This is a genomic window from Methylophilus sp., assembly GCF_008015755.1.
In the GTDB taxonomy this organism is placed as follows: Bacteria; Pseudomonadota; Gammaproteobacteria; order Burkholderiales; family Methylophilaceae; genus Methylophilus.
In genome coordinates this window covers 1-57,671 of sequence record NZ_SSGF01000028.1, presented here as the reverse complement: position 1 = coordinate 57,671, position 57,671 = coordinate 1, and the positions used below count along the sequence as shown (strand labels likewise).

The window sequence follows — 57,671 nt, the reverse complement described above, 5'->3', positions numbered from 1 at the left end:
CATGACCACCACCGGTGACCAGATTCTGGATTCCCCGTTGTCGCGCATTGGTGGCAAGGGTTTGTTCGTTAAAGAACTCGAAAATGCGCTGGCGGATGGCCGCGCTGATCTGGCGGTGCACAGCATGAAAGATGTGCCCATGCATTTGCCAGCAGGCTTTGTGCTCACCGCCACTGGTGAACGCGAAGATCCGCGTGATGCATTTGTCTCGAATACCTATACAAGTCTTGAAGACCTGCCTGACGGCAGCGTGGTGGGTACCTCCAGCCTGCGCCGTCAAAGCCAGATACAGGCGCGTTTTCCGCATTTACAAATCGAGTCGTTGCGTGGCAATGTGCAAACCCGTTTGCGCAAACTGGATGAAGGTCAATATGCGGCGATTATCCTGGCGGCGGCTGGGCTGATTCGCCTGGAATTGGGCGATCGTATCAAAAGTTTTATTAGTCCTGCGGACAGCATTCCGGCCGTGGGCCAGGGCGCATTGGGCATCGAAATCAATGCCAACCGTACAGACCTGAGGGCAGTGTTAGCGCCGTTGAATCATGTGGATACGCAATTGTGCGTGGAAGCTGAACGCGGATTTAGTCGTGCGTTGGCTGGCAGCTGCACGGTGCCGCTGGGCGCCTATGCGACCAAACAAGGTGAGACCATCAGCATGCAAGGGTTTGTCGCCAGTGTCGATGGCAAGCAGATGCTTAAGGAAACTGTGACTGGTCATGCGTCTGAGGCAGAAAAATTGGGCCAGCAATTGGCCTTGCAACTGGTGGCACGCGGTGCTGATAAAATTCTGGCCGCGCTGGATGGCGTGAAATGATCCTGCCATCGGCTGCGCCCTTGGCCGGGATGCATATCGCGGTCACGCGGCCACCCGAGCAAGCCACCAAGCTAACTGCAGCGATTACTGGTGCAGGCGGCACAGTGATTTCTTTTCCGCTGCTGGATATTAAAGGCCTGGACGACCTGCGTGCATTTCATGCGGTAGTCACACCGCTAAGCCAGTTTGACTGGGCCGTGTTTATCAGCAGTAATGCCGTGCAATATGGCATGCCTTTGTTGCAAGCAGCTGGCATTTCCCCGACATTACAATTTGCCGCTATCGGCCCGACCACGGCTGCCAGCTTGCAAGGCTATGGCATCGCAGAAGTGCTGACGCCTAGCGAACGCTTTGACAGTGAAGCTTTGCTGGCATTGCCGGCATTACAGCAGATGCAAGGCCAGCGCGTACTGATTGTGCGCGGTGTGGGTGGGCGTGAAGTGCTGGCTGAGACCTTAAAGCAGCGCGGTGCAGAGGTGGTATTTGGCGAGTGCTATCGCCGCGTCAATCCGCAAAATACTGCCGAGTGCCTGCAACAGGCCTATGCCAACGGCCAATTACAAGGCATCGTCGTCACCAGCAGCGAAGCCTTGCGTTTTTTGCTAGCGCTGGCGGGCGAGGGTGACTGGTTAAAAGCGACGCCTGTATTCGTTAACCATGCCCGTATTGCCGAGCGGGCGCGTGAATCTGGCTTGATCGCCTTTAGCGCCGACCAGTCTGGCGATGCTGCCATGCTCAGCCTGCTGCAAGCGCATCTTTCACCTAACGCGGGCTAGATCTTTGACTTGCGTCTGCAAGCCAACAGCCCTAAGCCCGCTAACATCAACATATAGCCATCAGGTTCTGGCACCGCTGAGACATTGATGCCTGCGTTGTTTGTCAATGTGATTCGCGATTCATGAATGAGCATCTGACTTTGTGCGGGTGTCAGCACTAGGCTACCTGCCAGCGCTGGCTTTTGAATAATGCTTTGATTAATCGCGTTTGAGTTGCTTGAACTCTCGCTGATGACAGACCCTGGGTGCAAGCCTATGTCAAATGACTGCCAGGCAATCACTGGGCGCGGCGACCATCTGTCTACAGGCGTGGCGCCGCTGGTGAGTAAGACTGTGTGCGTGGTGTCGAACAGCACATTGCTACCAATGGTCAGGCTGCCGGTCAAACTTGATAGGCTGATTGCCGGCGCGTAGAGGTGGAGGTTGCTGAGTGTCAGGTCGCCACTGGCCAACAGTGATATTGGGCTATCAGAGGTTAACCAGCCGCCATCCAAACTGAGGTTGCCTGTGCAATTGAATGAGATGCCGCTGTCTGAGGAAAGCGCCATGTCTCCGGAGCAGCTCGTGCTTGCCAGACTGATTTGAGCACTGGCGTGGCTTGCCAGCGGTAGGCAGGCAAGCAAACAGGATAATACACACAGGCGTAACATCTCACACTCCTTGATATAAGGCATTGCAGTGTAGCGGGACAAGCACCGGCGTTGCGTGATGCTTTGGTGAAGCTCAGACTAGGCCATAACCATGACAAGTTCACAGGATAGGGCTTGACAAAATAAACTAAATAACTAATTATTTGGTTATATGAAAACAGTGACCCAGATTCCAGACCCGTGGAACGCTATTTCTGAACTCTTTGTTGCTTTGGGTGATGCCCATCGGCAACGGATTTTGCTATCGTTTGAAAAGAACGAGCGGCTGACCATTCTGCAAATTGTGGAGGGCTCGCAACTGAGCCGCACCGCAGTCACCCATCATTTAAAAGTACTTGAGCGTGGCGGCGCCTTGCAGAGCGAAAAAGTCGGCCGCGAAGTATATTTTTGGGTTAATCAATCATTGATGCAGCAAGCACTGCAAGACGTGCTGGACTACATCAAACAAGACATATAAAAAAGAAGTTAACAGGGAGTAAATAATGCTGGTGAGAGTATTAAGAGCCGTATGTCGTCTGTTGTTTCGCGTGCAGGTGACAGGGCTGGAAAATGTGCCGCAGGAAGACAGGTTGTTGATTATTGCCAACCATGAGTCTTTTCTGGATGGCTTGCTGCTAGGCTTGTTTTTACCCAAGCGTGCGACTTTTGTCGTCCATACCGGTGTACTCAAGAATCTCTTTTTTCGCTGGTGGTTAAAGCTGACACCGCATTTATCTGTCGACCCGGCGAGCCCGCTGGCGATGAAAAAAGTCGTACAGCGCCTCAATGCAGGCGAAAACGTGGTGATCTTTCCCGAAGGCCGCATTACGCTGACCGGCGCCTTGATGAAGGTCTATGACGGCCCTGGATTCGTGGCGGCAAAAACCGGTGTCAAAATTCTGCCAGTGCGCGTTGAAGGCGCTGCACAATCGTATTTTGGCCGCTTATCTGATGCGCATCCGCGCAAGCTGTTACCTCGCGTGACTCTGAAAATTTTGCCACCGACAGACATCCGTATTGAGCAACATGGTCACCATGCTCCGCTCACCGCCAAGCAGCGCCGCCGCATTGCGGGCGAAGCCATGCGCGGCATCATGCAGCATATGCTGTTTAAAACCCAGCAAAGCAAAAGCCTGTTTGAAGGGTTTTTGGACGCCATGGATAAATATGGTGCCAAGACACGCATTATTGAGGATATGCACCAGGTCGAAGACACCTATCAAGACGTGCTTAAACGCAGTCTGGCACTGGGTCGTATCGCGAGCAAGGTCAGTCAGCCAGGTGAGGTGGTGGCGGTGTTGATGCCGAACATTACCAATACGTTGGCACTGGTGCTGGGCATGAGCGCCTTTAAAAGAATCCCTGCCATGCTCAATTACACCGCGGGGGCCGATGGCATGCGCAACGCATGCATCGCAGCGAATATCCGCACGGTCATCAGCTCGCGCAAGTTTATTGAAGCGGCTAAGTTAGAGGAGACCGTCGCCAACATGCGCGATCTGAATATTGTCTACCTCGAAGACCTGCGTAGCCAATTTGGCGTACTCGACCGCGCGTGGCTCATGGGCTATGCCTTACATTACCCGCGCGCGGCCATGGAGCCCGTCACTGCTGAAGAGACGGCCGTGGTGTTATTTACCTCTGGCTCCGAGGGCAAACCCAAAGGCGTGGTGCATAGCCATAAAAGCATTTTGGCCAATACACACCAGATTTTGGCAACACTGGATTTCAGCCCGGCAGATAAATTCATGATGGCCTTGCCGCTGTTTCACGCCTTTGGGTTTACCGGGGCGCTGCTGCCGTTGTTAAACGGGATTCCCATGCTGCTGTTCCCCTCACCGCTGCAATACAAGTTGATCCCGGAAGTGATTTACGACAAAGGCTGCACGGTATTTTTCTCTACCAGCACGTTTCTGGGCAACTACGCCAAATATGCGCACCCGTACGACTTTTACAAATTGCGCGTGGTGTTTGCCGGGGCCGAAAAACTCAATGAAGAAGTGCGCAAAATTTACCACGAAAAATTTGGCATCCGCATATTAGAAGGCTATGGCACCACCGAGTGCGCGCCGGTGGTGGCCGCCAACACGCCAATGGCAAACCGTCATGGCACAGTCGGCCAGTTTTTTCCTGGCATTGAGCACAAACTAGAGCCGGTGCCAGGCATCGAAAACGGCGGCCGTTTGTTGGTCAAAGGCGACAACATCATGCAGGGCTATTACCTGTATGACAATCCCGGCGTGTTGGTCGCACCGCAAGATGGCTGGTATGACACCGGCGATGTGGTTGAAATAGATAGTGACGGGTTTATTCATATCAAAGGCCGCGTTAAACGCTTTGCCAAAGTCGCCGGTGAAATGGTCTCACTCGAAGTGGTGGAGAAAATGGCGACTACCGCAGCCCCGGAACAACAACATGCCGCGACCACGGTGGCAGATGCCACCCGTGGTGAAAGTATTGTCCTGTTTACCACTGACGCCAAACTCAAGCGTGAAGACTTGCAGATTGTGGCTAAAACTATGGGTGCACCCGAAATTGCCATCGCCCGCAAAATTATTGTAGTGGCGCAAATCCCGGTGCTGGGCACGGGCAAAACCGACTATGTCACGTTGAAGCAGATGGCGGAGCAAGCAGCATGAGTAACCCCTTTAACTTACTAAGCCAGCAACGCTTCGGTCCTTTTTTCTGGACACAAGGTTTAGGCGCCTTCAATGACAATGTGTTTAAAACAGCCTTGATTACGCAAGTGGCGTTTAACACCGCCAGCCTGACGACGCTGGATGGTGCAACATTGGCGACCTTGCTGCCTGGCCTGTTTATTTTGCCGTTTTTCCTGTTTTCGGCCTCAGCTGGACAATTGGCGGATAAATATGAAAAGTCGCAGATTATCCGCATGGTGAAAGTGCTGGAGATAGGCATCATGCTATTTGCGAGCATCGGTTTTTTAAGTCGCAGCTTGCTTATGCTGGCGCTGGCCTTGTTTTTAATGGGCGTGCATTCCACTTTGTTTGGGCCGGTGAAGTACTCTTATTTGCCACAACATTTACAGCCCGGGGAACTCACGGCGGGCAATGGCCTGGTCGAGATGGGCAGTTTTGTGGCTATTTTACTCGGGCAGGTGCTGGGTGCCTGGCTCGGCAGTTTAGAACAACATGCCTTGTTTACCAGTTTGAGTGTCTTGCTGGTCGCGGTCTCCGGCTATCATCTCAGCCGCGGTATTCCGCTGTCACCAGCGCCTGTGCCTGACATCAAGATTAACTGGAACCCGATCACCGAAACGATTAAGAATGTGCGCACGTTCTGGGCGCAGCAAACCTTGTGGGTGGCGATTGTGGCCATTTCGTGGTTCTGGTTTTTTGGGGCGACTTTGTTGGCACAGTTTCCTAACCTGGCAAAAAACGTGTTGCAGGGCAGCGAGCGAGACTTTATCAGCCTGTTGTCGATTTTTTCGGTGGGCGTTGGTGTGGGTTCTATTTGGTGTGAAAAACTGTCCAAAGGCAAACAAGAGCTGGGTCTGGTCATGCTGGGGGCAGCAGGCATGTCTTTATTCGCCTGGGATTTCGCCAGCACCACTGGCAGTATTCAACAACAGCTGTTAACGCATCCAGCGCTCACATTGCATACATTAGGCGGCGTGGATGATTGGCGCATGTTGCTCGATGTGGCCTTGCTCGGTGTGAGTGGCGGCTTGTATATTGTGCCCTTATATGTGTTACTGCAAAGCCGCGCCGAGGCTGGCTATCAGTCACGTGTGATTGCAGCCAATAATATTATGAATGCCTTGTTTATGGTGCTGTCGGCCGGGTTTTCGGTGTTGCTGTTTGGCATGGGCGTGACTATTCCACAATTGTTTGCTATCACTGCCGCAGCCAATGTGCTGGTGGCGATTTATTTATGTTTTCGTCAGCCGGAATATTGGCACAGCGTGCGTGACTACCTGCGTGGGTTGAGGGGGTAGGCATGCGTCGTATTGTCGGCATGGGCGTTGGCCTGATTTCGTCGTTTGTCTCTGGGGCGTCTGCCAGCGATAGACTGGGTTTATATGCGCAAGACCAATTCCAGACGGTGCATGGCATCTGTCAGCCATGCCAGGCGTTACCGCAAACCCAGTGGTATTTTCGCCATGAAACCGTTGCGCTGCCGCAGCCAAGCCTGCCGGTGTCTGGGTACCACGGTGATAAACGCGGGGCTGACGATACTCAGGCGCTAAACCCCGATGCGTTGCCGGAATTGGTCTGGACCGGCGCTAGCCAGCGTTGGTCGCAGATGACATTGCATGCAGATAGCTCGGAAATCATAACCGCGCAGGGTGAGCGCTGGCAGTTCAATCTGGTGCCTAAAATTGCCAGCAACCGCGCGTATTGGAATGCTGAAACGAGTCGATTTATCGGCCAGGCGCCATTGTCGGTGCGCGGCGAATGGGATGGCCAAACACTGGTGGCGCGCTCGGTCTGGCCGCAGCCGTTTAAGCTCAATTTAACCGCCAGCACACAACCGTTGAGCCGGGGTGAGAGCCTGCAATCGCTGGTGCAGTTTGCCAACGGCGGCGCCCGCAGCCCGTATCACAGCCGGTTGTTATGGGAGAGATCACCTGGCGCCGGGCAACAGTCGTCCGGTAAAGCTGCCTTGGGCATATTGCTTAATGGCGCGCAAGGCGATGACGACGAAGCGCATGGCGGGCATTTTGCGCTGGCAACAGGCGTTGTCGGCGCCGAGGGCGAATACGCCACCTGGCTGGTGAATAACTATTACAACCTGGCCAGTAACAGCGAAAAAGGCATTATTGCCGCGGTGACGCCGTTTGATAAATACATGGGCGACCTCAATAGCGGGCAGGCCTTTTACCGCCCCTCTTATATGCTGGTGGCGGTATTTAGCCAGCCTCATATTCCCCAGCAGATTCAGGCCCTCAACAATCGTGTGTTCCAGCATTTTTACCGCAATGATTTTGTCTATGACCATGCCCGCGAAAACTGTGCCGGCATCAGCATAGACACCTTGCGCAACCTGGGCTGGCAAGTGCCACCACGCGGGGTAGAAAGCTTGCTTAAAGCCAGTGCGGCTTACTGGTATGTGGCGGCGACTGAGCGTAGCTTGAAAAAAGGCCGCGCCATTTACGACTACCTCAATACTGAAATGACGCGCTTGTTCCCCGCCGTGGCGTTTGATGCAATTGGTAATGACCTGCTCAATATTGCGCACACGGGTGACAAAACCACGCTCACCTCAACGGACATGCAGCCGATGGCCGAACAACTTGAAGCCATCTATTTTGTGCGCATTCCGCAAATCCCCTCCAGCCGGGACTATGGCCTGGCGCCAGTCTATAGCTTCGCGCAATACCTGCAACAAGCCCCGGCAGACAGAAGCCAGTGGAAAATCATCCCGGTGACACCGAATCCGTTGCCGCAACATTTGAAAGAGGGGTTGGCACTTAAATCTCAATCTCCTGCTTTGGTGCCTGTGGCAGCGATCTTGTTTTTAATCAGCCTGGTTGGCGGTTTCTGGATAATCGCCAGGCTGGCCGCAACTTGGCTAAAAAGGATATGGCGCCGCTAGTGCTTTGTGATAATCACGAAAACATTTTTTGGCAGATGTTGTCTTATTTGATTCAGTTCTTCATTGGAGTTCTGCTTTATGCAAATCGCTTTTCACCGAAAACTCATTCTCACTGCCATCATTTGTTTATTGCTCTACCAGGTGGGCACCTGGATTACGGTGGCTGCAGGCGCGGTATGGGGGGCGGGGGCGGCAGTGATTGTCGCTGTCGTCTCTTATGTCTGTGCGCGTTTGGCAAAGCGTGGGGCAACCAGCACCATTTGGTTTTTAATCCCGACCTTGTTATTTACCGTGGTGCCTTTACTGGCCAAGGCATGGAGTTTATTGACCAGCCAGACCGGCATCGTTGATATGCTGGTCGATTTAGTGCCGTTGCTGGTCGGGTTTGTGATTCCGGTTGCGTTGTTATCCGTGGTGTATCTCGGTCTGCGCAAAAAGTCTGTGTTGCCAGAGTAAGCACCCTGCGCGAACAATCTGCAATAACCCGTTATAATCACACGCTTGAATCAATCTGATTAAGCACACATGCAATCAAGTTACTTCGGCAAGCCACGTTCTTCCTCTAAATTATGGGCGATTGGCCATTGGTTTGGCCCTTATGCACCGCTCATCGTCATGTTTATCAGTGGGCTGCTGTTGCTTTCGCTCACGCGCCTGGGCCTGGTGGCCTGGAAGTGGGAGCGTGTGCAAGCCACTGGCGAGTTGTGCCAGATTCTGCTGCAAGGTGTGCGCGTAGATATCATCCAGCTTGGGTTGCTGGCCATTATTCCTGTTTTGCTGTCACCCCTATTAGCGACGCGTAAATTATTCAAGGTTTGGCGCGGCTTCACTTACTGGTGGGTATTGCTGTCACTGGTGCTGCTGGTGTTTTTAGAGGCGGCGACGCCTGGCTTTATTCTCGAATACGATGTGCGCCCAAACCGTATTTTTGTCGAATACCTCAAATATCCGCACGAAGTGTTTGGCATGTTGTGGCAAGGATTTAAGACCGAGCTCGTGTTTGGCCTGGTCATGACCTTGATTGCTGTTGCCGCCGTGGCCAAATTGCTTAAGCCCTGGCGCAAAGCAGAAGCTAAATGGGCGAGCCCGGCAGTATGGTTGGTGTGGCCATTGGTGTTGGTGCTAACCGTGTTCGGGATACGCTCAACGCTGACACATCGCCCGGCCAATCCGGCGCTGTTTGCGATTACGCAAGACAGTATGGTCAACAGCCTGATTTTAAATTCGACCTATTCGGTATTTTACGCCGCTTACAGCTTGCAGCACGAAGCAAAGTCGAGTGCGATTTATGGCAAGATGCCACGCGAAAAAATCTTTGCCCTGACCGGTGCGCAAGCGGCGGATATCCCGACGCTGACGACACTGGTGCCTAGTGTGACACGCGACAAACCGTTAAACCTGGTCATTTTGCTGCAAGAAAGTCTGGGGGCGGGGTTTGTTGAATCGCTGGGCGGCAAGCCGGTGACGCCAAATCTGGAAGCGCTTAAAAATGAGGGCATCTGGTTCACACACTTGTATGCCACCGGCACGCGTTCGGTGCGTGGGATTGAGGCCGTTGTCACCGGCTTTCAACCAACGCCATCCGATAGCACGGTGAAACTGGATTTGAGCCAGAAAAACTTTTTTACCCTGGCATCGTTATTGTCCAAACGCGGCTACCTGACTGAGTTTATTTATGGTGGCGAATCCCATTTTGACAATATGCGCAGCTTTTTCATGGGCAATGGTTTCCAGCAAATCACCGACCAGCCAGATTTCAAAAATCCGGTCTTTGTGGCCAGTTGGGGTGCTTCAGATGAAGATTTGCTGAATAAAACCCATGAGCAACTGATGGCGCATCATGCCAGTGGCAAACCCTTTTTTACCCTGGCATTCAGCTCTTCTAATCATGCGCCGTTTGAATTCCCCGATGGCCGTATCAAGCTTTATGAACAGCCCAAAGCCACCGATAACAATGCGGTGAAATACGCTGATTACGCCATAGGCGAGTTCTTTAAAAAAGCCAAGGCCAGCCCTTATTGGAACGACACGGTGTTTTTGGTGGTGGCCGATCACGATATCCGCGTACGCGGCGATTCGCTGGTGCCGATTGAGCATTTTCATATCCCGGCGCTGATTCTGGGCGGCGCCGTGCAGCCAAAAACGGTGGATGCGATTGCCAGCCAGATTGATTTGCCGGTGACGGTGTTGTCATTAATGGGCATCGCAGCCCAGCACCCAATGACCGGGCATGACTTGTCGAATGTGAGTGCTGACTACCGTGGCCGCGCCATGATGCAGTACAACTACAACTTTGGCTGGATGCAGCAAATAGGGCCAACAGTGACCGAGAATGAGGTGGTCGTGTTGCGGGAAGGCAAAGCGCCAGCATTTGGCCGTTATGATCCTGCCAGCAAGCAATTGCAAAATACGGCCGCGCCAGCGGATAGTGAGGCGTTGGCCGAGCGTGCGTTAGCTAATAGTTTACTGCCTGCGCTGTTGTATAAAGAGCAGCGTTATCGCTTGCCGGAGTAGAACTCGTTTTGAAGAAGACACAACCTTCGATGCTCACGCGTCAGGTCATGATCGATGGCCTGAAATATCTTGCCAAGGGTGGTTTATGGCTGAAGAACAGTCACTTGCCCGCGATCACGCATACGATTCCTGAGGATTTTACCGGTCTATGCGTGGCCAGCAATGCTGACCCGGCCACCGATGACTATGTGCTTGCGCAATTGCAGGCCTTGGGTGTGAAGCGCGTGCGTCTGGATATCAGCGATGACGATGCCCGACCATATCAAGAACGCTTTTTGCGCCGGTTACTGGCAGCGGATTTCTCGCTGACGCTGCATGCGGTACAGCCTTATGAGGCGGCCAGAACTATGCGCAGCAACGAGGTGCAAGCCAGCTGGAAGCAGTTTATCAGCGAGCTGCTACAAAGCTATGCCACAAGTATTGCGGCATTGGAGATAGGTAACACCGTCAATCGCAAAAAATGGGCCGGTTATGACATGCCTGGTTTTATGATCGCTTGGCAAATTGCTTACGACCTGGCCAGACAATATCAAGTGCTGGTGGTGGGCCCGAATATCCAGGATTTTGAGCCTGTGTATAACATCAGTCTGCTCAAGACTTTGGGTGCAGAGCGCCGCTTGCCAGATGTGCATAGCAATAATCTGTTTGTGGAGCGTGTGGTAGAGCCCGAACTGGCAGATTTCCGTATTCTCAAGCACAAGTGGACGCGGGTGCTTAAATTTAACCTGATTAAAAAAGCCAAGTTATTGCAGAAAATCGGCGAGGATTTCGGCGTACCGACGCTGGTGTCACCGGTGGCATTTTGGGCGATTTATCGTATCAAGCGCCGCTTTCCTGATGGCGCACAGAAGCAGGCCGATTATGTCACGCGTTATTTCACGTTGCTCGCCGCGGCGGGAGCGTTACGCCATGCGAATTGGGGCGCATTCGTCTGTCATCGTGAAGGCCTGATTGATGACGGTTTGAAAGATGCTGATTATCCAGCGCTGGAACGCGTGGCCTACTATAAATCAGCCGATGGCATGGTGGCCGATTATCAACAAAACCCGAGTTTTGCTGCGTTTAAAACGGTGAGCTATTGGCTGAACGGTGCGCAGTACATTGCGCCGGTCAGCACCGGCAATGGCCTCGAAATTCACCGTTTGCAACAGCATGGCCAAACAGTGCATATTGCCTGGACGGTGAACGGCCAATGCGCCATATTGGACCAGATTTATTCCCCGCATAGTTTGCAGCAAGCGCAATTATTTAACCGCGATGGTGAATCGGTGCAGGGTAAGCAAATGCTCACAGAGTCGCCTTTGTACCTGGTTTGGCCGCAAGCGGAACAGATTGTCTTGCGCACGCCCCGGCCCGTGTTGAGCGGCACCGTGATTCACGCGCATATCGCGGGTCAGCAGTACTTCCCGATTGAAGAGAGCGATTGGCGCGGCATGATATTAGCCGCCAATGCCGAGCAGGCGCAACAGTTGTGGCAGGCCTGGCATCCAGAAACCTTGCTACCGCCAGCCAAGGCGGACGCTTTGCGCCATGCCAGAAACGCCATCTGGTCGCTGCCGGATCCGCGCGATGCGACGCAACAGGTCACCGTGAAAAAACCGGTACGCATGTACTGGCATAAAACCTGGTTAGATAAACATAAGCCAAGCAAAGCCAAACGTAGCTGGAATGGCGCCATGGAACTGCTGCGTCGCGGGGTTGGCACTGCGATGCCGCTAGCCTACATTGAGCATGCTAATGACACCACCTTGCGCCGTAATTTTTATATTTCGGCGTTTGTGCCACATGATTTTGCCATTTCAAAAGCCTTTTTGGCGTTTAGACATGGTAAAGTCCAGTTTGAGGGCATTGCAGCCGACACTTTGTATCACGCCTTCGCCCGCTTTTGTTTGCACATGCATAACTCAGGCATTTACTTCCGTGACTTTTCGGGCGGTAATATCCTGGTCCAGCGTCAGGGCGAACAATTACATTTTGTGTTGATAGACACCGCGCGCCTGCACGCAACGCCCACCGCGACCATGATCAAGCAACGCCTGTCTGATTTAACACGGGCGCTGCATAAATTGCATTGGGATGGCCGCAAGCAGTTCTTGCAAATGTATTTAGGCATGACTGGTCGACGCCTGCAGTGGCAGTTTTTATGGCCGTTTTATGTCTATGATGCCAAAGTCTGGCTCAAGCGCACCGTCGGTCGCAAAGGCATGCGCAAGCTCTTGCGCCACATCAAATCTCGCTTTGCTTAACGTTAATCTCAGGCCACACTCATGAAAATCATGAATGCATGTTGCGTAGTTTAATCACGACAAGTGCCGTGGGCAGTTTTAATATAGTCACACGTTGATAGCAATCGCTAAGACGAATTTAAGATCAAGGAGAAATGACTATGTGGACTAAACCAGCTGCTACCGAAATGCGTTTCGGCTTCGAAGTAACTATGTATGTAATGAACAAATAATTTGTTCTTCACGACATGAACGGGCGCTCAGGCGCCCGTTTTTATTTAAAGCATGCATTGCAAAACTTTTTATGGTCACGTCGTCTCCAATGCATACATTGTTCATAAGGCTTCAAACCATGCCAAACATCGCGCACTGCGTGACCACATTAGGATTACTGTTTTGTAGCCAGTCGGTGCTGGCTTGTCTGGATGCGCAGGCGCTGAATGGCTTGGCCGACAAAGAAATGCAATACATGCTGCAACGGATTCCGCCAGCATTTGCCGATGCCGTGAGTGACCAGCTGATTCAAGGTCAAATGACGGCAGTCTCAGCAGATGCCTGCGAAGCACATTGGCAATTGCGTTTACCTGCAGCCGATATTGCCGAAGCGCAAGCGCTATTGCAGGCTGACCCTGCCAAGCAAATCATGCTGGCCGCGCAGGGTTACCAGATTCCTGAGCAAGCGGTGTTAGAAGCCGACTTTGCGGTCGATGCTGGTAGTTTGCAAGTGAAGCATCAGGACACCTTACAAACGTCAGCATTGGGCAAACTGCGCGCCAGTGTGGAGTTGATGTACGCCATGCTGACGCAAGCCCGCGCCAATGGTCAAAGCCATGCCGAACCCTGGACCGGTGCTGACAAGCAAGCGCTAGCTGCCGATTGTCAGCAGTCGCCGAGCGTAAAACAGCCTGCGGCTTGTGACTGTTATGTTGCTGGTTTGGCAGAAAAGTATAGCGCGCGCCAAGTGAGATACAACCGTTATCTGTCAACCAATCCTTACGCGTTTGCGACGGGCAACGGCGCAGACTTCAAGCAGCTGGATAAAAAGCTGCAAGCGGACTGTGGCCTGGCGGCATCACGCTAACCCAACCTCGCTAACTGAGCTTAATAATTGAGCTGGCCAGACAGATACCAGCCGGTTTGGTTATCTTTGTTGGCAATGCGGCCAAGGTCAATATAGGCCCCGGTGATCGACACGTTGCGGTGCGGAAACCAGGTCATAAAAATATCGTAGGCGCTCTGTTCTTTGTAGACCGATAGGTTATTTGGTTTGTCGCGATACTCGGTGCCAATCAGCCAGTTATCAGACAACATCACCGCCGCAGACACCGCTGGCAAAATGCGGTATCGATCATGTTTGTCACCGCCAAAGCCCAAGATGCCAAACTGATTGGCCTTGGTTGCATGCAGGTTGGCGTTGAGCAACAGGTTATAGCCATTGATGGCGCCTAAAAATAATTTGCTGGTGGCGACATAGTAGTCAACACCGCTGCGATTTTCTGCCCCGAGTGCCTTGGGCACGGCATTAAAATCTTCGTTGTATTTATATTGGGCGCCGACGGAAACTTGCGGCAACCAGCTGTCTTGCTCGTAAACGGCATCCCCTAGTACGCGGACTTTAACGCCCAGGGTGTTCAGGCGAATCTGCTCACCGGGCACGGTGTCACCGAGGCCAAACCTGGCCTGACTGGCGCTGACTTCGACGCGATTGTAAAAGCCTAGCGCAACGCCAGTGGTGTTGAGTTTGAAGTCACCGCGCGTTTCCGCGTGGGTATAAAACAACGAGCCGCCAATTTGTTTGTCGGTGCCATAACCACTGATGACCGCCCATGGCATGAGCCCGCCGCCTGCAGCGCCTTCAATTTGCGTGACGCCGCCAGTGGCTAGTAGGCGGTCACCTGCGTATGCGGGGACGGCAGTGATAGTACACAAAAAAGTGGCATGTATTAGGCACACAAAAAATCGATAAGCGGATTGCATAAGGCGTATTTCCGGATAGTTGATTGTTGCATTATGTCGTTAACGCGATAAATATCATTGCAAGAAAAGCATAGGGAAGCACATCTTTATTGTGGTTTTGTGGCCAGCATGCGCTCGTTAATATGAGAGCATTGATCCAAAGTGTGGAGAGTAATATGCGTGTGTTCGTGATGATGATCATTGCGATGATGATGGTCGGGTGTATGGCGCAATCTAAGCCTGAGGCGACGTTGTACCAGCGTATTGGTGGCCTGCCCATGCTGAGTAGAATTTCTAATCAAACCTTGGATATTGTCAGCAAGGACCCGCAAACCAGTCGTTCGTTTGAAGGGGTGAAAATGAAAACGCTAAAAGAAAGCCTGACAAACTTTTTGTGCGTGAAGACTGGTGGCGATTGCGTGTATGAGGGTGATACCATGAAAAAGTCTCATGCGGATGCAAAGATCACCACCGCAGAGTTTGAACGTATGGTCGACGTGATGCGTGAGCGCATGGATGTGAACGGCGTCGGCACCAAAGAAAAAAATGAATTGCTGCGCATCTTGGCCCCGATGAAACGGGACGTGGTGACCGATTAGGAGTGGATATGATGCGATGGTTAATGATTTTAACAGGGCTGTGTGCTGCCAGCATCTGCGCGGCGGCTGAAGTCACTGCCGTTGTCACTGATGCGGCAGGTAAGCCAGTGGCTGACGCGGTGGTGGCTTTTTATGATGGCAAGACAACCGCGTTGCCTGCGGGGGCAGGTGGCAAAGTTGTGCAAAAAAACAAGATGTTCCATCCCAAGGTGACCATCGTCCAAACCGGGACCAAGATCAATTTTCCAAACGAGGACACGGTCAGGCACCACGTATATTCGTTCTCGCCAGCAAAAAAGTTTGAGTTAAAGCTGTATGCCGGGATCCCCAGTGATCCGGTGTTGTTTGACCAAGCGGGCGTGGTGACGCTGGGATGCAACATTCACGATTCTATGATAGGGTACATTTATATTGTGGATACACCATTTTTTGCCAAAACTGACGACAAAGGCAAAGCCGTACTTAAGTTAAATGAAGGGCACTATAATTATCAGGCTTGGTTGCCTGGCCAGACTAAACCTGGTGTAGAGCAGAAAATTACCATAGAGGGTGCGACTGAGGTCAAGATCACTCTCCCCTAGACGCACACTGCATGATCAAGTTCAAACATATACATTCACGCATTGCTTTTACCTTTTTAACGGTGGTGGTGCTGATCCAATTGGCCGGGCTGATTCCGCTCAAATACGCCTTGGATAAACACGCGAATCAACTGGCTGAAGAGCAAATTAATGTCGGTGAGCGCGTTTTCGTCAGCTTGCTACAGCACAACACACAAAGCCTCAAGCAGGCGACCCAAGTCCTGGCTGCAGATTTTGCGTTTAGGGAGGCGGTCGCCACGAATGATGCCGGTACCATAGCGTCTGCGCTGGAAAGCTATCAAGGGCGCATTCACGCTCAGATTGCCTACTTCATCAGCAGCCATGAAGACCTGGTGATAGGCACCGCAGATAATGAGCAAGCCTTGTTTGGGGAAAATGCCAAAGAAGATGCCATGCATGCGATTGTTGAGAATCAGCGTGGCACATTGAAGTTTGATATTGTGGAAGGTAAGCCTTACCAGCTGATCACGGTGCCGGTAAAAGCCCCAGAAACCATCGGTTGGATTGTGATGGGGTTTGCAGTGGATGGGCGGCTGGCTACTCAGATCAAGCAGTTGACGCATCTTGATGTCACCTTTGTGCAAAAAACCGATCAACGTGCCTGGCAATTAGTCAGCAGCACGACAACCCCTGAGCTGTCTAACTTGTTGGTAAAAAGCGTGGCCGATATTTATCGGCAAAAACTGTCACTGCACCGCGTCAACCTCAATGACCAAGCCTATCACTTAAAAATCCGCTCCTTGCATGAAACCAAAGATGAGGCTTTTTTGGTGGTGTTACAAGGGTCGGTGGAGCCTTTCACCCAAGATTTGAACACGCTGTTCAAAGTTATGCTGTTGCTGACATTCATAGGGGTGTTGATTTTTGCCGTCCTGATTTGGTATGTCTCGCGCAAGACCACAGAGCCGATCGCGGCACTGGTCAAAGATACCGATAACATTGCTCTTGGGGATTACGAAAAAGAAATTCAGGTCAATAGCACCGATGAAGTCGGTCATTTGGCCAAAGCGCTTAACAGTATGCGCGAGGCCGTGTTGCAACGCTCCTTGCGTATCCAGCGGCTGGCGTTTAATGACGAACTGACAGGGCTTTCTAATCGTCTCGCCTTCAACCAAGGGGTACATCAGGCCATCACCACCCATGCGCAAAGCCAGCAAAAACTGAGTGTGATTGTCATCAATATTCATCGATTTAAACCGATTAATCAAACCTTGGGGCGCGATTTTGGCGATGATTTATTGCGCCATGTGGGCCAGGTGCTTAAGCAAAATGTGCTGAGCGAGCAAGACATCGTGGCACGTCTGGATGCGGATGTATTTGCCGTATTATTACAGCATACTGATCAGGCTAAAGCCACACGCTATGCCGACAAGATTCAGCACGTGTTTGAGCAGCCAGTGAGCGTACAAGGGCAGGCGATTGATGTGCGCACCGGTATTGGGATCTCCTTGTACCCAGATCACGGACTCAGTGAAGAGTCATTGCTCAATCACGCTGAAACTGCTCTGCAGGAATCACGGGCCAAAAAATCACCCTGGATTGTCTACAACACGGCATTGGAAATCGATCAGTCAGAAACCTTGACCCTGATTTCCGACTTGAAAGAGGCCATTCAGCATGACCAGTTACTGTTGTATATCCAGCCTAAGATTGACGTCACGACACGTCGTGCTTTGGGCGGCGAAGCTCTGATCCGCTGGGTGCATCCTGAAAAAGGCATGATTTTCCCTGACCAGTTTATTCCGTTTGCCGAGCAAACTGGTGTCATCAGCGATATCACTAACTGGATGCTACGTCGCGCCTGTCAGGTGCTGGCCGGTTTCAAAAAGCAAGGCTTGCACATCACGCTGGCGGTCAATTTGTCCACGCGCGATCTGAATAATATGGAGTTTCCGGAGCAAATTGGTCATTTACTGTCGTCGCATGGCCTGGATGCTAAATCGCTAAAGCTGGAAATCACTGAAGGTAGTTTGATGCAAGACCCAGAGCGCGCCGAAGTCGTGGTGAAAAAGCTGGCGGCCATGGGCCTGCACTTGGCGATTGATGATTTTGGCACGGGCTATTCCTCGCTGGCCTATTTGCGGCAATTGCCAGTACAAGAACTTAAAATTGACCGCTCATTTGTTATGTTTATGGACAAAAACAGCAGCGATGCCAGTATTGTGAAATCGACCATAGACCTGGCGCACAATATGGGTCTGATTGTGGTGGCAGAAGGCATTGAAAACGAGTATGTCCTTAATCAGTTGGCCAGATTAGGTTGTAACGAAGGCCAGGGCTACTTTATTGGCAAGCCGATGCCAGAAAAAGATTTTTCGGTGTGGCTGGAACGTTGGGAAGGTCAAAATGAGATCGATATTGATATCGGTGATGATCTGTCCTATGACCTGAACCCACAGGATATTGAGCCGCAAGTGCAAGACCCTTTCAAACTCGATCATCTCAGCTAAGCAGTTGAGTGATACACAAGCCTTACCTTATGGTGAGGCTTTTTTGTTTGTTGATTAGTTTTATTAATGGATGCCATTAAAACATTCAACTTTATTTCACAATCCAACCCGCTTAAGATGGTCACCTAACCCTACAGGAGATTGTCATGAGCCAGATCAGAATGCACAAAAAAGCCAATTTCATTGTTCATTATGTGATTAATTATTTTCACAGATAAGCATTAAATATATTGCCATTAAATAGTGCGCTATTTATAATCGAAGCTTATGAGTGAAGATGCAAAAACTAAAACACCCGTGTTACAAGAGCAGTTATGCTTTTCGGTCTATTCGCTGTCGCTCGCCATTAACAAGGTGTATCGGCCATTGTTAAAAAAGCTCGATCTCACCTATTCACAGTATTTAGTCATGCTGGTATTGTGGGAGAGTGATCAGCGCACGGTGAGCGATATTGGCGAACAACTGTTTTTAGACTCTGCGACTTTAACGCCATTGTTAAAACGGCTCGAAGCAGCAGCACTGGTGGAGCGCGTGCGCTCTAGCCAGGATGAGCGTCAGGTGATTGTTGGTCTCACCGCACAAGGGCGGCAATTGCGACAGCACGCGGCAGGTATTATGGACGACATGCTGTGTGCCATGGGTTGTTCGGTGGAAGAGCTCGGTGCCTTGCGTGAGCGCTTGAATAGTTTGCGCAATCATTTGATTCAACACGTTGCCTGAGCCCCGGGCAACTGAGTAAAAAGTGGGTGTTGATTTTTTTAACATTTAAGTAGTGCACGATTTAATTTTGTGTGATCTTTTTTTGAAACTTTAGTGAAAGGGAATTAACAATGAAAATAAGCGCAATCCTCAGCGTGTTGTTTGCCGCCACTGTTGCCGTGACATATCCAGCCTTGGCTGATGACAAACCGGTGACCGAGCAATTGGTGGATACTTTAACCACTTTGTCTGGTGGCCCCCATGCAGGCTATCGTGCCAATCACGCCAAAGGTGTGATGGTGCAGGGCACGTTTACGCCGACGGCGCAGGCGGCAGGCATTAGCCAGGCGGCGCATTTCCAAAAAGCCACGCCAGTGCTGGTGCGTTTTTCTGATGCTACGGGCGTGCCGAATATTCCTGATGCCAATGGCAATGCTTTCCCAAAAGGCATCGCCATTCGCTTTCAATTGCCAGACGGTAGTGCCACCGACATTGTGAGTATTTCGGTGAATGGCTTTCCGGCCGCCACGCCTGAAGATTTTTTAGGCTTGCTCAACGCGGTGCGTGATTCACAAGGCAGCACGGCCAAGCCTAGCCCGGTGGAGCAGTTTTTGGGTGCACATCCGGCCGCCCTGAAATTTGTCACTACGCCTAAACCGGCGCCTGTGAGTTTTGCAACGCAGCCATTTTTTGGCGTGAATGCATTTCAATTTACCAACGCAGCAGGCAAGGCAGTCTATGGCCGTTATCAGATTGTGCCGGTGGCTGGGGCGCAATATTTAAACCAAGCCGCGGCTGACAAAGCAGCGCCAGATTACCTGATGACGGATATTGTCGCGCGCGTGCAAGCCAAAGACGTGCAATATAAACTGTTGCTGCAACTGGCTGCGCCAGGAGATGACGTGAACAATGCAACCGTGGTATGGCCTGATAGCCGTCAAACAGTAGAGCTGGGGACACTCACCTTGAATAAAGCGGTGGCAGACAGCCAAGCGGCAGAAAAACCGATCATGTTTAACCCGCTGCAATTAACCGATGGCATTGCGCCTAGCCAGGATCCTATCTTGCTAGCACGGCCAGCCGCCTATGCGGTGAGTTACGGTAGAAGGCTGGGGCACTAACCCGATTGAATATCAGAGAATTGGGTATTTAAGAAGTCGCAGCGCTGACCATGGTCAGCGCTGTTTTTTAGGTGGCGACGAAATTAATGGCTTTGCCATTGATGCAATAGCGCAAGCCAGTCTCGGTTTTGCCATCAGGGAATACATGCCCCAGATGCGCATCGCACACATTGCATTTCACTTCTATGCGCTGCATGCCATGGCTTTCGTCGGCAAAGTAGGCAATGGCATTACTTGCCAGCGGTTGGTCAAAAGAGGGCCAGCCTGAGGCCGATTCAAATTTTTGCCCCGAATCAAACAGCACTTGCTCGCAACAGGTACAGGCGTAACGCCCTGGGCTAAACGCGACACACATTTCAGAAGAAAACGGCCGCTCGGTGGCACTGAGGCGAGTAATCGCAAACACTTCATCATCCAGAATCTCACGCCAGGCGCGGATGGATTTCTGTAATTTGTGATCGGGCGCCAGATTGCCTTCTCTGGCGAGTTTGAGAATATCTTTCCATTTCAACATGATGTTTATCCATTCGCTGGTGATGCACGGCACAGACGCTAAAAAATGCTAAACCAGCGCTTTCCCCTGTCTTTTTCAAACATGCAGGTATCACGCTGGCAGATAGACTACAGACTATCGAGTATAACATTATCGCAATGGTTCACCAGGCAGGAGACTTTCCGTGATCGTCAGACCCAGACCCCATCTCTTAGAGCTGTTTTTTATCATCAAAGGTTCGATCGTGCTCAGGATCATGCCACTGATGGTGTTTGTGGCGACCCTGTCTGCGGCGGTGGTTTCTTTATATACTTTTAGACCAGACTGGTTGCCCAGATTTGACGGTGGCCCGTTTGCATTGCTGGGCATTACCTTGTCCATTTTTCTCGCGTTTAGAAATAACGCCTGTTATGAGCGCTGGTGGGAGGCGAGAAAAATCTGGGGTGAGTTTATGCTCACAGCGAGAAACCTCGCGCGTTTGAGCCAAATTTTAGATCCCCAGGATGGCAGCCTTAGCCCGTCACGCAGACAACTGCTGGAACATAACATCGCGTATGCACATGCGCTGTTGTTGCAGCTCCGGCCGGGCGATCAATTGCCGAAAATAACGCGGTTATTGCCAGCAGACATTGCCAGCGCGTTTACTCAGAGCAGAAACCCGCCTGAGGTCATTTTGCGCGCCATGGAGCGTATTCTGATTGAAGCGCTGAGAGAGGGCCACATTCAGCCTATCCAGTTCAACCTGCTAGAGGAGCTAATTCAGAAGCTGGCACTGACACAGGCAGCCTGTGAGCGTATCCAAAATACGCCGATTCCGTTTGGCTATACCTTGCTGTTGCATCGCACCGCCTATACCTTCTGCTTTTTAATGCCTTTTGGGTTTGCCAATACCTTGGGTTGGGCGACGCCATTTGTGACTGCGCTCGCCGCTTACACCCTGTTTGGGCTGGATGCCTTGGGCAACGAGCTGGAAGAGCCTTTTGCGCCGATTGCCAACGCATTTCCGATTAACGCGCTGACCGATCTGATTGAAATTGAACTCAGGGAAGCCTTGGGGGATGAGGTGCTACCCGCAGCGCCAGTGCCGAAAGAGTTTGTGCTGATGTAGCTCAGGGCATTATATGCTGATGGCGAAAGGCGTGTGCACCATGGCGGTAGCCGCCAATGGTGCGTTAAAGGGAAATTAAAAGTCGAACTGCGCGCGCATGGTGATCGCATCTTCGTGATCAAACGTGTAGCTTTTATTGGTGCTGCTTGTAGGCGTGGTGACGGTCACGGGCGTATCAAAGTGCGTATGCACGTAGTTGGCGACTAAGCGCACATAAGGCGTCAGAATCCAGTTGGCACCAATTGTCCAGCTATCAAATTCATTAGAACGACCAGCGGACAAGCGACCAGTGCCAGCGGCATTTGTAGTGACAAAGTCACTGCCATCAAATTTGCTGTACCGGGCACCTAGCTGCAATGCGCCCCAGCCATCGCCACCCCAGGCAAAGTCCTGCTTGGGCCGCAAACGCCCAAACATGCCGTCTTTATAGGTGCTGGCAAATGCTTCGCCGGTCACAATCCAATTGACGCTGGCATACCATGCGGTCAAGTCGCGATCAAAGTTAGCGCCATCAAACGTTTCCCGGATATGTTCAGTTTGAAATTTCAGTGGTCCGTGTGCGAGCGCCAGTTCATAGCCTTGCCGGCTACGGTCAACCGCTCTGGTAAACGTGTCTGTGGAGAATACGGTATAACCGCGACCTTCGGTCTGGACGTTGAGTGTGGTAATGCTGCCAGGCTCTTGTTGTCCTTTGGCATAAAAACCGCCCATGTGAACGACACTGTCTTTCCAGCCTGCAAATTGTGCAATATTGCCAACGACGCGCACCAAGCCGTCTTTATTGTCATATTTGGCATCTGTTTCGTCGCCGTTAGCGGTGGTTGTATTCACCCCTTTGCCATCGGTCCAGGACGCGTTATAAAACAGGCCGGGGATGGGTTCGCCAAATACCATCACACCACGGTCAAAGGTCGGGCCTAGCAAATAATCGGTAGAGCCGCGTTCTTGAAAGTCGGTAAAGTTGGCGTTCATGGCCCGCTCTAGGCCATAAAAAGGTTTGAACTGGCCAGTGCGTAATTTAAACCCATTAAAGCGGGTATAGTCTACGTGCGCATAGGTTAAGCCTACGCTGCCATTGTTGGCGGTGCCGCTATATTCGGCTTCTAGCCGGGCGGCAACATCTTTCATGGCGACATTGGCACCCAATCGTGCGCGCCTGATATTGAATGTATCTGGCGCGGCAATGTCGGGTGCAAAACTGCGGTAATCGGCTTGCACGCGGCCGTTAATGCCGAGTTTCCACGCCCCGCTACCATCTTCAAAACTCAAGCCATTTTTAAAGTTGGCATACACTGGCTGGCCAGTGGACTGGCCGCGCGCTGACTGCAGCGTTTTTAACTGATCCGCCATGGCCTCAATTTTTGATTGTTGCTCACGCAGTTGCAGTTTTTCTTCTGTTGCGATGGCTGGCGGCGGTTCGGCGGGTTTACTCGATGTTACTTTTAAGGCTTTTAATTCATTTGCCAGCATTTGCATTTGCTGTTGTTGTGCTTCTAACATCTGTTGCAATTGTGCAATGCGGGCGTCTGTTTCAGCGTCTGCTCAGGCTGATGTCATGCTCATCCCTAACATCACCGTGCTGAGCGCGGCAGTTATTTTGTTAATGTGTAAAAAAGGCGCTTTGGCGCCCGCGGCAATGCTAATTGCCTGATGATTGACATGTTTCACTAAGGTTGTCCTCTCGTGATAAATAGGGTGTTTTTAGTCTATGGTCACTATTGCGGCTTTACTATTCCCTTGTAAGTAATAAAATGGTGATCAATAAACTACAAAGATTTTAGCATCGTTATATTCATTCAGGAATATCGTTAATGGGTGATTAAGACCTTGAAGATGATCGATTTTGGCACAGCTTGATGTGAAAGCAGGCGTTAAGAAGAATAGCGTTTGTTGCTTAATTCTTGGGTCGCAATGGCGGGCTGGTCATGCGCCATCAGGTCAGCTAATACCTGGCCTGATCCGCATGCCATGGTCCAGCCCAGGGTGCCATGGCCAGTATTCAGCCACACGTTGGGGTAGCGGGCATCTGCCTGGCCTATGATGGGCGTGCCATCCGGAGTCATCGGGCGCAAGCCTGTCCAGAATAAGGCTTGCGAGAGATCGCCAGCATGTGGGAACAAGCCATTGAATACCATTTCCAGCGTTGCGCGGCGGCGCGGGTTGAGGCGCAAATCAAAGCCTGCCAGTTCAGCAATGCCGCCGACGCGGATGCGCTGGTCAAACCGAGTAATCGCCACTTTGTAGGTTTCATCCATGACGGTGGATAGCGGCGCCGCATCGGGGTTCGTGATGGGGATGGTCAGTGAATACCCTTTGACTGGGTAGACTGGCAGATTCAGTCCGAGTGCCTGCGTGAGTGGGCGTGAATAGCAGCCGAGGGCCACTACATAATGGTCTGCTATCAGTGTTTCCAAGCCAGCATTGGTTTGTATTTCTACGCCTTGCAATTGATTTTGTTGCGTGATCAGGCGCTGGATGCTCACGCCTTGGACGAATTGCACGCCCAGAGCCTGTGCCTTCAACGCCAACTCGCGAGTAAACAACTGGCAATCGCCAGTTTCGTCGCCAGGCAGATATAAGCCGCCTAGGAGCTGGTCTTTTACATGCGCCAGTGCGGGTTCGATACGTGTGCAGCCCGCGGGGTCCAGATGCTCAAAAGCCACCCCCATACGGCTCAATACGGCAATATCTTTGGCCTCAGCGGCGAGCTGTTTTTGTGTGCGAAAGACTTGCAGCGTGCCGCGGCTACGCGCTTCGTACTGGATGCCCGTGTTGGTGCGCAAGGTGCGCAGGCAGTCGCGACTGTATTCTGCCAGCCGAACCATCCGTGATTTATTAAGGTCGTAGCGGGCGGTGGAGCAGTTGCCTAAAAATTGTGCAATCCACTGACATTGCCACACGCTGAAATCGGGACGAATACGGAGAGGCGCATGGCGTTGAAACAGCCACTTGAGCGCTTTGAGCGGTACATCCGGGCTTGCCCATGGCGCTGCATAGCCTGGTGAAATCTGGCCTGCATTGGCAAAGCTGGTTTCGAGGCCAACGGCTGGCTGGCGGTCTATGACGGTGACCTCAAACCCTTTTAATGCCAGGTAATAAGCACTTGTGACGCCAATGACACCAGAACCCAGCACCAACACACGCATGATGACACTCCTACAACGGCAACTGACGATGCCACTTATGTGACATCAGCCATCTTATCAAAATTGATCAGCTAGATGCAGATGGTGTGTGTTGCCTGATGGACGTCAGGATGCGAGTTTTTCCAGCGCTTCCACCATGACTTTGGCGGGGTCACAGTCTGTTTGTGCGGCAATCTCCACCATGCCGGTGGGGCTGGTGACATTCACTTCGGTTAAATAGTCGCCAATCACATCCAGTCCGACTAAAAATAGGCCGTGTTGTTTGAGTGTTTTGCCTACTGTAGACGCGATTTCCTGGTCGCGGGCACTGAGCGGTTGCGCGACGCCTTTGCCGCCAGCCGCCAGGTTGCCGCGCGTTTCGCCGGCTTTGGGGATGCGCGCGAGTGCATAGGGCAACGGCTCACCGTTGATGATCAGGATGCGTTTATCGCCTTGGCTAATCTCAGGAATATAGCGCTGCACCATGATGGTTTGTGCTTCAAACTGGGTAAGCGTTTCGAGGATGGCGTAGATATTCGGGTCGTCTGTACGCAGCCTAAAAATACCACTGCCGCCCATGCCATCCAGCGGTTTGACGATGATGTCGCCGTGTTCGGCCAAAAAGGCTATTATTTTCTCTTGTTTGCTGGTGACGATAAAAGGCGGCGTGAATTGCGCAAAACGCGTGACTGACAGTTTTTCGTTCCAGCCGCGAATAGAGGCCGGGTCGTTGATGATGCGCGCGCCTTGTTGTTGCGCTAGTTCGAGCAAATAGGTGCTGTAGAGGTATTCGTTATCAAACGGCGGGTCTTTGCGCATGAGCACTGCATCAAACCCACTTGGCACGTGCGTGGTTTTGTCACCGGTTTGCCAGTGGTCATGGTCAACAAAGGCAAAAGGCTGGGCGTCAACGTGGACGGTGTCGCGTTGCAGGTGCCAGTCGTGCTGCTCACACACATAGAGCGTGTGACCACGCGCTTGCGCGGCGCGCATGATGGCAATGCTGGTATCTTTATAGCTTTTGAGGGAGGCCAGCGGATCCAAAATAAACAGCAGTTTCATTATGCGCCTCGGCGGTGTTTAATCATTCAACGGGTCGTTGTCCTGTAGCTCCATGCCTGCGGCTAACAGCGCCAGGCGCGCCACCACGCCATAGGCATAAAAACGGTTGGGCGGCGCATCAGGTGCGCCCGCACAGTCGGGCAGGGTGCAGGGTTTTTCAAACGCGAGTGGGGCAAAGTGCATGCCGGGCGCATTGAGGTTTTCATCAATGCCGCGGCTGGTATGCACGCGGTAAAAGCCACCAATCACAAAGTGGTCCATCATATACACCACCGGTTCGGCCACGGCATCGTTGATGTTCTCAAAAGTGTATACGCCTTCCTGAATCATCACCTCAGATACCTGCATGCCTTCTTTAATCACTGACATTTTATTGCGCGCTTTACGGTTGAGGTCGCGCACTTCGTCTGCTGATTTAACGCTCATGATGCCCATGCCATAGGTGCCAGCATCGGCTTTCACAATCGCAAACGGCTGTTGCGTGATGCCGTATTCGTCATATTTGGCCTGAATTTTTTTCAGGATGGCATCGACTTTGTCTGCCAGTAAGTCTTCGCCGACGCGGGCATGGAAATCAATGCCGCTGGCGGTGTCAAAATACGGGTTGAGCAACCAAGGGTCGATCTCAAGCAATTGCGAAAACTCGTCGACCACTTTGTCATAGGCGGCAAAGTGTTGTGATTTGCGGCGCGTAAACCAGCCTGCATGCAAGGGTGGGATCAGGGTTTGTTCCAGGTTTTGCAACATCTCGGGCACGCCGCCGGACAAGTCGTTATTGAGCAAAATGGCACAGCTATCAAACGCCGGGTAATCCACGCCTTCAAACGAAGCGGCCTTTAATTGCAGGCGGTTTTTCACGCGCACTAAGGGCTCCAGAATCAATGGCAGGCCATCGTGGGTTTCCAGCTTGGTAATTGCGGTGATGTCTGGCGACAAGCTGCCGATACGCACATCCATGCCGGCCGCTTTGAGGATGTTGTGCAGCTCAAGCACGTTGCGCAAATAATAGGTGTTGCGGGTATGGTTCTCTGGAATCAGTAATAAACGGCGTGCATCAGGGCAGATTTTTTCAACTGCCACTTGGGCTGCTTGCACGGCGAGGCTTAAAAATTCTGGGTTCAGGTTGTTAAAGCCGCCTGGGAACAAATTGGTATCTACCGGCGCGATTTTAAAACCGGCGTTACGCAGGTCAACGCTGGCATAAAACGGGGCAGGGATTTCCTGCCATTTGGTGCGAAACCAGTGTTCGATATCCGGCATGGCCTGTAACACGCGTTTTTCCAGCGTATACAGTGGGCCACTCAAAGCCGTTGTTAAGTGTGGAACCATGTTTGCTCCTGTGCTTGTTATTGATTGGCCGGATGACCGGCACCGTTTATGCGGATGGTTGCTCGATCACGGCATGTGCTTGTTGATCTGCATGATAACTGCTGCGCACCATGGGGCCGCTGGCTGCGTTGTCAAAGCCCATGGCGTCGGCCTGTTGTTTAAACCAGTCGAAGGTTTGCGGCGTGACATAGCGCAACACGGGTAAATGGTGCACGCTGGGTTGCAGATATTGGCCCAAGGTCAGCATGCTGACGTTGTGCGCACGCAAGTCACGCATGACTGCAATGATTTCTTCGTCGGTTTCACCCAGGCCGAGCATGAGGCCAGACTTGGTGGGCACATGGGGGTACATGGCACTGAATTGCTTGAGCAGATCTAGCGAGTGCTGGTAGTCAGAGCCTGGGCGCGCCTGTTTGTAGAGGCGTGGCACGGTTTCCAGGTTATGGTTCATAACATCTGGGGGTGCTTCGCGCAGAATCTTCAGTGAGACATCGAGGCGGCCACGAAAATCGGGCACGAGAATCTCGATTTTGATCTGCGGCGATTGCGCGCGAATCGCACGGATACAATCAACAAAGTGCTGGGCGCCGCCGTCGGGCAGGTCATCACGGTCGACCGAGGTCACCACCACATAACGCAGTTTCATCTGCGCAATGGTGCGCGCCAGGTTTTCTGGTTCGTTGGGGTCTGGCGGCAAAGGTTTGCCATGCGCCACGTCACAAAATGGGCAGCGGCGGGTGCAAATATCGCCCAGAATCATAAAGGTCGCCGTGCCGCCGCTAAAGCATTCACCAATATTGGGGCAACTGGCTTCTTCACATACGGTGTGCAGATTGTTGTCGCGCAGTACCTGTTTGATTTCCTGAAAACGCGCCGAATCTGGCACTTTCATACGTATCCATTCCGGCTTGCGCAGCATCGGTTGCGGCACGATTTTAATTGGGATGCGTGCCGTTTTAGCGGCGTCTATCTCTTTGACACCGGCCACTTTTTTGGCTGGGCGCACGCTGACCGGATGTTCTGGGTTGGCATTATCTGACATGCGTCAGTTTCTCTTTCAATCGTTGGGTTAACTCTGCTGCAATGTCAGGCATGGTCAGCGCGATATTTAAATCCCGGGTTTGTGTCATTTGCATGCCAGCATAACCGCAAGGGTCAATGTCGGCAAATGGCTGTAAATCCATGTCTATGTTTAAACTCAGGCCATGATAGCAGCACTGGTTTTTAAGGCGTAATCCGAGGGAGGCGATTTTTTTGCCCGCCACATAGACGCCGGGGGCATCGGCACGCGCCTCAGCGGCAACACCATAGGCTGACAGAAATGCTATCAGGCTATTTTCCAAGATGGAGACAAGTTGCCGTACATTCAAGTGGCTGCGTGCCAGATCAATCAGGCAGTAAATGATGAGTTGCCCGGGGCCGTGATAAGTGATTTTGCCGCCGCGGTCTACATTGACGACCGGAATGTCGTTTTGCGGCAGGCGGACGCCACGACGGTTAAGGCCCAAGGTATAGACCGGCGGATGTTCAGTGATCCATAGCTGGTCTGGGGTATCTGGGCTGCGCGCGGCAGTAAATGCCTGCATTTCAGCCAGCGTGGCCGCATAATCAGTCAAGCCTAGCTGGCGAATTTGCAGAGCAGGCATGGGGTAAAGCAGGTTACAACACGACCTTGACCATCGGGTGCGAGGTCAGGCTGCGATAAATATCGTCCAGTTGCGGTTTAGAGGTGACATACACCAGGCAAGTCAGGCTCAGGTATTTGCCATTGCTGCTGCCGCGCATCTCGATCAAATGCGTGTCGAACTCTGGCCAATGGCCCTGAATAATGCGGGTGACTTCAAGAGTAAAGTCGTCATGCGTTTCACCCATGACCTTGATCGGGAAGTTGGTCGGAAACTCAATCAGGGTTTCTTCTGCTGCAGGCGTTTGCGCTTGCTGGGTCATGGGGTCACCTACCTTTGTGTTTAGTCAGCGTTATGACGACAAGGGTTTACTGCAAATACAGGCGCACCTGGTCAATCATGCGTGAGAAGATGTTGCTGGCCTCAACGGCATGCACGGTCACCAGTGGCACGCTGTGTACCACTTTGCCGCCCAGGCTGAAATCAACGGCACCCACGGTTTGATGCGCTTTGAGAGGCGCCTCCAGTGGTTTTGCAATACGCAGATTCGCCTTCATATTGGCATATTCACCTTGCGGTAATGTTAAGTAGACCGGTTTGGCCACCGTTAAATCGACTTCATTTTCGGTGCCTTTCCAGACTTTTTGACGCGTAATGGCTTTGTCGGCTGGGTAAATCAGCTTGGACTCATAAAACTGGAAACCAAAATTCAGCAGTTTCTGGCTTTCAGCCGCGCGTACATTATCTGAAGTGGTGCCGAGGACCACAGAAATCAAGCGGAAGTCACTGCGTTTTGCGGAAGAAATCAGACAATAACCAGCAGACTCGGTGTGGCCGGTTTTCATGCCATCGACTGAAGGGTCAATAAACAACAGGCGGTTGCGGTTAGGCTGTGTGATGTTGTTATAGGTATAAGATTTTTGAGAATACAGGCGCGCATAGTCCTGTGGAAAGTCACGGATCAAGGCATTGGCCAGAATCGACAAGTCACGCGCCGTCGTCGTGTGCGTCGGGTCTGGCAAGCCAGTGGCATTCACAAAGTGGCTGTTTTTCATGCCTAGTGCAGCGGCTTTTTTGTTCATCAGCGTCGCGAACAGTTCTTCGCTGCCTGCAATGCCTTCTGCCAGCGTAATAGCAGCATCGTTGCCAGACTGAATAATCAGGCCATGTAGCAACTCGTCCACCGTCACCGTCATGGTGGTATCGATAAACATTTTGGAGCCTTCGACCTTCCAGGCTTTTTGGCTCACTGGCAAGGTTTGTGTCAGTACCAGGCGTTTTTGCTTCACGGCCTCAAACGTCAGATAAGCCGTCATGACTTTGGTCAACGAGGCTGGCTCAACTGGCATGTCCGGGTTGTTAGCGGCTAACAGGCTGCCGGTATTCGCATCACGCAGCACAAAGGCCTTGGCGGCCAGGGTAGGCGTAGGCACATTGCCGGTGATGGCTTCAGCCGCCACAGTCAGTAAAGGAATGGAGAGTAAAAAAGCAATACAAGAACGCCACATGGTCATCATTTAACGAGAAAAAATACTTAACGAGAAAAAGTTACCGGGAAAATATCAGCGCAGGTAACTGGAATTGGTCACGCATTTGACTAGCGACTTGAGCCGCCAACGCGTGATCTGGATATGGCCCCAGCACGATCTGGAACACTTTTCCATTATACACTTTGTTGAGCAGGGATTGTGTGTCTGGCAGCGCACTGAAAATGCGCTGTTGCAGACGGTCTGCGTTCTCTTCTTGGCCGAAAGCGCCTACCTGTACATACACACCATTTGCGTCCAACGTCGACAAGGGTTTTGCCGCAGTAATGGTGCGCGTGACTTGCACCGTCTCTTGCGACAGTGCTGGTGTGTTTGCTATGGGTTGCGCAGTGGTGGTCGGGCTCTCTGATGGCTGCGCGGGGTCGATTAATGTCACCTGTACTTGGGCAGAGCCGTGGCGGGTGATATCCAGCTGTTTGGCGGCGGCATAAGACAAGTCAATGATACGGTCGCGGCCAAAGGGCCCGCGGTCATTAACGCGCGCCATGATGGTTTTACCATTGCTGAGGTTGGTGACGCGTACATAACTCGGAATCGGCAAGGTGCGGTGTGCCGCGCTCAGTTTGAACATATCATAAGGCTCACCACTGGCGGTTTTGCGACCATGAAACTTCTTGCCATACCACGAGGCGTGCCCGGTTTGTGTGTATGGCGTACTGAGGTCAGACATAGGTGTCACGGTTTCACCGTTGACAATATAGGGCTTGGTCGTGCCTTTCACAATCGGCTCCACCTTCGGCGTGATGGTGGTTTCGAGCGGAATATTCGGGTCTATGCCGTCTGTGGCATTGCCGCTGCTTTCAGGTTTGGGGTCTATGTTAATCACTTTTGGGCCGCCCATGACTGTGCCATTGCTGGCTGGGGTGTTGGTGGCAGGCATGGATGCGCTGCTGGCAGGGATATTCGCTGCTGGTTTTGTCGGCGGTGTTGAGGGCGCGGTCTGCCGCGGCGGCATGCTGCTGCTACAGGCGGCCAGCCAGATTGTCAGCGTGATGAGGCATAACCGTTGCAAGTGAAAAAACATCCAGTTCCTTAATCGGGATTGACGCGCCTAATCAGTGGCGACCAGGCGCTTGTGCGATTGCACGCTCATTAATAAGCCCAGGCTTAGGCCCAGCGTGAGTAATGAGGTGCCGCCATAGCTGACTAGCGGTAATGGAATGCCGACCACAGGCAAAATGCCGCTGACCATGCCCATATTCACAAAACAATAAGTGAAAAAGGTGGCTGCGATGCTGCCAGCCAGCAGGCGAGAGAAAGTACTCTTGGCTTGTGACGCGATAATGAAGGCGCGACCAATAATGATGGTAAACAACAACAATAACAGGCTGCAGCCAACCAGGCCAAACTCTTCAGCAAACACCGCAAAAATAAAGTCGGTGGTGCGTTCGGGCACAAAATCCAGTTGCGACTGCGTGCCGTTGAGCCAGCCTTTGCCGGTGGTGCCGCCAGAGCCAATGGCAATGGTGGCCTGAATAATATGGTAACCGGCGCCCAGCGGATCTTGGCTGGGGTCGATCAGGATCTCTACGCGGCGACGTTGGTAATCATGCAGCATGGACCACAAAATGGGCAGGGCGGCGCCAAACGCGACCACACTACCAAAAATAAATTTCCAGCTCAGGCCTGCTAAAAAGATGACATAAAAACCAGAGGCAAATACCAGCGTGGCGGTGCCGAGGTCGGGCTGTTTGGCAATCAGCAGTACTGGTGTGAGCAAAATCACGCCTGCAACAATGTAATCGGCTGTGCGCAGCATGCTTTCGCGTTTGGAAAAATACCAGGACAGCATGATAGGCACCGCCAGTTTCATCAGCTCTGAGGGCTGGATTTTGGTCACGCCCAGATTTAGCCAGCGCCGTGCGCCGTGGCTAATGTCACCGACCAGCGCAACGGCAATCAGCAGGGCCAACCCCAGCAGGTAGGCTGGCAAAGCAATGCGTTCTATATGTTGCGGCTGGGTGTTGGCGACCAGAAACATCACGCCCAGCATCACCACAATATTGATCAACTGCGCATTGACCTTGAGCAGTGACTGGCCGGAGGCGCTGTAAAGCACCATGAGCGCGACCACCAGTACCATGAGCACGGTGGCGAGCAAGATGGAGTCGATATGGCGGATAAAGTGGCCTATCCATTGTCTAATCATGCGGTTCTTCCTCGACTTCTGGCGCGTTGACGACGGCCGCTTCTGCCGCGGCTGCTGCTTGCGCTGCGGCCGGATCTACTGGCACTTTGCCCAGCAAATAATAATCCATCACTTTGCGCGCGATTGGCCCGGCGGTTGAGCCGCCATGACTGCCGTTTTCAACAATCACCGCCACGGCAATTTTCGGGTCTTCTGCTGGGGCATAGGCAGTAAACCAGGCGTGGTCACGGTGGCGTTCGGCAATCAGTTTTTCGTTGTATTTTTCGTTTTGCTTGATGCCTACCACTTGCGCGGTGCCTGTTTTGGCTGCAATGTCATAGCCTGCATTCGCGCCCACGGCAGCGGCTGTTCCGCCTGGCCGTGTCACATCCATCATGCCCAGCTTCACAATCTCCAGATTCTGCACATTCAGGTTTAACTGGTCGGCAATGGCATGCGGCAACATTTTTACCTGATTGGTTTTACTGTCGACGATCGCATTGACCAAATGTGGACGGATTGCCTTACCGTTGTTAGCCAAGGTGGCGGTGGCATATGCCAACTGCATGGGCGTGACCAGCGTGTAGCCCTGACCAATGCCGACAATGACGGTTTCACCCATATACCACGGTTGCTTATAGCGTCTCTGTTTCCAGGCAGGCGTTGGTAATAAGCCGGACAATTCACCTTGAATGTCGATATTGGTTTTTTCGCCAAAGCCAAAATGGCGCACAAAGTCGGTCAGGCGCTCAATGCCAAGCTCAACCGCCAGGCCGTAAAAAAAGGTATCGCAAGAAACCGTAATCGCCCTGCGCATATCCACCGCGCCATGGCCGGAGGGCTTCCAGTCGCGGTAACGGTGGCGGCTATTGGGCAATGTGAAATAACCGGGGTCGCTAATGGTAAAAGGTGGCTGGCGTTTGCCAGACTCAAGCCCCGCCAGTGCCACAAACGGTTTGAACGTCGAGCCGGGTGGATAAATGCCTTTTAATGCACGGTTGATCAGAGGTTTGTCTAAGGAGTTGTTGAGCAGGTTCCAGTTGTCAAAATCAATGCCATCCACAAATAGGTTGGCATCAAATGACGGCATGCTCACCATCGATAGCACTTCGCCGGTTTTGGGCTGTATGGCCACCAGTGCGCCGCGGCGACCGGCAAATTCATGCTCGGCGATTTCCTGCATTTTGGCATCCATAGACAACACAATATTGTTGCCCGAGGTGGGCGACGCGCTCGACAGTACGCGTACTGCCCGGCCATCGGCATCGATTTCTACTTGTTGAAAACCGGTAACGCCATGCAGGTCGGCTTCATAGGCTTGCTCGACGCCCGCTTTGCCGATGTGCTCGGTGCCTTTGTAATTAGAGAGCTGGCTGCTCTCTTTTAGTTGTTTGAGGTCGTTTTCGTTGATACGGCTGATGTAGCCAATGCCATGCGTACCCAGCGTGCCGTAGGGATAATGGCGGAACAGTCGCGATTTGAGCTCAACACCGGGGAAGCGGAAGCGATTGACGGCAAACTTGGCGGCTTCGTATTCGTTGAGGTGGGTGCGGATGGGAATGCTTTCAAACGTATGGCTCTGCGCGCGCAATTTTTTAAAACGTTTTAAATCGGTGGCGGAAATCTCGACCAAGCTGCTAAGTTCGGCAATGGTGTCCTGCAAGCCATCGGTTTTCGATGGCGTGATTTCCAGCGTATAGACAAAAAAGTTATGCGCCAGAATAATGCCGTTGCGGTCAGAAATCAGGCCACGATTAGGCGTGATCGGCACAATCGAAATACGGTTGTTTTCTGCCAGCGTTTGATAATAGTCATAACGAAATACTTGCAGAAAATAGAAACGGCCCAGCAGCGCTGAAAAGGCGCTGAGAACCAGTAAGATCAGAAAAACCAGACGAACCCGGAACTTATGCTGTTCGTTTTGATGGTTTTTGAGTTCGGTGCTATACCCCATCGCTTATAACTTCTTCGGGCGGGTCAGTTCGCCAAACCAGATAATCATGCACTGCCACAAGATCAGGTCCGAAGCGACCGGCAGGGCGTAGGTCCAGTCGGGCAACTCACTACCGGCGAACAGTTTGAGCAATAAAATCAGTCCGCGTTGTACGCCAAACAAAAAGATCACATACAAATAAAGTTGCCAGCGGTTAAACAGCACCAGGCGACGCTGGTAAATCAGGCCGAGAAAAGCGGTGATGGCAAACGTCAGCGCATGCTGGCCGAGCAGGCTGCCCGTGGATAAATCGACCAACAGCCCGGCAAACCAGACCCAGCCAATATTGCAGTGATAAGGTGCTTGCAGCACCCAGTAAATCATGATGACCAGCAAAAAGTCAGGGCGGATGATGACGCCGGTGTCAGACCATGGATAGAGCTGAAAGACCAACCCAGCCAGCATAGTGAACAAAAAGATACTGAATTTTACCGGTTTCATGGATGCTCCGGTGCGGCAGGGGTGAGTGTACTATCAGGCAGTGTGGTGGCGCCTGGTTCAGAGCTGGGCGCATCCAGCACGGGGGTTTCAGTGGCGGGGTGCGGGTCAACCGCCGCGTTATTTTTTTGCAAGACCTCAACCACAGACTGGTCCAGGTGCTGCGCGTTATTGCGTGGTAGCACTTGCCTGTTTTCGCTGGACTGGTTGATGGCCGGTGACTCGGGTACCTTGAGGATCAGCACGTGTTTGTGGTTATTCACGCCTGCAATCGGGCGGCTGATGATTTTGGCAAAAGGGGAGTCCTGGCTTTGTTTGATCTGGGTGACCACCGCCACAGCTAGGCCTGCTGGATACACACCATCAATCCCTGAAGTGACCAGCTTGTCGCCGACTTTAATATCGACACTGGTCGGCAAGTAAGGGATGTCCAGCGTGTTGCGCTTGCCTTCACCAAAGGCAATGGCGCGCAACTGGTTGCGCTCAATCTGGATCGGAATCGACAGTTTTTTGTCGGTAATCAGCGTCACTTCGCTGGTAAAGGTATACACACGCGTAATTTGCCCGACCACGCCTTGCTCATCCACCACGGCCTGGCCTGGGGTGATGTGGTGACGGCTGCCGCGGTTGAGCGTGATAATGTTGCTAAACGGGTCGCGCCCCATATGCAACACTTCGCCGAGCGTGGCTTGCGGAATAATCGGCGCATCCCCCGCCAATAGCGTGCGCAAATGGGCGTTTTCGGCATCCACTGTCGCCAGGCGCTGCAAGGCGGCATTGTCTATCAGTGACTGTTGCTTGAGTTTGAAATTGTCTTGAATCAGCTGGTTATGTGACGTGAAGTAGGTGTTGATATTGCGACCCCACTCATTAGGCGCGCTGGCCAGCACCTCTAGCGGGTGTAAAGCTGTGCTGAACCATTGTCTAACCTGGCTTAAATAGTCAAAGCGTGCATCGACCGCCATCATCACCAGTGATAGCGTGCAAAAAAACATCAGGCGTGAAAAAGGCTTGGGTCCCTGGATAAAAAATGCCGGGGACTCCTGCGGATCAAGCTGTTGGTGTATGCCTTTTAGCATGGTCGGGTGCGTGCCAACGTTGCCCCGAATTATTCGCTAGCAAAAACGTTGCCCAGCTTGTCCATTTCTTCCAGTGCGCGACCGCAGCCACGGGCGACGCAAGTCAGCGGGTCTTCGGCCACAATGACCGGTAAACCGGTTTCTTCTACCAGCAAGCGATCCAAGTCGCGTAGCAGCGCGCCACCACCGGTCAGTACCATGCCTTTTTCGGCAATGTCAGCACCCAGCTCTGGTGGGGTTTGCTCCAGCGCAGACTTCACCGCGCCAACGATAGAGTTCAGCGGCTCGGTCAATGCTTCTAGGATTTCGTTGCTGGAGATGGTGAATTTACGTGGTAAACCTTCTGCCAGGTTGCGGCCAGTGACTTCCATTTCGAGCACTTCGGAGCCCGGGAACGCGGAGCCGATTCTTTTCTTGATGGCTTCAGCGGTTGGCTCGGAGATTTGCATGCCGTAGTTGCGGCGAATGTAGTCGATAATCGCCTGGTCAAACTTGTCGCCACCGACGCGCTCAGACTTGGCGTACACAATGCCGCCCAGTGAAATCACGCCGACTTCAGTGGTGCCACCGCCAATATCCACCACCATGGAGCCGGTCGCTTCCGCCACTGGCATGTCAGCACCAATGGCGGCTGCCATCGGTTCTTCAATCAAAAATACCTGTTTAGCACCTGCGCGCTCGGCAGATTCTTTAATGGCGCGGCGCTCAACTTGCGTAGAGCCTACTGGCACACAGATGATGATGCGTGGGCTAGGTGAGAACCAGCGTGATTCGTGTACTTTGCGGATAAAAAACTTGAGCATTTGCTCGGTGATGGTGAAGTCGGCAATCACCCCATCTTTCATTGGGCGAATGGCTTGAATATTGGCAGGGGCGCGGCCTAGCATGCTTTTCGCATCCGAACCCACCGCCAGTAATACCTTTTTACCGTTGGGACCGCCTTCGGTACGAATCGCCACTACCGACGGTTCATCCAACACGACGCCCTTACCACGCACGTAGATCAGGGTGTTGGCGGTGCCAAGGTCAATGGCAAGGTCATTGGAGAAGTAGCTGTTGATTGAACCGAACATTGTTTTATCCTGTGAAGTTTCCGACTTTAGAACTGCTCGCTAAGTGCGGCATAAAATCAAGGTATAATAGCGCAAAACGCACATGAAATTAAGATGTGCTTTCAAAATCTTACAGACAATTAACCTGACATGGCACTGAATCTAGATGATATCAAGCGTATCGCTCACCTGGCCCGCATTGAGGTCAGCGATAGTGAAGCGCAAGAAACCCTCAATAAACTTTCCGGTATTCTCGGTTTGATCGAGCAAATGCAGGCGGTCGACACCACCGGGATTGTGCCGATGTCGCACTCGCAAGATGTGACACAGCGCCTGCGTGAAGACGTGGTCACCAAAACCAACCAGCGCGAGCTGTTTCAATCGATTGCCCCAGCCACGCAGGATGGCCTGTACCTGGTGCCCAAAGTCATTGAATAAGCCTTTTTCTGCGCCCCTTTCGCGTGTTTAACTAATTAGATACAGCCGCTATGATTAACAGCAGTCTTAAACAGCTGGGCCAGCAGTTGGCCAGCAAACAAGTTTCCAGTGTTGAGTTAACGCAAGCCTATTTGCAGCGCATGGCGCAGCTTAACCCGACCATCAATGCCTACGTCACCATCGACGAGGACAAAACGCTGGCACAGGCCAAAGTGGCAGATGCTCGCATTGCAGCCGGTGAGTTCGGCCCATTGACCGGCATCCCGCTGGCGCAAAAAGACATTTTCTGTGCCAAAGGCTGGCGCACTACCTGTAGCTCAAAAATGCTGGAGACCTTTATCTCCCCGTATGACGCGCATGTCATCAGCCAGTTTGATGCGGCGGGTGCGGTGAACCTGGGTAAAACCAATATGGACGAATTCGCCATGGGCTCCTCCAACGAGACCAGCTATTTTGGTGGCGTGAAAAACCCTTGGGATGTTGACCGCGTGCCGGGCGGTAGCTCTGGCGGTTCTGCGGCAGCGGTCGCGGCGCGCTTATGTGCAGCAGCAACGGGTACTGATACCGGCGGTTCCATTCGTCAACCTGCTTCATTGTGCGGTTTTACTGGCCTCAAACCCACTTATGGTTTGGTGTCGCGTTACGGCATGATCGCCTTTGCTTCTTCACTTGATCAGGCAGGTCCGATGGCTAAATCGGCAGAGGACTGCGCCTTGATGCTCAATGTCATGGCAGGATTCGATGAGCGTGACTCCACCAGCGTCAATCGCGAAAAAGAAGATTACACGCGTGGCTTGGCTAACATGACTGGCGCGCAGCCGCTCAAAGGTCTGCGTATCGGCTTGCCTAAAGAATACTTTGCCGAAGGCCTGAGTGCCGACGTGGCCCAAGTGATTGAAACGGCGATTGCCGAATACAAAAAACTGGGTGCAGAAATCGTTGAAGTCAGTTTGCCTAACAACAACCTGTCTATCCCTGTGTATTACGTGCTGGCGCCGGCAGAAGCCTCAAGCAACCTGTCGCGTTTTGACGGCGTGCGTTATGGCCACCGTGCGGCTGAATACAACGACCTGATGGAAATGTATATGAAATCGCGTGCCGAAGGCTTTGGTGCCGAGGTCAAACGCCGTATTTTGATTGGTACCTATGTATTGAGCGCTGGTTACTATGACGCCTATTACCTCAAAGCACAGCAAATTCGCCGCCTGATTGCGCAGGATTTTGTCGAGGCATTCAAGCACTGCGATGTGATCATGGGGCCCGCTGCCCCTTCGACAGCCTTTAAGGCTGGTGAGAAGACCAGCGACCCGGTCGCCATGTACCTCGAAGACCTGTACACCATTGCCGTCAACTTGGCGGGGTTGCCAGGCATGAGTATTCCAGCTGGTTTTGCTGCCAGCAGTGAAGGCAAGGCCTTGCCGGTCGGTTTGCAGATTATCGGCAATTATTTTGATGAGGCGCGCATGCTGGAGATCGGCCACGCTTATCAACAAGTGACAGACTGGCACACACGTATGCCGGAGGGAATCTAAATGCAGTGGGAAGTCGTCATCGGGTTGGAAACCCACACTCAGTTACAAACTAAATCTAAACAGTTTAGCGGTGCTTCGACCACCTATGGGGCTGAGCCCAATACGCAGGCGTGTGAAGTGAGCATTGCCTTGCCAGGCGTATTGCCAGTACTCAACAAAGAAGCGGTTGAATGCGCGATCAAGTTTGGTTTGGCGATTGAGGCTGAAATGGCCCCGCGCAGCGTGTTTTCGCGCAAGAATTACTTTTATCCTGATTTGCCCAAAGGCTACCAGATCAGCCAGTTTGAGTTGCCGGTGGTAGGCAAAGGCAAAATCACCATTCAGGTGCCTGCGACTAAAAATACCGAAGCCTACGAAAAAGTGATCAATATCACACGTGCGCATCTGGAAGAAGATGCAGGTAAATCTGTACACGGCGCAGTTGAAGGCATGTCGGGCATAGACCTGAACCGTGCTGGCACGCCGTTGCTGGAGATTGTGACTGAGCCGGACATGCGTAGCGCGGCTGAGGCCGTGGCGTATGCTAAAAAACTGCATGAGCTGGTGCAATGGATAGGCATCTGTGATGGCAACATGCAAGAAGGCTCTTTCCGTTGTGATGTGAACGTGTCTGTTCGACCCAAAGGCTCGGATAAGTTAGGCACGCGCCGTGAAATTAAAAACCTCAACTCGTTTAAATTCATGCAGCAGGCGATTGAGTACGAAACGCAGTGGCAGATCGAAACCCTGGAAGATGGCGGCACCATTCAGCAAGCCACGGTGCTGTTTAACCCGGACACGGGTGAAACACGCGCCATGCGTAGCAAAGAAGAAGCCAACGATTACCGTTACTTCCCTGACCCTGACTTGCTGCCGCTGGAAGTGACCGAGGCGGACAAAGCGCGGGTGAGAGCCCAGATGCCAGAGCTACCACAAGCCTTGCAGGCACGTTTGGTGAGTGAATACCAACTATCGAGCTACGATGCCAGCACATTGACCGCCTCACGTAGTCAGGCTGATTATTTTGTGGCGGTGGTGCATGCAGGTGCGGACCCAAAACAGGCCGCTAACTGGGTGATGGGCGCGTTGTCAGCCAAGCTCAACGCCGAAGAAAAATCAATTGTAGACAGCCCGGTGTCTGCAGCGCAATTAGCTGCTTTGCTCAAGCGGATTGCCGATAACACGATTTCTAACAATGCAGCCAAGCAGGTGTTTGAAGGCTTGTGGGCGGGCGAGGGCGAGGTAGACGCCATTATCGAAGCCAAAGGCCTCAAGCAGGTGTCTGATACTGGCGCCATTGAAGCCATTATCAATGAGGTGCTGGCGGCTAACCAGGCCATGGTTGATGAATACAAAGCTGGTAAAGAAAAAGCCTTTAATGCACTGGTTGGTCAATGCATGAAAGCGTCTAAAGGCAAGGCTAACCCTGCGCAAGTCAACGAACTGCTCAAAGCCAAACTGGGTTAAATGGCAGGCTGCCAGTGTATGGCAGCCCTGGTCCTAGTTAGCTAATCTTTTTCAAGCCAGGTGTTATTAATGGCGATTAACTCTGGCAGGCACTGCAACATGGCATCGACCACGGCTGGGTCAAAGTGCTTGCCACGATTGCGCTCAATTTCTGCCACGGCCTCTTCTACCGGCCACGCTTCTTTGTAGGGGCGTTTGTTGAGCAGGGCATCAAACACATCTGCGACGGCGACAATGCGTGCCTCCAGCGGAATCTCTTCTCCCTTGAGACCAAACGGATAGCCGCTGCCATCCCATTTTTCGTGATGGTAGAGCGCAATGGCGTGTGCCAGCTTGATCAGTGGCGAACTCGAATTATCCAGAATGTTTGCCCCCATTTGCGGATGTTGGCGCATGATGGTCAGTTCTTCATCATTCAGTTTGCCAGGTTTCAGCAGCACATGGTCGGGAATGCCGATTTTGCCGATGTCGTGCATGGGGGCGGCATGAACCAATTGCTCGGCATGATGCGCATCCATCCCTAATTGCAACGCCAATCGGCCAGAGACATGGCTCATGCGCATCACATGCAAGCCGGTTTCATTGTCCTTAAATTCTGCCGCACGGCCCAGGCGCTGAATCAATTCCAAATGGGTGCGTTTCAGTTCGTCGATATGCACCAGGGATAAGTGCGTTTTAACGCGTGCGCGTACCAGCGCTGGCGAAATCGGCTTATTGATATAATCAACGCCGCCTGCGGCAAAGCCTTCTGACTCGTCTGCTTCATCAGCCAGGGCAGTGACAAAAATCACGGGAATAGTACTGGTTTCCGGGTCGGTTTTTAAATGGCGGCAGACTTCAAAGCCCGTCATCCCCGGCATCATCACGTCGAGCAAAATCAGGCTGGGTTTTTCTTTTTTGACCAGCTCGATGGCATCCATGCCGTTCTTGGCAAAACTCAATCGATAATTGTCCTGCAGCACCTGTTTCAACACTTTTAAGTTGAGTGGCTCATCGTCCACAATCAGAATTTTGGCTTGTTGTATGAGGGTCTCTATCATCAAGAAGCCTCCTGGGTTTGCGTGGCTAGTAACTGGTCAATCTGCATGACGGCTTGTTCAAAGTCAAAATCGTTCAGTTGTTGCGTAATGGTGTTGAGGGCCTGGTGCCAGGCAGCTGGCGCATGTTGAGTAAGTTGGTTAACGAGGTGATCATCCAGCTCATTCATCACCACCAGCGTGCGCAACGTCTGTAGCCACTCCAGCAGTTGCGACATCGGCAGCGTTGCCTTGTCAGTGGTGGTGGCTTGCTGCGATAGCAATGGGGTAATGGCTGCCTGCAATGCCTGCAAGTGATCCTGTAATTGGGCGACCTGTGCCGAACATGTCGGCCATTGATCCTCAGTCATTTGTTCCAGTGCGTGGTAACTGTGTTGGATATTGAGCAAGGCCAAGTTGGCACTGACGCCTTTATTGGCATGTGCGATTTGCCGGATGACGGCAATCTCCTGATCCTTGATCGCTTGTTGTAAGGTGCTGATATGTTTGCGCGACGCTTGCAGGTAAACATGGATTTCATGCAAGTAAGTTTGTGCGTCGCCCCAAAGCTGCGCGCCTTTTTTCAGGTCAAAATGTGCTGATGTTTGAGCGGATGCCGGGGCGGATGTGGGCGTGGAGCCTCGCTGCAGCGTTAGCACGCGCTGTATTTCGGTCAGTAATGATGGCAGCTCAATCGGCTTAGAGGCAAAGCCATCCATCCCGGCTTCTGCCGCCGCGAGGCGGTCTTGCTCGAGCACACTGGCCGTAAGTGCAATGATGGGTGTTCTGGCCTTGCCAGTTTGTTGCTCGACGGCGCGGATATGCATGCTGGCGCTCAGGCCATCCATCACTGGCATTTGTACATCCATCAAAATCAGGTCAAAAGCCTGTTGCTGCCATGCCGTCAACACTTCCTCGCCGTTGCTGGCCAGCGTCACATGATGCCCCTGTTTCTCCAGCACAATGCTGAGTAGTCTACGGTTTTGTTCAATGTCATCGGCAGCCAGAATACGAAGTGCAGGCAGAGCCAGCATGGATGTCGGGTATGGTGAGCTGCTTTCTGGCGCGTAGCCCGTAACGAGCGGGAGCACCACCGAAAAGCAACTGCCATGGCCAATATTGCTGCTGGCGGTGATGCGGCCACCCATCAGTTCAACCAGTTGTTTGCTAATGGTGGTGCCTAGGCCGGTGCCGCCAAATCGCCTGCTCATAGACGCATCTGCCTGGGTAAATGGCTCGAAAATCACTTCCAGACGGCTTTCTTCAATGCCAATGCCAGTATCTATAATGTCGAATTGGATTTCGCCTTGTGCGGTGGTGTGGACGTTTAATTCGACGTGTCCCGTTTCAGTAAATTTGATCGCGTTGCCAAGCAGGTTGGTCAATACCTGGCGAATACGGTGCTCTGCGCCATGGTAGTAGCCATCGGTTTGTGCGTCTAATCTCAACCTCAGGTCGAGATTTTTCTTGCGTGCCTGAAACCATAACGAAGAAATCAACCCATCGACGAGTTCGCGCAGTGAAAAATCAACCATTTCGATTTCCAGCATGCCTTTTTCTAGCTTGGCGCTGTCGAGAATATCGTTGAGCAAATGCAGCAGCGATTTGGCTGACTGATTGATGGTGGACAAGTAGTTGCGTTGCTCAGCTTGCATGGGGGTATCCAGCAACAACTCGCTAAAGCCAATGATGGAGTTCATCGGGGTACGGATTTCATGGCTCATATTCGCCAGGAAAGTACTCTTGGCGTTAGCCGCCTGCTCCGCGGTCTCTTTAGCCGCCCGCAACGCCTGCTCCATTTGTTTGCGTTCGCTGATGTCCATCATAAACATCAGTACCTTCACCACCTTGCCATCGACGTCACGTACCGGGCTGTAAGAGGCATTAATCCAGATTTGTTTGCCTGCTTTGCCGTAGCGTAAAAATTCGCCATGCACAAACTCACCACGCCGCAGTGACAACCACTTTTGTTTGTAAGCCTCGGTCAGAGCAAAGTCTGGCGCGCAAAAAATAGAGTGATGACGGCCGATCACCTCAGATAACTGGTAGCCCAGCAGGTCAAGAAAGTGCTGGTTGGCGCTCACGACAAAGCCATCAATGGTAAATTCAGCGACATTGTTTGAGAAGTTGATCGCATTCACAATGCCTTCAAATTCGGCATTTTTCTGCTTGGATTCAGTAATGTCCAGCAATACACCGTCCATGGCATAGGGCATGCCGTCTTTGTTCAACAGCGGCGAGGCCACCGCAGAAATCCACTTTTCTTGGCCATTGCGATCTGTGATCCTGAATTCCACTTCAAAGCTTACTAATCGTTTAATCGCCTTGACGGCAATCGGCCGCACGCGCGCAATATCCTCAGGATGCATCAGGGGTGAAAAGCGTTGCTGTCCACTTAAAAAATCACGGGCGGGCCAGCCCGTCATTTGCAGCGCAGCATCGCTGATTAGCAGGATATTCCACTCGCCCTCCAGGCTGACCCGGAAGGTCACCCCCGGGATGTTGTTCATCATCGATTGAATCTGCTGGTCTTTTTCACGCACCGCTTCTTCAATCGCCTTGCGTTGGCTTAGATCGGTAATAAAGCCAACATATAAGGTCTCATTGAACAGATTGACTTCGCCAATCGCCAGCCGGATCGGGAAGGTAGTGCCATCTTTACGGATGGCATCGAGGTCGCGGCCTTCATTGCTGATGGTTGCCTCACCGCTAGCGAGGGCATTTTTTAAGTAATGCAGATGATTTGAGCTGTCCGGTTCCGGGATCAGCACTGAAATGTTTTTGCCTTTTATTTCTGTTTTGCTCCAGCCAAACAGTTTTTCCACAGCATCATTGCAGGCGATCATTTCGCCCGTGGTGTTGATGGTGACGATTCCATCTACCGCCGTATCTAGAATGGTCGACAAACGGGTCTCGCTGGCCTGAATAGTCGCCAGCATTTGCCGGTAGCGTATCAAAGCGTTGATGCCTGTGGCGATAATACCAATCAGAATGGTGACCAGCGTAATGCCCAATGCCAAAGTGATGGATTGGTTGTCATCCGGGTTGAAGCCGGGCTTGGCTTGCCCCAGAAAGCGCGCCGAGGCCATGCCGGTATAGTGCATGGCAGTGATGGCACTGCCCATCAGTACCCCACCGACGATGATGCTCAATTTGGGCGGGATTTTGCCTTTGTGGTTTAAAAAAATGCCTGTCCACAGCGATAACGTTGATAAAACAACGGCGACCACCACAGATACCAGTACCCATATCAGGTCAAACTTGAGCAGCGGCTCCATGCGCATGGCAAGCATGCCAATATAATGCATGGCACCAATACCCGCCCCTACGGCAAAGCCACCTTTGATCAGCTTGCGGTAATCAATCTGATTTTCAGACATCAAGTTGAGCGCATAGTATGAGGCGAGAATGCTAGGCATCATCGAGACCAAGGTGGCGTCTGGGTAGTAAGAAACGGGTGTGCAGATCTGGTAGGCCAGCATACCAATAAAATGCATCGCCCAGATGCCCGCGCCTAATGAGACTGAACTGGCGATGATAGAAAGGCGCCGTGACAGCACAGAGGTTTGTTTTTGTGACAGGCGCGTTAATTGCAAAGCCAGAATAGACGAGCCTATGGCGACCAGCGCCGACAACACCACTAACCAGGCATCGTAGCTGCCATAGAGCAGCGTCGTGGGCGCGCCCGCCCTAAAAAAGAAAATACTGTACCAATCCATGCAATATGCCTTTTGCTGCAAAATATTTATAAAATTTAACACCTGCAGTGTAGCGTTGATGGCTGCAAGGCGAATGCCGGAATAGTTGCCGATTCCGTGTTTAATTTGCGCAATCAGTCTGCTAATCAAATTTTGGCGAGGTGCAGTGGATCAGGCTTCGTGCCAGATGGTGGCTGATCGCTGTGATGGCGGATGGATGGCGAGCAGAGGCAAAATTTTGTTTCGCTTGCCTTATCCAGGCTTTTCGCGGACAATTCGCTCGTTGCTAGGGGTCTGTAAATCCTGTGTGTATACATGGTTTTGCAGTGAGAGTTACCCTTCGAACCTGATGTGGTTGATACCACCGTAGGGAATGCAAACTTCCACATGCATCCTTACGTCTTTTCTTTCTTAAGGATGCTCATGAACGCTATTGATAAGCACATCAAATTCGTCAACGCCGATGCCAAAGTTGACGACGCTGCGACCAAACCATTTGCCAAATCGCGCAAAATCTACGTTGAAGGTTCCCGCCCGGATATTCAGGTGCCATTCCGTGAAATCTCGCTAAGTGATACGCCGTCAAGCTTTGGCGGCGAGACTAACCCACCCGTGGTCGTCTACGATACTTCAGGCCCATACACTGACCCGAATGTTGACATCGATATCCGTAACGGCTTGCCCGCGTTGCGCGCGCAGTGGATCATGGAGCGTGGTGACGTTGAGCAGTTAGACGGCCCGACCTCTGAATTTGGCCATCAACGCCTGGTAGACCCTGAGCTGTCACAAATGCGCTTTAACCTGCACCGCAAACCGTTGCGTGCAAAAGCTGGCCAAAACGTGAGCCAGATGCACTATGCGCGCCAAGGCATCATCACGCCCGAGATGGAGTTTATTGCCATCCGTGAAAACCAGCGTCGCGAAAATATGAGCGAGTTGCTGCAAACCCAGCATCCAGGCCAACACTACGGTGCCAGCATCCCCGCTGTGATTACGCCAGAATTCGTGCGTGACGAAGTGGCACGTGGCCGTGCCATTATCCCGGCCAATATCAACCACCCGGAAATTGAGCCGATGATTATCGGCCGTAATTTCCTGGTCAAAATCAACGCCAATATCGGTAACTCAGCGCTGGGTTCTTCGATCTCGGAAGAAGTCGAGAAAATGGTCTGGGGCACGCGTTGGGGCGGCGATACCGTGATGGATTTATCTACCGGTAAAAACATCCACGAAACCCGTGAATGGATTATCCGTAACTCACCGGTGCCGATTGGCACGGTGCCTATTTATCAGGCGCTGGAAAAAGTAAACGGCAAGGCCGAAGATTTAACCTGGGAAATCTTCCGCGATACATTGATCGAGCAAGCGGAACAAGGGGTGGATTACTTCACCATTCACGCCGGGGTGCGTTTGGCTTATATCCCGATGACGGCCAAGCGCATGACCGGTATCGTCTCACGCGGCGGGTCCATCATGGCGAAATGGTGCTTGGCGCATCACAAAGAGTCATTCTTGTATGAGCATTTTGAAGACATCTGCGAAATCATGAAGCAATACGATGTGAGTTTCTCACTCGGTGACGGTCTGCGTCCTGGTTCTATCTACGATGCCAATGACGAAGCGCAATTTGCAGAACTCAAAACATTAGGTGAGTTGACTCAAATTGCCTGGAAGCAAGATGTACAGTGCATGATCGAAGGCCCGGGCCATGTGCCCATGCACCTGATTAAAGAAAACATGGACCTGCAACTGGAGCACTGTGGTGAGGCCCCGTTCTACACCTTGGGCCCATTGACCACCGACATCGCGCCTGGCTATGACCATATCACTTCCGGCATTGGTGCGGCCATGATCGGCTGGTACGGTTGTGCCATGTTGTGCTATGTGACGCCGAAAGAGCATCTGGGCTTGCCAGACAAAGAAGATGTGCGCGTCGGTATCATCACCTACAAAATCGCAGCACACGCGGCCGACTTGGCCAAAGGCCATCCAGGCGCACAGATTCGTGACAACGCATTGAGTAAAGCCCGTTTCGAATTCCGTTGGGAAGATCAATTCAACCTCGGTCTGGACCCGGAAAAAGCCAAGGAATTCCACGATGAAACCTTGCCGCAAGAAGGCGCCAAGCAAGCACATTTTTGTTCTATGTGCGGCCCACATTTCTGTTCGATGAAAATCACCCAGGACGTGCGTGACTATGCGGATAAATTAGGCGTGGATGAAAAAGAAGCGCTGCAAAAGGGCATGCAGGAAAAAGCGATTGAGTTCGTGAAAAAAGGCAGTGAGGTCTATCAGAAGGTGTAAGGCTTGACGGATCACGTTTGAAAAGCCAGCAGCGATGCTGGCTTTTTTTATGGCTTTTGTGGTGTGCAACAGACAATCTGCTTGGTGTCGTTTGCAAACCTAGCCAGGAGTACCCTCCGTCGTGACAACGGTGTTAAGGTATGTCTACCTGTGTAAAAGGGAGGTGCCATGTCGTTATTAGAAAATGTACTCAAAGAGTTGCCTGCCTATCTGGGCAAATTTACCCGCATGCTGACGCAGCCATCGCGATTGGTGCATGACCACCTCAATGCGGATGACCCGAATGCACTGCTAGCGCAATCGATAGCCTTTTTGCTGCTCTCATTCACCATTGCGCTGGTGCTGGCGGTGGTGTTTCCCGAAATGACCAACCCAGTGCAACTGGTGAGTGATGAGGCTGGCATGGCTGCCCATGCCTTGGCCGCCATCCGGGTATTGTTTGAATTGTTGGGCTTGTCGGCCTTGGCATATCTGGCGGCCAAAGTGGCTGGTGTGCAAAGCGGATTTCAGCGCTTTTTTGGCCTGATGTGCGCCGCCTGCGGCGTCATGCTGGTGATTCAGGTATTTGCTGCTGCGCTCACCAATATCAGCCTGGCTGACCCGGTCACGGCAAAAGCCTGGATACAGCTAGAAAAAGGCATGGCAACGCTGAAACCGCTGATTGAGCAAGGGGTGCTATGCGCAACTGATGGCAGCACTGGTGAAGTACGGCCAAATGCTGCCTTGGGCGCACAGTTGCAAACGCAACTGACAAGCTTACAGGCGACATATCTACAAGCAACCGACAGGCCATTATTTAAGTTAGCCGCAGGCTTGCAGTTACTGGCAGGGTTGATTCTGCTGATCTGGTCTGGGCGGTTATGGCTGATGTATCTCAACGGCCATGCGCTGAGTACGGGTAAGCTGATCTTGGCGACGGTGCTGCTGGTGGTCTTCACCGGTGCGGGCTCGCTGGTCTACGAGCTGGTGAATGCGGGGCGCACCATGATGGACGTTTACAGACATTGCGGATAACTTATTTGGCAGGTATTTGCGACGCTTATTCGCTGATTCTGTATCGCCAACCGGCGGTATAGTCCAGACTCCACCCACGCGGCAAAAAGGGCATCCATCATGGCGGACAACCTGCAAAGCAGTATCGTACGAGACTTTAGGCAAACATTATTGTGGCCGATACAACTCATGACCGATCACAGCTCGGGTTGTGTCGATCGCCCCTGGCAGCAGTTGAAGGCCACGCCCGACTCGCCCTGGGTCGAGATACAAGACGAGTTTTTACAGGACTCGCCACACCTCAGTGAGACCAGATACCAGGAGTTCGTCACCTTTTTACCGTTTGCCCAGCGCTTTTTATACGGCGAAGGCAAGCATGGCCGCGAGTCTGGTGGCTATGGTGAGTCACCGATTCATATTTTTACCCGCAGTGATATTAACCAGGTAAGGATTACCTTGCAGGGCGAGCCCCAGCCTTTGTTGTTGCGTGTCTCCCATGTCGAGTTGTATTTCTTTTTTGACATCGATGTTGCCATGCTGGCCTTTGAGGTCACCGCCAAAGACCTGCCCTTAAAGTCGGCCATGGAGGTGATGTACCGCCTAGGCCGCACGTATCCTAACTACTGGGATGACACCGGTGAGGGCGGCCATTGTGCACAGTTAATTGAGTGGCTGGATGCGCAGGGGCAAGTGATTGCGCGTTCTGATTATGAGGATAAATCGCGCTATCTCGCCTACGTTAAAGAAAACCATGTGCCTTGTGTGTCCTTGCACTGGCTGGCGATGTTGCACCCGCTGGTGCCGCATTATTCCAGCCAACAAGGCGAGTTGCGCTATCGCGAGATTGAATACCAGCGCATGCCGCTGATGGCGTATTTGTCATTTGATGATGTCAGCCAACTCAGCCGCGGTGATCTGATTCGTCTCGGCCTGGTTTGCCAGCCATGGCACTCAGAGACCTTGCCATTTACCGAGCATTTTTTGCAGGAATTTGAAAAAAATAATTGCTATGACCGCTATTGGGACGAAGCCAGGCAAGACCCGTGGAGCACCACGCGCATTATGTGTACTGGGCAAAATTTTGTTGTGGTCGGCAGTCACCAGCACCGCGTGTTTACCAATGAACGCACCGGCATCAAGCGCCACTACCAAAACCAGTATTTTTTGCTGTTTTTAATTGCGCACTTTCAAAAAGCCGCGTTACTGATGTTGTCAGACCGCATGGTGCAAGCCATCAGTCGCCTGGATATGCAAAGTGAGGCGTCGGTCAAAAATTTCCGTCACCGTATCCGCAATGCAACCGCAGTGTTTTTGCGTTTTACCCATCGCTACTGGTTTGAAAATGTGTCCGACCAAGCGGTAGCCAAAGACCTGTTTACACTGATGTTAAAACAACTGGATTCAGTGAGCCTGTTTGAAAAAACCCGTCGCCGCATTATGGACATGGCAGAGTATCTGGAAGGCGAAGAAATCAAGCGTCAGGCCGACACCGTCGTCCGCTTGACGGTGGTGACCATCTTAGGCTTGATTGGCACCATGACAACCGGTTTGCTGGGCATGAATCTGATTGACCTCACCCAATCCAGCACCTTGGAAAAGCTGGCTTATTTCTCTGTCGTGTTTATCCCGGTCAGCTTGCTGACTTTTTACACGGTGATTAAATCCCGGCGCTTATCGCTGTTTTTGGATGCGCTCTCGCATGAGGGCAGTAGCGTGGGTTACAAGCTGGCCAAGTTGCGCAGCGTCTGGGTCGGTAAGCTGGAGGATCATTAACGCCCTGCCAGTTGTGAATGCTGGTGTTGGCGCAGTATGGCGTTGCGGTATGTCTCCAATCCGACCTAAGCTGAAAACAGCCAGCCATGCTGGTTGTTTACTTAGCTGGCTTCTTTCAGCCAGACCGGGCTGATCTCAAAACTACCGCCCTCATAACTCACCAGGATTTGTCTATCCTGGATGGTAAAACTGATGCTGAGCCCACGTGTGGCCGCTGCTGCAAGTTGCTCAGTCTCAGGCAGATTGAGCACGGTTACATTATCGAGTTTAAGCATGGCTTTATGGTGTTGCTCCCACCACATGTCGGCGGTTCTGCCGCCATACAGCACTTGCACCACGTGTACCGAGCGCCCACAGGCTTTGCGAATCTCGCGCTCATCTGGCAGGCCGACACATATCCAGCGTTCAATTGCGCCGGTCAGGTCTTTTTGCCACAGATCAGGCTCATCGTCTTCACTCAAGCCTTTGCCAAACAGCAGTGATTCATCGGCATACAGCGCAAACGCCAGCAACCTTACCATCAGGCGCTCATCCGTTTCTGACGGGTGCTTGGCCAGGGTGAGATGATGTTGCTGGTAATAATGCCGGTCCATATCAGCAATATTGACCTCGATTTTATAAATGGTGGATTTAAGGGCCATGGCAAAGGTTTGTAATAAAAGGTCTGCAATAAAAGTGTTGCGAGTATAGCAAAGCAGCCGTGACGCGTTGCGAATTTGTAACAAGGGCCATACAAGAAATGACTTGCTATTGCTTTGATCATTCGCTTAAAATAAAAATGAAACGTTTTATTTTTATTTTAAGCGAAGATGATGCAAGCGCATACGACAACCGCAAACACCGCCAAAACCCGCGTGGGACGCCCCAAAGCCGGGACCGCCAGCGAGCGCCATAGCCAGTTACTGAGCAGTGCGCTGGCGCTTTTTATGACGGAAGGCGTCACGCAAACCAGTGTGGCGCGTATCGCCGCCCATTGCGGGGTGTCCACCCGCACCATTTATGAACGCTATGACAACAAATATGACTTGTTGATTGCCGCCATTACGCAGATGGTGGAGCAGGATGTGTCTGCCATGGTGCAGCTGGATGACCTGCATCAGCATAGTCTGGAGGAAATACTGACCAACATTGGGCGCTTTATGCTCAATCGCGTGCTGGAGCCGCGCATGGTGTCATTTTACCGCATCGGCGTTTCCGAGTTTTTCCATGTGCCAGAATTAGCGCTGGCCATCAAGCAGGCTGGACCTGAGCGCTTATTTCAGATGTTGGCTGAAGTACTGGCTTTTTATGCGGCACAGCACAGATTTCCAAAAGTGAATTTTAAACAGGCAGCAGAGTCCTATTGCGAATTGCTGATCGCGGGGCCGCGTAACAAGGCCCTGTTTGGCGCGTTGCCAGCAGATTGGGATATCGAGGAGCATATCAATTTTGTGGTCGCATTATTTCTTAATGGCATCACGGGCATGGAGCATCAGCATGCATAAGCGCAATGGCATTCAGCGGCCCCACTGGGTTTGGTTATGCCTGCTTGTTCCCTTGGCTGGTTGCTCGGTACTCGAGGAATACATTCGGCCTCAGCCAGCAACGCCTGCCCAGTGGCAAGCGCCGCTTCCGCATGCCGGCCAAGTCGCCTCCCTCACAGACTGGTGGGCGCAATTCAAGGACCCGGTGCTGGATCAATTGCTGACGCAGGCACAAAAAGAGAGCCCTTCGCTCGAGCTGGCGTTATCCAATATCCGCTCAGCGCGGGCGAATCTTGGCTCAGCCTATGCGCAAGGGGTGCCTACCCTGAGCAGTACCGGATCATTCACTGAAAGCAAGGGTGCCAATGCCGCTTTAGGCGCCAGCACGGTCAAAATCGCATCAGGCACCCTGGATGCCAGCTGGGAACTGGATTTGTTTGGCAAGATCAGGTCTGGCAAGCAGGCTGCCAAAGCGCAACTGGAGTCGAGAGAAATGGCCTGGCATGATGCCCGCATCACCCTTGCTGCCGAGGTCGCTAACAATTATGTCAATTACCGCGCTTGCCAAGAGACCGTCGGTGCATTGCAGGCGGCGATGGATTCGCGTCGCGAAACGGCACGGTTGACCGGTATTTCAAGTCGCGCAGGCTTTACCGCAATGGCGGACCTTTCGTTAGCAGAAGCGGCAACCCGCGCCAGTGAGTCGACCCTGGACGGACAGAAGGCGGAATGTGATGGCCTGGTCAAAGCGTTGGTGGCATTGACCAACTTGGCAGAGCCAGACTTGCGCAGCGTGCTGGCACAAAGCAAGGGTCTGCCGCAGCCCGCCATGTTTGATGTGCAGCGACTGCCTGCCGAACTGCTCACGCGCAGGCCAGATTTGGTCAGGGACGAGCGTAATCTGGCTGAAGCAAGCGCCAACATCGGCGTCAGCAAGGCGGCCCTGTACCCTAGCCTCAGCTTAACCGGTTCCATTGGTTATCGACAAACCACCATTAATGGCTTGGTGATCCGTGGTCAGACCTGGTCGTATGGCCCCAGCCTGAAGTTACCTTTGTTTGATGGTGGCGCAAACCGCGCCGCGGTCGAAGCGGATAGGGCGACCTTTGACAACCTGCTGGCGACTTACAAGCAGAACGTGCGTAATGCGGTAAAAGAGGTAGAACAGGCGCTGGTGAACCTGGACAGTGCGACACGCCGTCAGCAGTCGGAAGGCGAAAGTGCGGCCTTATATGGGCAATATTTTAAAGCGGCAGAAATGAACTGGAAATCGGGCGGTCTCGATTTGTTGTCGCTGGAGGATGCCCGCCGCCAGAAAATCAACGCGGAAGTGAACGTGATTACGCAACAGAAAAATCGGGTATTACAGTGGATCGCTTTGTATAAGGCGTTTGGGGGAGACTGGCTGGAAACCAGACAAACAGCCAACCCTATAGTCAAACCCATGGAAAAAAGGTAAGCATGATGGCAAACAAATTGACAAAAAAAAACACATTTTTAATCATCGCCGCGCTGCTGGTCGGGGTCAGTGTATGGTTTTGGCAACATCCTTTGCATCAGGCCGAACTGGCAGACAAACGTGCTGGCAGAACAGGGCTTAACCCAGCCGCCAATCCTAAAACGAATGGCGCGAACCCAGTCGCCAAGGCTGCCCTGAGCGTCGAGGTCACGCATCCGGCGATTGTGCAATGGCCGATGATCTTGGTGCTGAATGGCAGTATTTCTCCCTGGCAAGAGGCATTGGTGAGTGCAGAAATCTCTGGCTTGCGTATCCAGCAAATCTTGGCCGATGTTGGTTCACCAGTGAGCAAAGGTCAGCCGCTGGTTATGCTGGCGGATGAAACCGTTAAAGCCGATTTGCAAAAACAACTGGCGACGGTAGACCGTGACAAGGCGGCCCTGGCCGAGGCAAAAAGTAACGCCGACAGAGCCCGTGAAATCAAGGACAGTGGCGCCTTATCGGCGCAAAAAATCAATGAGTATGTGATCGCCGAACAAACGGCAAAAGCAAATTTGGCTTTGTCTGAGGCAGAACTGGAAAACCAGAAAATCCGTTTGCGTCAAACCAGAGTGGTGGCGCCGGATGATGGTGTGATTTCAACCCGGTCTGCCAATTTAGGCAATGTGGTGTCTGCTGGTGCCGAGTTGTTCCGCCTGGTGCGTCAAAGCCGCATTGAGTGGCGCGGTGAGGTCAATGCTGACCAGCAAGCTGCCTTGCACGCAGGCCAATCAGTGCGTCTGACTTTACCGGGTGCCAATGCTGTGATCGGTAAAGTACGCCTGCTTTCACCCACGGTAGATAGTAATACCCGCAATGCGCTGGTGTATGTAGATATTCCCAAAGACAGTGCCAAACCCGGCATGTATGTGCAGGGCCAGGTGGACGTTGGTCAGCAACAAGGCTTGGCCGTGCCGTTAAGCGCCGTCACCTACCGCGATGGCTTTGCTTATGTGTTTGAGCTGACAGTAGCCGATGCGCAAGGCTTGCGCAAAGTGATCCAGCGTAAGGTGCAAACTGGCCGCACGCGAGGCGAACAGATTGAAGTGCTGGGTGGCCTACGCGCCGACACTGCGCTGGTGCTCAGTGGCGGTGCTTTTTTGAACGATGGCGATACCGTTAAAGTGGTCACGGTGAGCAAGGGCGGGGCATAAACATGAATTTTTCGGCCTGGTCCATCCGTAACCCGGTGCCGGCAATTTTGCTGTTTGTGGTGCTGAGTGTTCTCGGCCTCAAAGCGCTTAATCAGCTGGGCAAACAAAACTTTCCTGATATCGAATTGCCAGTCATTACTGTCAGTGCGACGCTAGAAGGCGCCGCCCCGCCACAACTCGAAACCGAGGTCGCGCGCAAGATTGAAGACAAAATTGCGACTATTGGTGGCATTGAGCATATGACTACCACCATCACGGATGGCAGTGTCAGCATCGCGGTGCAGTTCACGATTGATACCAAGAGTGAAGAAGCACTCAACCTGGTGCGCAATGCCGTGGATAGCGCGCGCTCGGAGTTACCGGCCGCTGTGATCACACCCACTGTATCCAAAGTGACGACCTCAGGCAATGCCATACTCACTTATGTCGCCTCGGCGGAGAACATGGATGAAGGCGAGCTGTCCTGGTTTGTCGATAACGAGGTCAGCAAAGCCATGCTGGCCGTCAATGGCGTCGGTAAAATCACGCGCACGGGCGGTGTGAACCGCGAGGTGCAGGTCAATCTGGAGCCAACCTTGATGGCCGGCTTGGGCGTGGATGTCAGCGACGTTTCGGCGCAGCTCAAACGCGTACAGCAAGATGCTTCTGGCGGTCGCGGCGATATTGGTGACAATATCCAGTCGGTACGTACCTTGGGCGCCCTGCATAGCGCGGATGAAGTACGCAATCTCGATATTCCGCTTGGTGATGGCCGCCATATCAAGTTGTCGCAGGTGGCCGAGGTGCTGGATACCTACGCCGAGCGGACCACTTATGCGAGCTATGACGGCAAGCCTGTGATCCGTTTTGAAATCACGCGCAGCAAAGGCACCAGTGAAGTCACGGTGGCCAAAGACGTGCGTGCCGCGCTGCAGAAATTTGAGCAGTTGCACCCGCAGGTGAAGATTATTGAAGCCTTTAACATGGTCAAGCCGGTAGAAGATAACTACGAAGGCTCCATGCACCTGTTGTATGAGGGCGCGTTACTGGCGATTCTGGTGGTGTGGTGGTTCTTGCGCGACTGGCGCGCCACTATTATCGCTGCGGTGGCCTTGCCTTTATCTATGATCCCCACCTTTGCTTTTATGCAGTATTTTGGCTTCTCGCTCAACGTGCTGACCTTGCTCGCCATGGCGCTGGTGGTCGGTATTCTGGTCGATGATGCCATTGTGGAGATTGAAAACATCGTGCGCCATTTGCGCATGGGCAAAACGCCGTATCAGGCAGCGATGGAAGCCGCCGATGAAATCGGGTTTGCCGTGATTGCCACCACGTTTACGCTGGTCGCCATCTTTTTGCCAACGGCCTTTATGGGCGGTATTCCGGGCAAGTTTTTCAAGCAGTTTGGCATCACGGCAGCGATTGCAATTTTGGGCTCGCTGGTCGTCGCCCGTTTGTTAACCCCCATGATGTCGGCTTATCTGCTCAAGCCGCATGTGGTCAAAGAGGAACAAGACTCTACTTCTATGCGCGCATATTTGCGCTGGGTGGGCTGGTGCTTGCAACACCGCAAAACCGTGGTGGCTGGCTTTGTACTGTTTATTGTCGGCTCATTGAGCTTAATGCCGCTGCTACCCAAAGGCTTTGTGCCATCTTCTGATAGCAGCCAGACCAAGGTCAATATTGAGCTGCAACCAGGCACGCCTTTGGCACAAACGCGGCAGGTGGTGCAAATGGCTGAACACCTCGTCAAGCAGCATCCCGAAGTCAAGGCGGTGTTTAGTGCTGCGGGTTCTGCCAGCACCGGTGGCGGTGGGCCGAATGCCGCTCAAAACACCACTGATGTCCGTAAGGGCAGTTTGGTCATCAGCCTCACTGACCGCAGCGAGCGCAAACAAAAGCAGTCAGAGATTGAGGCCGACCTGCGTGAGCGCCTGAAAAATCTGCCCGGTGCGCGCGTCACGGTGGGGATTGGTGAGTCTGGCGAAAAATTGCAAATCACCCTGGCCAGCGATGATGCCAATGCCCTGGCCAGTGCCAGCCAACAGGTGCAACAACAATTACGCACCTTAAGCGGCGTTGGCAATATTACTTCTAGCGCCAGTTTGCAACGGCCAGAAGTACAGATTATCCCCGATGTCGACAAAGCAGCAGAGCTTGGCGTGACGGTAGAGTCGATTGCGCAAGTCATACGTGTGGCGACGGCAGGTGATTTCACCAACATCATGCCCAAGCTGAATTTGCCACAACGCCAGGTGCCAATCCGCGTGCGGCTCGGCCCCAGCGTGCGCAGTAGCTTGCAAGAGATCGCTCAACTGCGCGTGCCTGCCCGCAATGGCAGTGTCAGTCTCGAAACCGTCGCCACCGTGCGTATGGGTAGCGGCCCGCAACAAATCGACCGCATGGACCGCATGCGTAATGTCACCTTTGATATTGAGCTTAACAAGCGCCAGATCGGCGAAGTCATGCGCGAAGTGCAGCAACTGCCTGCCATGCAAAATCTGCCACCTAGCGTCAAACAGCTTGAAGCAGGCGATGCCAAACGCATGAACGAACTGTTCAGCAGCTTTGGCGGCGCCATGATTATTGGTGTCATGTGTATTTATGTGGTGCTGGTATTACTGTTTGGTGACTTCTTGCAGCCGGTGACGATTCTGGGCGCGTTGCCGCTATCGTTGGGGGGGGCTTTCTTTGCCTTGCTGGTGACGCATAACAGCTTCTCCATGCCGAGTGTGATAGGCCTGTTAATGCTGATGGGCGTGGTGACTAAAAACTCTATTTTGCTGGTCGAATACACCATCATGGCACGCAAAGAGCGCCAATTGAGCCGATTTGACGCCATTATCGACGGCTGCCATAAACGCGCCCGGCCGATTATCATGACCACCATCGCTATGGCGGCGGGCATGATGCCGATTGCGCTGGGCTGGAGTGCAGACCCCAGCTTTAGATCGCCGATGGCGATTACCGTGATTGGTGGTTTGATTACCTCGACCTTGCTCAGCCTGGTGGTCATTCCGGTGTTGTATACCTATGTGGATGATTTGTTGGGATGGTTGAGAGGGGTAGCCAGATTGGCACGCAAGCATGTTTAAATGGTTGCGGACTTGCCAGATAGTTTAAAACTAGGCGCGCTGAAAAGTGCGCCTTTTTTGTGATTGGATGGATGGAAAAGGTTATTCTTTTTAACTATCAACCATATTCACTCCCTCGTCATTACGGCGTTTGCCTGGAATCCCGGCTCGTGAGACAGCAATAAAAGGTTATTCTTTAGATTGGTTGTTGTAGTTATTGAAGGGTGGACATTGATGCGCACTTGTTTGTGGTTGTTTTTTAGGTTTCTTTTCGCTTTTTCAGCGAGTTACTTTTCTTTGCTTGCACAAAGAACAAGTAACCAAAAGAAATGCACCCCAGCTTCCGCTTGATTCCTGCGTTGCTCGTCAAAGTGGGCGGC

Annotated in this window: 48 protein-coding genes and 1 riboswitch (1 of these 49 running past the window's edge); of the genes, 28 read left to right on the top strand and 20 right to left on the bottom strand. The window is 52.5% G+C overall.

Annotated elements, in window-relative coordinates:
* Together hemC and E6Q52_RS10700 are read left to right on the top strand one after the other, a co-directional pair.
* Positions 1-814: the 3' portion of a hydroxymethylbilane synthase gene (gene hemC / locus E6Q52_RS10705; protein ID WP_292821860.1), read on the top strand. The gene continues 140 nt to the left of window position 1, outside the view; only the last 814 of its 954 coding nucleotides appear in the window; its start codon lies off the left edge, out of view; it ends in the stop codon at positions 812-814.
* Positions 811-1,590, top strand: a complete 780-nt coding sequence (locus E6Q52_RS10700) for a uroporphyrinogen-III synthase (RefSeq protein WP_292821858.1) — start codon at positions 811-813, stop codon at positions 1,588-1,590. The genes hemC and E6Q52_RS10700 overlap by 4 nt, the downstream gene beginning before the upstream one ends.
* Here E6Q52_RS10700 and E6Q52_RS10695 read toward each other — a convergent pair.
* Positions 1,587-2,138, bottom strand: coding sequence for a PEP-CTERM sorting domain-containing protein (locus E6Q52_RS10695; RefSeq protein WP_292821856.1), 552 nt, complete (start codon positions 2,136-2,138; stop codon positions 1,587-1,589). The two genes, E6Q52_RS10700 and E6Q52_RS10695, sit on opposite strands and share 4 nt — an antisense overlap.
* A gap of 253 nt (positions 2,139-2,391) precedes the next feature.
* On the opposite strand from E6Q52_RS10695, the gene E6Q52_RS10690 reads away from it, so the two are divergent.
* From E6Q52_RS10690 to E6Q52_RS10650, 9 genes are all read left to right on the top strand, one after another.
* The gene (locus E6Q52_RS10690; RefSeq protein WP_292821854.1) at positions 2,392-2,697 is read left to right on the top strand and encodes a winged helix-turn-helix transcriptional regulator; all 306 of its coding nucleotides are present in this window, start codon (positions 2,392-2,394) and stop codon (positions 2,695-2,697) included.
* Positions 2,698-2,722: 25 nt separating this feature from the next.
* On the top strand, positions 2,723-4,858 hold the full coding sequence (gene aas / locus E6Q52_RS10685; protein WP_292821852.1) for a bifunctional acyl-ACP--phospholipid O-acyltransferase/long-chain-fatty-acid--ACP ligase: 2,136 nt from the start codon (positions 2,723-2,725) through the stop codon (positions 4,856-4,858).
* Complete coding sequence (locus E6Q52_RS10680) at positions 4,855-6,177, top strand: MFS transporter (RefSeq protein ID WP_292821850.1); 1,323 nt, start codon at positions 4,855-4,857, stop codon at positions 6,175-6,177. The genes aas and E6Q52_RS10680 overlap by 4 nt, the downstream gene beginning before the upstream one ends.
* A gap of 2 nt (positions 6,178-6,179) precedes the next feature.
* On the top strand, positions 6,180-7,778 hold the full coding sequence (locus E6Q52_RS10675) for a hypothetical protein (RefSeq protein ID WP_292821848.1): 1,599 nt from the start codon (positions 6,180-6,182) through the stop codon (positions 7,776-7,778).
* Positions 7,779-7,856: 78 nt separating this feature from the next.
* On the top strand, positions 7,857-8,234 hold the full coding sequence (locus E6Q52_RS10670) for a hypothetical protein (protein ID WP_292821846.1): 378 nt from the start codon (positions 7,857-7,859) through the stop codon (positions 8,232-8,234).
* A 69-nt stretch (positions 8,235-8,303) separates the two neighbouring features.
* Complete coding sequence (locus E6Q52_RS10665) at positions 8,304-10,292, top strand: LTA synthase family protein (protein WP_292821844.1); 1,989 nt, start codon at positions 8,304-8,306, stop codon at positions 10,290-10,292.
* 8 nt (positions 10,293-10,300) lie between these two features.
* On the top strand, positions 10,301-12,538 hold the full coding sequence (locus tag E6Q52_RS10660) for a lipopolysaccharide kinase InaA family protein (protein WP_367125134.1): 2,238 nt from the start codon (positions 10,301-10,303) through the stop codon (positions 12,536-12,538).
* A 140-nt stretch (positions 12,539-12,678) separates the two neighbouring features.
* Positions 12,679-12,750 (top strand): pyrroloquinoline quinone precursor peptide PqqA, encoded by a 72-nt coding sequence (gene pqqA / locus E6Q52_RS10655; RefSeq protein WP_081624291.1) that lies wholly within the window; start codon positions 12,679-12,681, stop codon positions 12,748-12,750.
* A gap of 119 nt (positions 12,751-12,869) precedes the next feature.
* Positions 12,870-13,598: a hypothetical protein gene (locus E6Q52_RS10650; RefSeq protein ID WP_292821842.1), complete on the top strand. Its 729-nt coding sequence runs from the start codon at positions 12,870-12,872 to the stop codon at positions 13,596-13,598.
* Positions 13,599-13,618: 20 nt separating this feature from the next.
* Here E6Q52_RS10650 and E6Q52_RS10645 read toward each other — a convergent pair whose 3' ends face one another.
* Positions 13,619-14,446, bottom strand: coding sequence for a DUF3034 family protein (locus E6Q52_RS10645; protein WP_292821840.1), 828 nt, complete (start codon positions 14,444-14,446; stop codon positions 13,619-13,621).
* Between the two features lie 203 nt (positions 14,447-14,649).
* On the opposite strand from E6Q52_RS10645, the gene E6Q52_RS10640 reads away from it, so the two are divergent.
* The 5 genes from E6Q52_RS10640 to E6Q52_RS10620 all read left to right on the top strand — a co-directional run bounded on the left by E6Q52_RS10640 (position 14,650) and on the right by E6Q52_RS10620 (position 19,944).
* A complete protein-coding gene (locus tag E6Q52_RS10640; RefSeq protein WP_292821839.1) occupies positions 14,650-15,072 on the top strand; it encodes a group 1 truncated hemoglobin in 423 nt (140 codons plus the stop codon).
* Between the two features lie 8 nt (positions 15,073-15,080).
* Complete coding sequence (locus tag E6Q52_RS10635; protein ID WP_292821836.1) at positions 15,081-15,653, top strand: methylamine utilization protein; 573 nt, start codon at positions 15,081-15,083, stop codon at positions 15,651-15,653.
* Between the two features lie 11 nt (positions 15,654-15,664).
* Positions 15,665-18,124: an EAL domain-containing protein gene (locus tag E6Q52_RS10630; RefSeq protein ID WP_292821834.1), complete on the top strand. Its 2,460-nt coding sequence runs from the start codon at positions 15,665-15,667 to the stop codon at positions 18,122-18,124.
* A gap of 267 nt (positions 18,125-18,391) precedes the next feature.
* Positions 18,392-18,844 (top strand): MarR family winged helix-turn-helix transcriptional regulator, encoded by a 453-nt coding sequence (locus tag E6Q52_RS10625; RefSeq protein ID WP_292821832.1) that lies wholly within the window; start codon positions 18,392-18,394, stop codon positions 18,842-18,844.
* Positions 18,845-18,954: 110 nt separating this feature from the next.
* Complete coding sequence (locus tag E6Q52_RS10620; RefSeq protein ID WP_292821830.1) at positions 18,955-19,944, top strand: catalase family peroxidase; 990 nt, start codon at positions 18,955-18,957, stop codon at positions 19,942-19,944.
* A 67-nt stretch (positions 19,945-20,011) separates the two neighbouring features.
* Here the strand turns inward: E6Q52_RS10620 and msrB are convergent, their stop codons facing one another.
* Entirely contained in the window at positions 20,012-20,458 is a 447-nt protein-coding gene (gene msrB / locus E6Q52_RS10615; RefSeq protein ID WP_292821828.1) for a peptide-methionine (R)-S-oxide reductase MsrB, read from the bottom strand.
* A gap of 163 nt (positions 20,459-20,621) precedes the next feature.
* Between msrB and E6Q52_RS10610 the strand changes: the two genes are divergently transcribed.
* On the top strand, positions 20,622-21,545 hold the full coding sequence (locus E6Q52_RS10610; RefSeq protein ID WP_292821826.1) for a bestrophin family protein: 924 nt from the start codon (positions 20,622-20,624) through the stop codon (positions 21,543-21,545).
* Between the two features lie 75 nt (positions 21,546-21,620).
* On the opposite strand, the gene E6Q52_RS10605 is transcribed toward E6Q52_RS10610, so the two are convergent.
* The 9 genes from E6Q52_RS10605 to E6Q52_RS10565 all read right to left on the bottom strand — a co-directional run bounded on the left by E6Q52_RS10605 (position 21,621) and on the right by E6Q52_RS10565 (position 31,074).
* Positions 21,621-23,045 carry a porin gene (locus E6Q52_RS10605; protein WP_292821824.1) on the bottom strand — a complete coding sequence of 475 codons (1,425 nt, stop codon included), beginning with the start codon at positions 23,043-23,045 and terminating at the stop codon, positions 21,621-21,623.
* 371 nt (positions 23,046-23,416) lie between these two features.
* The gene (locus tag E6Q52_RS10600) at positions 23,417-24,691 is read right to left on the bottom strand and encodes a D-amino acid dehydrogenase (RefSeq protein ID WP_292821822.1); all 1,275 of its coding nucleotides are present in this window, start codon (positions 24,689-24,691) and stop codon (positions 23,417-23,419) included.
* 105 nt (positions 24,692-24,796) lie between these two features.
* The gene (gene gshB / locus E6Q52_RS10595) at positions 24,797-25,732 is read right to left on the bottom strand and encodes a glutathione synthase (RefSeq protein ID WP_292821820.1); all 936 of its coding nucleotides are present in this window, start codon (positions 25,730-25,732) and stop codon (positions 24,797-24,799) included.
* 18 nt (positions 25,733-25,750) lie between these two features.
* Positions 25,751-27,061, bottom strand: a complete 1,311-nt coding sequence (gene gshA / locus E6Q52_RS10590) for a glutamate--cysteine ligase (protein ID WP_292821818.1) — start codon at positions 27,059-27,061, stop codon at positions 25,751-25,753.
* A 46-nt stretch (positions 27,062-27,107) separates the two neighbouring features.
* Positions 27,108-28,103: a lipoyl synthase gene (lipA, locus tag E6Q52_RS10585; RefSeq protein ID WP_292821816.1), complete on the bottom strand. Its 996-nt coding sequence runs from the start codon at positions 28,101-28,103 to the stop codon at positions 27,108-27,110.
* Entirely contained in the window at positions 28,093-28,707 is a 615-nt protein-coding gene (lipB, locus tag E6Q52_RS10580) for a lipoyl(octanoyl) transferase LipB (RefSeq protein ID WP_292821814.1), read from the bottom strand. Before lipB ends, lipA begins: the two co-directional genes overlap by 11 nt.
* A 13-nt stretch (positions 28,708-28,720) precedes the next feature.
* Entirely contained in the window at positions 28,721-29,008 is a 288-nt protein-coding gene (locus E6Q52_RS10575; protein WP_292821812.1) for a DUF493 domain-containing protein, read from the bottom strand.
* Positions 29,009-29,054: 46 nt separating this feature from the next.
* Positions 29,055-30,152, bottom strand: coding sequence for a D-alanyl-D-alanine carboxypeptidase family protein (locus E6Q52_RS10570; RefSeq protein WP_292821870.1), 1,098 nt, complete (start codon positions 30,150-30,152; stop codon positions 29,055-29,057).
* Between the two features lie 82 nt (positions 30,153-30,234).
* Positions 30,235-31,074: a septal ring lytic transglycosylase RlpA family protein gene (locus tag E6Q52_RS10565; RefSeq protein ID WP_292821810.1), complete on the bottom strand. Its 840-nt coding sequence runs from the start codon at positions 31,072-31,074 to the stop codon at positions 30,235-30,237.
* Between E6Q52_RS10565 and E6Q52_RS10560 the strand changes: the two genes are divergently transcribed.
* On the top strand, positions 31,073-31,249 hold the full coding sequence (locus E6Q52_RS10560) for a hypothetical protein (protein ID WP_292821808.1): 177 nt from the start codon (positions 31,073-31,075) through the stop codon (positions 31,247-31,249). The genes E6Q52_RS10565 and E6Q52_RS10560 overlap by 2 nt on opposite strands.
* Positions 31,250-31,284: 35 nt before the next feature.
* On the opposite strand, the gene rodA is transcribed toward E6Q52_RS10560, so the two are convergent.
* Genes rodA through E6Q52_RS10535 form a run of 5 tightly spaced genes read right to left on the bottom strand, consistent with a single transcriptional unit; the run spans position 31,285 to position 36,944 of the window.
* Positions 31,285-32,382 (bottom strand): rod shape-determining protein RodA, encoded by a 1,098-nt coding sequence (gene rodA / locus E6Q52_RS10555; protein WP_292821807.1) that lies wholly within the window; start codon positions 32,380-32,382, stop codon positions 31,285-31,287.
* Complete coding sequence (gene mrdA / locus E6Q52_RS10550; protein ID WP_292821805.1) at positions 32,375-34,315, bottom strand: penicillin-binding protein 2; 1,941 nt, start codon at positions 34,313-34,315, stop codon at positions 32,375-32,377. Before mrdA ends, rodA begins: the two co-directional genes overlap by 8 nt.
* A 3-nt stretch (positions 34,316-34,318) precedes the next feature.
* Positions 34,319-34,795: a rod shape-determining protein MreD gene (gene mreD, locus E6Q52_RS10545; protein WP_292821803.1), complete on the bottom strand. Its 477-nt coding sequence runs from the start codon at positions 34,793-34,795 to the stop codon at positions 34,319-34,321.
* Positions 34,792-35,871, bottom strand: a complete 1,080-nt coding sequence (gene mreC, locus E6Q52_RS10540; RefSeq protein WP_292821801.1) for a rod shape-determining protein MreC — start codon at positions 35,869-35,871, stop codon at positions 34,792-34,794. The genes mreD and mreC overlap by 4 nt, the downstream gene beginning before the upstream one ends.
* 29 nt (positions 35,872-35,900) lie before the next feature.
* Positions 35,901-36,944 (bottom strand): rod shape-determining protein, encoded by a 1,044-nt coding sequence (locus tag E6Q52_RS10535; protein WP_029147738.1) that lies wholly within the window; start codon positions 36,942-36,944, stop codon positions 35,901-35,903.
* Between the two features lie 129 nt (positions 36,945-37,073).
* Between E6Q52_RS10535 and gatC the strand changes: the two genes are divergently transcribed.
* Genes gatC through gatB form a run of 3 tightly spaced genes read left to right on the top strand, consistent with a single transcriptional unit; the run spans position 37,074 to position 40,339 of the window.
* Entirely contained in the window at positions 37,074-37,361 is a 288-nt protein-coding gene (gene gatC, locus E6Q52_RS10530) for an Asp-tRNA(Asn)/Glu-tRNA(Gln) amidotransferase subunit GatC (RefSeq protein ID WP_292821797.1), read from the top strand.
* A 50-nt stretch (positions 37,362-37,411) separates the two neighbouring features.
* Positions 37,412-38,893: an Asp-tRNA(Asn)/Glu-tRNA(Gln) amidotransferase subunit GatA gene (gene gatA, locus E6Q52_RS10525; RefSeq protein WP_292821795.1), complete on the top strand. Its 1,482-nt coding sequence runs from the start codon at positions 37,412-37,414 to the stop codon at positions 38,891-38,893.
* On the top strand, positions 38,894-40,339 hold the full coding sequence (gene gatB, locus E6Q52_RS10520; RefSeq protein ID WP_292821793.1) for an Asp-tRNA(Asn)/Glu-tRNA(Gln) amidotransferase subunit GatB: 1,446 nt from the start codon (positions 38,894-38,896) through the stop codon (positions 40,337-40,339). It abuts the gene before it with no gap.
* A 41-nt stretch (positions 40,340-40,380) separates the two neighbouring features.
* Here gatB and E6Q52_RS10515 read toward each other — a convergent pair whose 3' ends face one another.
* Both E6Q52_RS10515 and E6Q52_RS10510 read right to left on the bottom strand, forming a co-directional pair.
* Complete coding sequence (locus tag E6Q52_RS10515; protein ID WP_292821791.1) at positions 40,381-41,379, bottom strand: two-component system response regulator; 999 nt, start codon at positions 41,377-41,379, stop codon at positions 40,381-40,383.
* Positions 41,379-45,074, bottom strand: a complete 3,696-nt coding sequence (locus E6Q52_RS10510; protein ID WP_292821789.1) for a PAS domain S-box protein — start codon at positions 45,072-45,074, stop codon at positions 41,379-41,381. Before E6Q52_RS10510 ends, E6Q52_RS10515 begins: the two co-directional genes overlap by 1 nt.
* A 257-nt stretch (positions 45,075-45,331) precedes the next feature.
* Positions 45,332-45,444, top strand: a riboswitch (TPP riboswitch).
* Between the two features lie 32 nt (positions 45,445-45,476).
* On the opposite strand from E6Q52_RS10510, the gene thiC reads away from it, so the two are divergent.
* The 3 genes from thiC (at position 45,477) to E6Q52_RS10495 (ending at position 50,123) form a co-directional block, all read left to right on the top strand.
* Entirely contained in the window at positions 45,477-47,357 is a 1,881-nt protein-coding gene (thiC, locus tag E6Q52_RS10505; protein ID WP_292821787.1) for a phosphomethylpyrimidine synthase ThiC, read from the top strand.
* A 168-nt stretch (positions 47,358-47,525) separates the two neighbouring features.
* A complete protein-coding gene (locus E6Q52_RS10500; RefSeq protein WP_292821785.1) occupies positions 47,526-48,371 on the top strand; it encodes a hypothetical protein in 846 nt (281 codons plus the stop codon).
* A gap of 99 nt (positions 48,372-48,470) precedes the next feature.
* Positions 48,471-50,123 carry a hypothetical protein gene (locus E6Q52_RS10495; protein WP_292821783.1) on the top strand — a complete coding sequence of 551 codons (1,653 nt, stop codon included), beginning with the start codon at positions 48,471-48,473 and terminating at the stop codon, positions 50,121-50,123.
* Positions 50,124-50,224: 101 nt separating this feature from the next.
* On the opposite strand, the gene E6Q52_RS10490 is transcribed toward E6Q52_RS10495, so the two are convergent.
* On the bottom strand, positions 50,225-50,764 hold the full coding sequence (locus E6Q52_RS10490; RefSeq protein WP_292821781.1) for a YaeQ family protein: 540 nt from the start codon (positions 50,762-50,764) through the stop codon (positions 50,225-50,227).
* 168 nt (positions 50,765-50,932) lie between these two features.
* Between E6Q52_RS10490 and E6Q52_RS10485 the strand changes: the two genes are divergently transcribed.
* From E6Q52_RS10485 to E6Q52_RS10470, 4 genes are read left to right on the top strand one after another with little or no spacing between them, the layout of a single operon-like run.
* On the top strand, positions 50,933-51,607 hold the full coding sequence (locus E6Q52_RS10485; protein ID WP_292821779.1) for a TetR/AcrR family transcriptional regulator: 675 nt from the start codon (positions 50,933-50,935) through the stop codon (positions 51,605-51,607).
* On the top strand, positions 51,600-53,045 hold the full coding sequence (locus tag E6Q52_RS10480) for an efflux transporter outer membrane subunit (RefSeq protein ID WP_292821776.1): 1,446 nt from the start codon (positions 51,600-51,602) through the stop codon (positions 53,043-53,045). The genes E6Q52_RS10485 and E6Q52_RS10480 overlap by 8 nt, the downstream gene beginning before the upstream one ends.
* Before the next feature lie 5 nt (positions 53,046-53,050).
* Positions 53,051-54,238, top strand: a complete 1,188-nt coding sequence (locus E6Q52_RS10475; protein WP_292821774.1) for an efflux RND transporter periplasmic adaptor subunit — start codon at positions 53,051-53,053, stop codon at positions 54,236-54,238.
* Positions 54,239-54,240: 2 nt separating this feature from the next.
* The gene (locus tag E6Q52_RS10470) at positions 54,241-57,312 is read left to right on the top strand and encodes an efflux RND transporter permease subunit (RefSeq protein ID WP_292821772.1); all 3,072 of its coding nucleotides are present in this window, start codon (positions 54,241-54,243) and stop codon (positions 57,310-57,312) included.
* The last annotated feature ends 359 nt before the right edge of the window (positions 57,313-57,671 follow it).

Excerpts from the sequence above, each read along its gene's own strand:
- E6Q52_RS10560 (WP_292821808.1), top strand. The coding sequence starts at position 31,073 with ATGACTGTGCCATTGCTGGCTGGGGTGTTGGTGGCAGGCATGGATGCG.
- mrdA (WP_292821805.1), bottom strand. The coding sequence starts at position 34,315 with ATGGGGTATAGCACCGAACTCAAAAACCATCAAAACGAACAGCATAAG.
- E6Q52_RS10695 (WP_292821856.1), bottom strand. The coding sequence starts at position 2,138 with ATGGCGCTTTCCTCAGACAGCGGCATCTCATTCAATTGCACAGGCAAC.
- E6Q52_RS10470 (WP_292821772.1), top strand. The coding sequence starts at position 54,241 with ATGAATTTTTCGGCCTGGTCCATCCGTAACCCGGTGCCGGCAATTTTG.
- E6Q52_RS10480 (WP_292821776.1), top strand. The coding sequence starts at position 51,600 with ATGCATAAGCGCAATGGCATTCAGCGGCCCCACTGGGTTTGGTTATGC.
- gatC (WP_292821797.1), top strand. The coding sequence starts at position 37,074 with ATGGCACTGAATCTAGATGATATCAAGCGTATCGCTCACCTGGCCCGC.
- E6Q52_RS10670 (WP_292821846.1), top strand. The coding sequence starts at position 7,857 with ATGCAAATCGCTTTTCACCGAAAACTCATTCTCACTGCCATCATTTGT.
- E6Q52_RS10635 (WP_292821836.1), top strand. The coding sequence starts at position 15,081 with ATGATGCGATGGTTAATGATTTTAACAGGGCTGTGTGCTGCCAGCATC.
- E6Q52_RS10620 (WP_292821830.1), top strand. The coding sequence starts at position 18,955 with ATGAAAATAAGCGCAATCCTCAGCGTGTTGTTTGCCGCCACTGTTGCC.
- E6Q52_RS10600 (WP_292821822.1), bottom strand. The coding sequence starts at position 24,691 with ATGCGTGTGTTGGTGCTGGGTTCTGGTGTCATTGGCGTCACAAGTGCT.
- gshA (WP_292821818.1), bottom strand. The coding sequence starts at position 27,061 with ATGGTTCCACACTTAACAACGGCTTTGAGTGGCCCACTGTATACGCTG.
- E6Q52_RS10665 (WP_292821844.1), top strand. The coding sequence starts at position 8,304 with ATGCAATCAAGTTACTTCGGCAAGCCACGTTCTTCCTCTAAATTATGG.
- gshB (WP_292821820.1), bottom strand. The coding sequence starts at position 25,732 with ATGAAACTGCTGTTTATTTTGGATCCGCTGGCCTCCCTCAAAAGCTAT.
- E6Q52_RS10475 (WP_292821774.1), top strand. The coding sequence starts at position 53,051 with ATGGCAAACAAATTGACAAAAAAAAACACATTTTTAATCATCGCCGCG.
- E6Q52_RS10680 (WP_292821850.1), top strand. The coding sequence starts at position 4,855 with ATGAGTAACCCCTTTAACTTACTAAGCCAGCAACGCTTCGGTCCTTTT.
- E6Q52_RS10700 (WP_292821858.1), top strand. The coding sequence starts at position 811 with ATGATCCTGCCATCGGCTGCGCCCTTGGCCGGGATGCATATCGCGGTC.
- thiC (WP_292821787.1), top strand. The coding sequence starts at position 45,477 with ATGAACGCTATTGATAAGCACATCAAATTCGTCAACGCCGATGCCAAA.
- mreD (WP_292821803.1), bottom strand. The coding sequence starts at position 34,795 with ATGAAACCGGTAAAATTCAGTATCTTTTTGTTCACTATGCTGGCTGGG.
- E6Q52_RS10565 (WP_292821810.1), bottom strand. The coding sequence starts at position 31,074 with ATGGGCGGCCCAAAAGTGATTAACATAGACCCCAAACCTGAAAGCAGC.
- E6Q52_RS10640 (WP_292821839.1), top strand. The coding sequence starts at position 14,650 with ATGCGTGTGTTCGTGATGATGATCATTGCGATGATGATGGTCGGGTGT.
- rodA (WP_292821807.1), bottom strand. The coding sequence starts at position 32,382 with ATGATTAGACAATGGATAGGCCACTTTATCCGCCATATCGACTCCATC.
- E6Q52_RS10490 (WP_292821781.1), bottom strand. The coding sequence starts at position 50,764 with ATGGCCCTTAAATCCACCATTTATAAAATCGAGGTCAATATTGCTGAT.
- gatA (WP_292821795.1), top strand. The coding sequence starts at position 37,412 with ATGATTAACAGCAGTCTTAAACAGCTGGGCCAGCAGTTGGCCAGCAAA.
- E6Q52_RS10500 (WP_292821785.1), top strand. The coding sequence starts at position 47,526 with ATGTCGTTATTAGAAAATGTACTCAAAGAGTTGCCTGCCTATCTGGGC.
- mreC (WP_292821801.1), bottom strand. The coding sequence starts at position 35,871 with ATGCTAAAAGGCATACACCAACAGCTTGATCCGCAGGAGTCCCCGGCA.
- E6Q52_RS10485 (WP_292821779.1), top strand. The coding sequence starts at position 50,933 with ATGATGCAAGCGCATACGACAACCGCAAACACCGCCAAAACCCGCGTG.
- E6Q52_RS10510 (WP_292821789.1), bottom strand. The coding sequence starts at position 45,074 with ATGGATTGGTACAGTATTTTCTTTTTTAGGGCGGGCGCGCCCACGACG.
- aas (WP_292821852.1), top strand. The coding sequence starts at position 2,723 with ATGCTGGTGAGAGTATTAAGAGCCGTATGTCGTCTGTTGTTTCGCGTG.
- E6Q52_RS10625 (WP_292821832.1), top strand. The coding sequence starts at position 18,392 with ATGAGTGAAGATGCAAAAACTAAAACACCCGTGTTACAAGAGCAGTTA.
- lipA (WP_292821816.1), bottom strand. The coding sequence starts at position 28,103 with ATGTCAGATAATGCCAACCCAGAACATCCGGTCAGCGTGCGCCCAGCC.
- lipB (WP_292821814.1), bottom strand. The coding sequence starts at position 28,707 with ATGCCTGCTCTGCAAATTCGCCAGCTAGGCTTGACTGATTATGCGGCC.
- E6Q52_RS10535 (WP_029147738.1), bottom strand. The coding sequence starts at position 36,944 with ATGTTCGGTTCAATCAACAGCTACTTCTCCAATGACCTTGCCATTGAC.
- gatB (WP_292821793.1), top strand. The coding sequence starts at position 38,894 with ATGCAGTGGGAAGTCGTCATCGGGTTGGAAACCCACACTCAGTTACAA.
- msrB (WP_292821828.1), bottom strand. The coding sequence starts at position 20,458 with ATGTTGAAATGGAAAGATATTCTCAAACTCGCCAGAGAAGGCAATCTG.
- E6Q52_RS10690 (WP_292821854.1), top strand. The coding sequence starts at position 2,392 with ATGAAAACAGTGACCCAGATTCCAGACCCGTGGAACGCTATTTCTGAA.
- E6Q52_RS10630 (WP_292821834.1), top strand. The coding sequence starts at position 15,665 with ATGATCAAGTTCAAACATATACATTCACGCATTGCTTTTACCTTTTTA.
- E6Q52_RS10675 (WP_292821848.1), top strand. The coding sequence starts at position 6,180 with ATGCGTCGTATTGTCGGCATGGGCGTTGGCCTGATTTCGTCGTTTGTC.
- E6Q52_RS10495 (WP_292821783.1), top strand. The coding sequence starts at position 48,471 with ATGGCGGACAACCTGCAAAGCAGTATCGTACGAGACTTTAGGCAAACA.
- E6Q52_RS10605 (WP_292821824.1), bottom strand. The coding sequence starts at position 23,045 with ATGTTAGAAGCACAACAACAGCAAATGCAAATGCTGGCAAATGAATTA.
- E6Q52_RS10515 (WP_292821791.1), bottom strand. The coding sequence starts at position 41,379 with ATGATAGAGACCCTCATACAACAAGCCAAAATTCTGATTGTGGACGAT.
- E6Q52_RS10650 (WP_292821842.1), top strand. The coding sequence starts at position 12,870 with ATGCCAAACATCGCGCACTGCGTGACCACATTAGGATTACTGTTTTGT.
- E6Q52_RS10575 (WP_292821812.1), bottom strand. The coding sequence starts at position 29,008 with ATGACCCAGCAAGCGCAAACGCCTGCAGCAGAAGAAACCCTGATTGAG.